A 57671-nucleotide genomic window follows, 5' to 3' on the forward strand; every position below is an offset into this window, starting at 1 on the left:
TCCCCACGGAAATGACGCCATTTGAAATCGGACATTGAGAGCTGCCCCGAAAAACACAATGATGCACCTCGCTTCTTATTTTTTGCAACAGAGCCTTTTTTTGAACCGCTCCTTCCTCTCATCCTTCTACTGCCAACCGCCACCAAGTGATCTATAAAGATCCACCATTGCGTCAAATTGCTTTTGTTGCGTTTCAATTAGATCTTGTTTGGCCTCCAGGCTATCCCTTTGTGTCAATAGCACATCCAGGTAGTCCGTACGAGCAGATTTGAATAGCTGGCTAGCGACATCAATTGATTGGACGAGCGCTTCCACCTGGCTTGTCTTGAACTGATAGTTTTTTTTGAGCTTATCGATGTTTGAAATTTGATTCGCTACTTCCACATAAGCATTGATAATACTTTGCTCATACTCATAAGCTGCCTGAATTTGCCTGGCACTGGCGTTTTTATATTCGGCTCTGATAGCGTACCTATTGATCACTGGAGCTACTAGCTCTCCGGCAACAGCGGCCGCCAATGATTGTGGGGTATTGAACAGGTACTTAACCGCGAAAGCTTCAAACCCTACCCCGGCGTTTATGTTAAAGGTGGGAAAGAAATTTGCCCTGGCCACCTTTATGTTTAATTCCGCTGCCGATAGCTCAAGCTCCGCTTGCCTAATATCAGGCCTGTTTTGTAGCAATTGCGACGGAATACCTGTCATGAGTACTTTGGGGTTTTGCTCCATAAAACCACTGGAAGCACGCTGGATAGGCTGCGGAGTTCTCCCTAACAGGAAGTTGATCCGGTTTTCAACAACCGTAATATCCTGTTTAATTTTGTATATGTTGCTTTTGTTTTTTGCCACTTCTGCTTCATAACGTTTGACCGCAAGTGCAGTTGTTCTTGCATACAGCAGAAGTTGTTTAACCATCTCCAACGCATTTTCCTGAATCCTGATATTTTGCTCTAAATTCTCAAGGTGGTTGTCCAGGGCAAGCAATTCATAGTACGAATGAGCAACGTCAGCGACCAGGTTGGTCACTAAAAAATTTTGACCTTCTTTAGATGCCATGTACTCCAGCACAGCCGCTTCTCTCGCATTCCTCAATCTTTTCCATATATCTACCTCCCAAGTTGAAAATAGCTCAAATCGAAAATCGCCAAGAAACGTAGGAAAGTGTTTGCCGGCTAATGGCAGTTCCTCTTCGATAGCGCCGAAGCGCGTAAACTCGCCGACTTTGTCTCCGCCTGCGCCAGCACGAATACCTACCAATGGCATCAAATATTGACCTCTACGCGCTTGGATTTCATTTTGTGCAATGGTGATGCGCTGCAGCATAATATTAATTTCTTTATTATTAGCAACAGCTATCTCTAGCAAATCTGATAAGGCAGGGTCATCGAAAAAATCCTTCCGCATGACAGTCGCCGTACTGGTCGTTTCAAAAACGTCCGGTTCAAAAGTAGCAGGAAGAGGCACATCTGCTTTTTTGATTGCTACTTTAGGAATACAACCCTGCAACAGCAGCCCCAGCACGACTAAAGCCATAAGCCGAAATGTTTTATTTTTCATTGTCATCCGGGCCGTAATGATAAGTTTCGGCTAGAGGATCAAGATCTTCACCTTGAATTAATTTTTTACCCTCTGCCATTTTCGCAAAAATATAATAAAATCCTGGGATAACGAGGACGCCAAACACGGTACCGGTAAGCATCCCACCCAGTGCTGAGGTACCAATCGTCCTGTTGCCGACCGCTCCAGCTCCCGTAGCCATCGCTAGGGGTATCAACCCGGCTATAAAGGCAAATGAAGTCATCAAAATCGGCCGAAAACGCTCTTTTGCGCCCGCAATCGCCGCTTCTTTGACCGTCATGCCTCCTTCGACTTGCCTCTGGCTTGCAAACTCGACAATCAGTACCGCGTTTTTGCCGAGCAAGCCAATTAACATCACCATTCCCAGTTGGGAATAGACATCATTGGCAAGCCCTAATCCTTTTAACAACAAAAAGGCACCGAAAATACCGGGGGGTAGCGAACATAACACGACCAAGGGTAAAGCAAAGCTTTCGTATTGTGCGGCCAGCACCAGATATACAAACAGGATAACGACGGCGAAGATCAGCACTGCTTCATTGCCCCGGAGGGCTTCGTCGAATGTCAAGCCTTCCCAGGCAACTTCAAAACCTCGCGGCAAAGTGGCTTCCGCGACCTCTTCGATTGCCTTGATAGCTGCGCCCGTGGTATAACCGGGTGCGGGCTCGGCCCGGATCGCCGCAGTGTTATAGAGGTTATAACGCGTCAGCTCGTTGGGCCCCTGCTTTTTCACCATAGTCATGAAGGCAGAGTACGGCACCATTTCGCCTTTATCATTTTTCACAAAATAATTCAACACATCTTCAGGGGCTCGCCTGAATTCCGGCGCAGCCTGGGTGTAGACCTTAAAAAAGTTATTGAAGCGAATAAAGCCCTGTTCATAAGTACTGCCGATCATGATGTCCAGGTGATTCATCGCGTCTTCGATGGTAACCCCTTTTTGCATGGCCAGCCTGTTGTCGATGACCAGTTCGTATTGCGGATAATTGGCCGCATAAAAAGTGAACAAGCCGGTCAATTCCTTACGTTCACGCATCGCATTCATGAACTTTTTATTAAGTTCATCGAATTCGAAGTAATCCGTGTCTAACGTCTTGTCCACCAAGCGAAACGCCAAACCCGATGCCGCACCGTATCCCGGCACTGCCGGCGGTTGAAAAAACTCGATGGTCGCACCTAGGTTATGGGCTTTTTCCTCCAACTCGTGGATGACTTGAGTTACCGAATGTTTACGTTGCGACCAATCTTTCAGGTTGACAACAACAGTCCCTGCATTTGATCCACGGCCTTCGGTGAGTACTTCGTAGCCGGCTAAGGAAGAAATTGATTGTACGCCTTCGATTTCTGCGGCCATTATTTCCAGTTCACGTGCCACTTTGTTGGTCACTTCGATGGTTGACCCGGGCGGTGTTTGGATAATCGCATAAATCATGCCTTGATCTTCGCCGGGAATAAAGCCGGAAGGCAGGACTTTATCGACCGCGAAAATGCCGAAGCCAAACCCGACCAATACCAAAAGCGTGACAAGGCGCCGGGTGACCGTGACATTCAGCAATTTGATGTAGCGGCCGGTGACCTTTTCGAAAACAGAGTTAAAGCCATCGATGAAAATGTTTATCGGGTTTCTCCGTTTCGGCTGGCCGTGAGTGTTTTTAAGAATCATGGCACACAGTACCGGGGTGAGCGATAAAGCCACAATTGCTGAAATAGTGATCGACGACGCCATAGTGATGGCGAACTGTCGATAAAATACCCCGACCGGTCCTGGCATAAACGCAAGAGGGACGAACACTGATACCATGACCAGCGTAATCGCTATAATGGCGCCACCGATTTCCTGCAACACTTTTCGGGAGGCTTCATAAGGGGTGCAATGCTCGGCTGCCATTTTTGCATGCACTGCCTCCACTACCACAATGGCATCATCGACCACAATACCAATAGCCAACACTAAGGCAAACAAGGTGATGAGGTTGATGGAAAGCCCGAACGCAGACATGACGGCAAATGCTCCGACCAGCGAAACCGGTACCGCGAGGACGGGAATCAGGGTAGAACGCCAGTCGCCAAGGAAAATGAAAACCACCAAGGAGACCAGAATGAAGGCTTCCACCAATGTGTGCAGCACTTGGTCGATGGACGCCTCAACGAAACGCGACACATCGTAATTGATTTCGTAGTCCATGCCCTCCGGGAAGGATTTTTTCAATTCTTCCAGTTTTTTCTTCACGTTCTCTATGACTACTTGGGCATTACTGCCGTAGTTTTGCTTCAGCACGATGGACGCGGAAGGGAATCCGTCCTTATCGGAGAAAATATTATAAAACTCGCTGTCCAGAGTGACCTTGGCAACGTCTTTAATGCGCAGAATCTCGCCTGTTGGAGCAGCCCGGAGAATAATGTCCCCATATTCTTCCGGCTTGTTAAAGCGTCCTTTATAAACCAGCACATACTCTTTGGACTGGGCGAGCATGCCTGTGCTTTGACCCAGCCGACCAGGTCGTCCGATAATGCTTTGAGTCGCCAGTGCCTTCATCACCTCTTCTGACGAGACGGCATAGGCTCTCATCCGTTCCGGATTCATCCAAATCCGCATCGCATATTGGCGGGAACCCAATATGGTTGCTTGGGCAATTCCAGTAATGCGTTGAATCTCCGGAATAACATTGACATAGGCATAATTAAACAAAAGCTTCTGATCGGCGTCTTTGTCTTTGCTGTAGAGGTTGACATACATGAGCATGCTGGGCTGGACGAAGTTTACAATCACGCCTTCCAACTGCACCAGTATGGGTAGCCTGCTCATCATCTGATCCACGCGCGTCTTCACGTTAACCATCGCGATATTAGGATCGACGCCTAAATTGAAATATACTTGAATGGTCGCTTCGCCGGCACTGGTTGCATCCGAAGTGATGTATCTCATACCAGGCACGCCATTGATAGCGCGTTCCAAGAGGATCAGGGACGATTTCACCAGTACCTCGGCGCTGGCACCGGGAAACGATACTGCAACCGTGACCCGGGGGGGTGCAATATCCGGAAACTGGGAAACGGGCAATGATTTCATTGCCAACAAGCCCATGAATATGAACAACAGCGATAACACGATCGCCAGCACAGGTCTTTTGAGAAAAATACCAAACATGGCTTAATCCTGACTAAAAGGTTACTCGGTATACAATTTCATCAACTCTGAGCGAACCTCTTGGGGTGGCTTTAAATCGATCATCACCTTGTCTCCAGGACTAACTTTGCGCATACCCTCGATCAAAATCCTGTCTCCGTCATTCAGGCCGCTTTTAACAATAAACATGTGGGGCAATTCGGCCTCTATCTGGATAAGCCTTTGCTCCACTTTTTCTTCTTTGTTGACGACGTAGAGATAGATTTTATCCATGATTTCGAACGTCGCTTTTTGAGGGATGAGCATGGCGTTTGGGTAAGGTACGGTCATTAGGATTGTTCCTGTCTGACCATGCCTGAGAACTCTGTCCGGGTTCTCGAACAAGGCACGAAACTGAATGTTGCCGGAGGTATTATAAAAATCACCTACAATTGTCTCGATGACCCCCGTATGATCGAAAATCTCGCCATTTGCCATCCTTAACTGCACTTTTTCATTGGTTTTGCCTTTTTCGCGCCTTATAAAATCCAGATATTTAGCTTCCGGGACGTTGAAATAGACCCACAAGTGGGCGATATCAGACAACTCCGTCAACAAATCATCTTCATCCAGAAGGCTGCCGATCCTAACAGCCAAATGATCCGTAATCCCATCAAAAGGTGCTCTGACATCGGTGAACCCCAAGTGGGTTTTCGCCAAGTTCACCTGCGCGTTGGCCTTATCTAATTTTGCTTTTGCCAAAGCCAATTCGTTGGGTGATACGATATTCTTATCAGCCAAGGCCTTGGTATTGAGGTATTCGATGTTCATATTTTGCGCTTCGGCTTCCGCAGTTAGAAGTTCTGCCTGATAGACGTTGGGCATGATTTTGAACATGGGCTGTCCCTTTTTTACCCATTGCCCTTCGTCTACAAAAATATGGGTTAAATAGCCCTTTTCCAAAGAGCGGACTTCAATATGTCTGATGGCACGAATCTGACAGACATAGGGTTCCAGGATGGAAGTGTCTTCACGGAACGGTGTGGTTGCCGCATAGTGCGGCATTTCTTCATGTGCCTCGTGTTTTTGGCATCCACTCAATACCAGAGTGGCGATTAAGCCTAGAACGATGGATAATTTAGTGACCATTTTCATGCCGTCTTGATAGTGGGAAAGACGTCCGTCGGCTTATGCCGCATCGCCCTGATTCCAAACAGGACGATCAGAATGGAAAGAACCACGAAGGTGTAAGGTTTCCGCAGCGCCATAATTACGATCTGGTTCATACTATGTTCTCTCTTATGCCTTCGGTAAAAAATTCATTTACTAGAATATTGCACGTAAGGATGAGGCAATTCTTTTGCAAATCCTTACAAGGTTGGACGTGCAGTCTCCCGCCTTGCGTCTCCAGACGGTCTGAACAGGATTACTGCCCATCCCTTGCCAAACCCAGAAGCTGATCACCCGGCAGAATATTCCGGGAGAATGGGGGGAAGGGAGCGCCGTACCGCTCCCGCCGTTCCTGAAAATCTCGTCCTTCGTTATGTGCTGCCCGAGCGCCGTGCCGGCGTATGTCTCGGCAGATCCTAATGGCCAGATTGGCTGTTCGATATCGATAAGATGGACGTTGCAGTATCGGCCGCCGGTATCGAGCCGCAGCTGATTGGGAAGTGTTTTGGCAATCAGGAGGAAGATGGCGCCGAAGGCTGCGGCAGCCGGATTGTTTCCCGACGCGATGGCAATCGCCGCAGCGACCGCGGATATTTTTGCAATATTTCTGCGTCTTCCAGTTTTGCCGACTTGAAGGGCGGGAAAGCTCTGAACCTTGTCGGTATGCTCCAGCGCATAGTTAAATCCAAGCTCCGCCGCTTCGTCGTCTGTCTTCCCGGCAGCCCGGGGAAAAACAGCCTGGCACATTGCCAGGATTTGGTTTAGGTTCCGTTCGCAAGCTCCGAGGATCGTTGCCGATGCGGCCACGGCTCCGCAGGCGATTTGCTGGGGGCGAGTGCCTGCTGCAGCCCATTGCGCCGCATTTGCCACCGCGTTCGAAATGGTTTCGCTTACGACTCGCATGTTGTCCGCATTCAGGAGTCCTATGACTTCCGCTGAGTGGTCCTTGTCGTAGTGGCTGACAAGAATGTGGTCGAGGGAGTAACCGTAACCCCTGAGGATGGGATCGATAAAGTTGTGGACTGTCTCGGCATACCCGAGTAGTCCACCCTCGATCAATATCGTCCGGTGTCGCCCCGCTGCCACGTCTGCCGCAACCACGAGCGCACTTTCTCCCTGCCCGACGTCAATCGTATGGATGGTGAGTTGCATGGCGATGAGCTTTCAAGTTTTCCCCCTTCCAAGATAAACAGGTAACTCGCACACCGAGAGCGTCAGCTGCGTGCTATCACGCTGTAACGGCTGATAGACGGGCGATTATGAAGTGCGGATGATCGATTCAGCGGTCAAACGGGACACTTTCCACAGTGGCCTTTCTTCGACTGATCGGCATATGTTTAAGGGATGCCAACAACCAGTGTGGGATCAAAATTACCACACTGGTTGTAAGAGAACTATGATGGATAGGTGGTGAATTTGTGAATACTGCAGACCTGATCACCAAGTCAAAAAGTGTGGACAGTTATAGAAGTCCGCATGAGAGGAGGAAGTGCTGGAGGGGAAGTGCTGACCGAAGCGGAGGAACTCATTGCACGGCGTGACGCGAGGAAGTTCACCGATGCCGCAGAATCCGCGGCTGGGCGTCGGCGCCCGTACGGGCGAGACTCTCCATTTCATGAGTCAAGTCATTCCCGTGAAATGACTTGTCATTATTCGTCTGCTATGCACTTGGTATTTTTGAGAGACGCGGGCTAACCCTGCAGCATGAATGTTTCATACTCCAGCCGGTTGAACTTGTGCGAGAGGATGAAGAGACCAAGAAATGCGGACAGCGTCACCGATACCGCAAAGCCATATCCGAAGGATTCGGCTCCCAGTTGCAGCGTGGCAACGGTGAACAGCAGGTTGGTTATAAAAAAACATGCCGTAACGATCAGTACTTCCCGCCGGGCGTCGAGATAAAAAAGTATGTTGAGTATCGCCATCAGCAGCACCTGCACACTGACTGCAACCACATCAATATAAAACAAATGAATGTAGAGCGGGGATATGCCAATGGTTTGCAGCAGGCCCCTGCCCCACAGAAGGCACAGCACCACCGTCAGACCCTGCACTTTGAAGATTTCGTAGATACCCTGCCGGGCAGCATACACCATCCGGTCACGCCTGTATTCAATATGCATCAGCGTGTCGCCTTCACGCACGGCACGGTAAAAACGTTCGTGCTGTTCGGCAAAATCCGCTTCTATGCTCACCAGAAATACGGCCATCCCCGGCAGAATGAATAGATATGCCAGAAAAATGGGAAGATCGTAGATGATGGACGCGCGCAATGGACCGATGACTGCCTCGGAAGTGTAGGGCACGAACCAGAAGATGAATTTGTCGATCCACACCGCCAGGTAATAGAGCGTGCCGACCGCAAACAGGCTGTAAAAGCTCCGGCTTCGATCGAGAAAGTCAAATTTGAGCAGGGAATTTCCGGGATATTCCCGCACGATATGATGCAGGAATGAAAACAGCAGATAGCCGTGACCGGTCAGCACGCCAAGTAACAGGCCGTTGAGTTCCCATGGAGATGCGAGGAGCCCGACTGCAATTCCCAGGGAGTAACCCTTGGCCAAGGTCCAGATGATGCGCCCATACGCCTTCATCCCCGACAGGAAAATGAGGACAATCCACATCCCGCTCAACACAACAAAATTGCACAGTAGCAACAGTTGCTGGAAAAATGGTCCCGTGAAAAGCGAGAAGATAAAGGGCGCTGCCCACGTAAAGCCACCCGCCATGGTCAACATCAGGACGCCGAAAAGATTGGGCAGCACCTCTGCCTTGTCATTGGCATAAGTCCGGTCCGCGACGAACCGCGTGAACATAAGCTGCATACCCCCGGTCCAGATCAGCGAACCCGCCATCATGTAGGTAACGCAGATCTGAAAGGCGTTGACCTCGCGCTGTTCCACACCCAGCATGACGGCAAGAACGCCTATCATCATGATGCTCAGAATTGAGAGCACCCAGGGACCACCGCTGACTAGGCCGGCATAACCATAGGCTCGCAACACCGACCAGTAATTGTCGCGCTCCAGGATTTTGCGGATTTCGAAACCGATGCCGGCCATATAGTTACATCAGTTCGCTACTGCCGGATGCCGCGGTACGCCCAGGGCTCCCGAGTAGACTTCCCGATAAGATGAAAACATGAGCTGATCGTCATAGTAGCGTTTCACGCGCGCAAGCCCCGCCTGCTGCGCAGCGCGCCACTTCTCCGAGTTGTTCAGCAGTTCGAGTGCTGCTTTTGCCGTGCCTTCGGGATCGGCAATGTGCACTACACTACCCGCTGCCCCCAGTGCCCGATCCTGCTCGGCCGCTCCTTCGATGAGCTCCCGGCAGGACCCCACATCCGTGGCAAGGCAGGGAACACCGCTGGCGAAAGCCTCGAGTATTACCAGCGGCAGGGCTTCACTGATCGAGGTCAGTACCATCAGGCCAAGCTGGGGCAGAATTTCCAGCATGTTTTGAAAGCCCATGAATCTGAGATGATCCTTCAGGCCGAGACTTTCGGCCAGTTCCTTGCATTCATTCACATACGACGGATCCTCGTCTTCCGGACCCACAATCCATCCTTGCGCATCAGGACGCTCCTTGACCAGCATCCGCAATGCCCGGATGAACGTCTTGATATCCTTGATCGGCACCACGCGTCCGACCAGCCCCAGCACCGGTGGAATATTTTCCGGCCTTTTTTCGAGTGCGCCCCGATAACGTTCCACGTTGATTCCGTTGGTAATGACTCGTGTTTTTTCCGGGGCCGCCCCATCGGCAACCTGTCTCAACCGATTCCCCTCATACAGGCTGATGATGGGCGAGGCCTGCGCGTACGCCATGCGCCCGAGCTGCTCGTAGAACCTGATCCAGAGGCCGCGGATATACCCCATTTCATCGTGCAGCGTATTGCATACATCATCATTGTGATCATGGATCCAGGTAGCCTGCGCCAGGTCGATTTTCCGCTCCTTGGTATAGATTCCGTGCTCGGTGAGCACAAAGGGGATGTTTCGCCGCAGCCGTATCATCGCACCCAGCAGTCCTGCATAACCGGTCGAAATGGCATGCACTGCCCGCACTGGCGGGAGCCCGGCCGCGATATCGGCCAATACGAACAGCGGCGTATGCATTGCACGTATCGCCCAGAAATAGTCCACAAACGAGGGTTCAGTACAACGCTCTTTATACTGTCGGGTAATGTAATCCCACGAAGCCTCGCTATATAGAAAATCCTCCTGGCTGATGCCGCCTTTGGAGCCCAGTCGCGCAAATGCATCGATCATTTTCCCCTCAGCCAATTTCCCAGGCTGCCGCATGGTGGCGTGCAACTCTTCCATTTCCTTAAAAGGCTGGCGGCTACCCTTGCGGGCATGCGGCTTCGCAAGGCTGCTTCGGTGCAGCAGATAGTGCGTTTCGACATGCCTCACATTCGGGGGAAACTGATACTGCGCCGGTCCATACATTTCCTTCTGGCCACCTATGAAGATCACGGCGAAGGTAAATTCCGGCAAACCGTTTATGATCTGGTGGACCCATGAAGATACCCCGCCACGTACATAGGGATAGGTTCCTTCCAGCAGGAGGGCGATATCCGCCACGTGTTCCACAACCGACCCTGCTGCCCGTACCATCGAGGATCTCTCCGCCCCTGCCTGGATCATGCTCATTTATTCCACCACGCTCTTACCAGGGCCAGTTCCCGCCCCTTCTCCCCAACACGTGCAAGCACGGATAAACAGCGCTTCGCCTCGGAGAATTTCCGCTCCCGGAAAGCGATTTCGGCAAACCATGGCAGCAGTTGTTGCTGGTGCGCGCCATAGGTTTCCGCGTTGACAAAAGCCTTTCTCGCGAGAGCAGCTTCACCTGATTCCAATAAAATCCGACCATACAACAGCCAACTGTCGGGGTCTATGCCCTCCCATAGAGAGGATGCTTCACTCATCCCATGTTTGGGCGACGTCAGAGATGCCTCGGGTGCAGCAGGCACAGGGGCCGATGCAGATGCAGATGCAGAGGGAGCGTCGCGCGGCGTGATGGATGACGAGGTCAATACGACCTCCATTTGTGTGCGGGCGTTTTTCAGCCAGTGCTGCCTGACCGCACCCTGTACCAGTTTGTGATATACCAGTTCCCAGCACAGCGCGGCGATCGTTTTGCGGCAGGCATTTTGTGCTCGTGGAGGAAGTTGTGGCAGCGCTTCGGTTAAAGCCAGGACACGGTCGGTGAGCCTCTTTTCATGGGCATCCTTCATCGCATAGGCAAGCAGCCTTACGTCATCGATCGGGTCGCGAGTAGCCTTCGACCAGATCTCCATGGCTTCTCTCGGCGCCATGTGCCGTGTTGCCATTACCGCTTTCAACCGCTTGAGCGAGCGCTCGGCAAAATGGACAATCTGGCGCAGAGCCCCCTGGCTGTAAGGGGGAACAGGGAAAATGACAGGTGGTGAAAAAGGCAGCTCAGGCAGGATTATAATCTTTACATTCTTCGCGGAACGGGTCCGAGGCCGTTTCAATGCACGTGTTATGCTCCACAGCACGCCCAGCGCCCCGAAAACCGGCAGAATCCATAGAAAGGCAAACAGCAACCCCAGGCTTCTGCGAGGAGGAAGCTTGTAGCGACGCGGCAATGACTGCCAGAACATGCGCGCAAGGTAATACGAGGAAGCAGAGTGAAATACAATTGCCGTGAACAGCAGCGCGCCTTCCTGCCAAGCTGCAAGCGCATCATCCGCGCTCCACCCCACCAGGAGAACGGCCACTGCTTCAGCAGTCACTCCTGACAACGCAAGCAGGCCATACATGCGACGCATCACCCCTGCTCCAGGGAGCGGATCCTTTGCGGATCGATTTCGTTGACAGGCATCCATTCCTGTGCGGATGTTGCGGGAATATCGGCTACTCGCTGCGCCCATGCTCGTGCGCCGGTAATATCCGTCATTGGCAGCATCACCCAGACGACATGTTGATCCTTTTCGCGCGCAAGGCAGATAAAATCGATAGCACGAATCGAAAACCGCAGCTTTTCGTGAATGCCCCGCATCTCATCCGGATTTCCGGATAATCTCAGGAGTGCCGTATCGAGCTTGAAGCGCGAAAAATCTTGAAATGCACGTTCAAACGAAGCAATAAACCGGGAAACCGATGGTCTCGCCGTTCCGAAGCGGAGATGGTCCACACCATGTGCCACCAGCACCGCGATAAGCTTGAGATTGCTTTCATGAAACGAAAAAAAAGGCATGGAACGCACTGCCAGCACGGCATTTATTTCGCCGATGGAGTCAGCCAAAGGTACCGCAGCCAGAAGCCCGGCCTGATCCATCACTGAATCCTGCAGAAGATTCACCGTGGCCAGTTCGCCGCTATCGAGTGACATTCTCAGCACTGGATCAGCCTCATCGACTGGAAATCGCTCTCCCACACAGGCCAGAACCTGGGAGGTATCAAGGCGGTCGGCAGTAATACCAATAATGCAGGCCTGCGTTAATGCACCATATTCCGCCACAAATTCAACAAGCTTTTGCAATGAACTTTCCGTCAATCCATCGATGCCATTCAGGGTGGATTGAAGGTGCATGATGCCTTCACGCAGGGAAAAGCCGCTGTTGGCAACGGTCTGTTCGAGACGGTCATGGGACAGGCGCAACAACTGGTAACTGCGCGTGAATTCCTCAAGACGCTCGGCGCGGTATTGATACGCGCCCTCCAGTCGGTGCAGGCGGCGCCCCCACATGTCACGAAATTCCCCCGCCACCATTGCTACTACCACAACGCCTATCGCCCAAGGCAGCGGAAAGCTCTTCGCGACCTGCCATTGCTGGTCAATGGCAACACCCAGCACTGCGAGTGTCAGCAGGGCGCTGACAAAACCAAAGACAAACCCGTACCGTAACCCCGCGAGCAGGGGCGCCAGCACTGCCCACGGGAATCCGCCACTCAACCGGAAAGGGTCAGCCTGCTGGGTAATGAATGATGCCGCAATTACAACAACAGTTATAACGAATGTTTCAAACCAGCCGCCCCACGCAGATACGGGGGTGTTTACATCGACAACCTCTATACCTTCCAGCCAGGGTTTCTTCATCGCTTTGCAGGCTCACTGTTTGCAGGAAATTCCCGGATCTTGGTCAGCATTTCGCGGCAGATATCCAGTTCCGTCGCCAAATCGCTCGGGTTGGGTTTCGGTTCGCCGGCCAACCAGCGATTCGCACGATCCACATCGTCTATGGATAAGGGCAGCATGTCCGCATGCGATGCGGCCGCAGGTTGACGCTTCAGGTGATCCGAAATGAGCGCCAGTTGCCGGGCCACTTCACGCTCATTCCTGTTCCTGACTGCCTTTGCGAAGGCTTTCCATTGTGACAGCTCAAGCCGTTCCATCTCTCTGCGCAATGCGAAATAGTCGGCATTATCCAGTTTTCCTCCAAAACCCCATTGGTTCCGAATCGACTGTAATTCCTCCTGTTTCTCTGCGTCATCAGTATCATCTCTTTTGGCTGGGAAATACTTTGATCCGAAGAAGTACTCGGCCAGGCGTGACGGATATTTCACTTCAATCTGGGAATTCTGCTTTGAAGCGAATATTTCGAGTGCCTGAAGGCGGGCATAGTTGGCATGAGCCGGGCAACCTGCCCATTCCATATTGTCGGCCAGCGCCAATATCCAGAGAAAATCCGCAGGCCGGGTCGAAAGCGATCGCAAAAACCAGGCCGCTGCCTGAACCGGCCTGCCCAAACCTTGCTCGCCTGCCGCGAGGGCTTCGGCTAAAGCCGGATTGACCGTAGACTGATTGGCTGACTGGGCACGATAGGGCGCAACGACGGATTCAAGCAGCGCATGATCAATTTTCTCGTATGATAGCAATAGCCAGATCATGGCTTCGGTGACTTCCGGATCTGCGGCCTGCAATCTCAAGATCTCATGCAGTGCATCACGTGCAGCGCTTTGCTTCCCCTGCGCCATTTTGCGCATCGCTTGGAAATACCAGTAATCCGGTGCCTGCACTGCTGAAGGAAGTTTTTCCGCAACCTTGAGCCAGTGATCCAGCTCATCCCAATTCCCCCGCTTCCAGGAAAAACGCATCAGGCGCTGCAAGTCCTCGATGCGCTTCAATCTTTCCCATCCATAGCGCGCAAGCCGCTCGCTTTTTTTATCATCGTGATGACGCAGGGCCAGACGTTGCAGGTTTTCCAGAATTTCCACATCATCCGGCCGAAGGACCAACGCTTTTTCGTAGGCTTTGCTGGCGTAGGCATCCTGCCCCAGTTGCGTGGAGACTTTCGCCAGCAGCAGCCAGTATTCTTCCGCAGAAGCAGGGTCCGGCGAGTCGATGTCCCGGAGCAGCAACTGAAAGCCCTTTTGCGTATTGCCGGCTTCCTCATACAGCCTCGCCAATGCAAGCCTCTGCCGCCTATCCTGAATTTCCGGCATATCTTCATACAACGTGAGCGCCGCATCCGGTTTGCCCTGGAGAACAAGAACTTCCACCAGTGCTTTAAGTATGGGTGGAGGGTTATCGAATCGCTCTGCGTGACGTCGCAACTGCTTTTCCACACGAGACGGCTGGGCAACAGCGAGACCCGCCCTGACATAAGCTTCCGCTTCGGTAGCCGTCAGCTTGCGGCGAGACATGACTGCCTCAAGGAGCTGCACAATCGCCTCGTTATCCGGCTTTGCCTGAGCCAGTGCGAAAGCCCGGGTTTCAGCCTCCTCATCAGCTTTATCGCGCGCAAAAGACAACCACAAGGCGAGCGCTTCATCGGGCTGACCGTTCCAGTCATACAAATGGGCAAGCAGTCGATGACGTTCGCTTCCAGGAATCAGAGAAGCACGCAATACAACCGCCCGGGCAAGACCCTCGTCGAGGAGACCCATCGAAACCTGCAACCGGACAATACGTTCTGCCAGCTTCTGATCCCCGGGTGTCTGCACGCTCGCCTGCTCCAGCCAAATCAATGCATGGTCACGATCACCCATTGGCTGGGCAACGTCGGCCGCCAGCATCAGCAACTGTGCGTCCGCGCTGGAGGGGGCAACCGGGCTGGAATTACCAGGACCTGCGACATCAGCCGGTCTACTATAAGCGGAAAGTATTTTTATCGCAGCTTTCAAGGCCTCCCGGTCAACCCCCGCCTGAAGATAGGCGCCTAAACATGCTTTCGCCAATTCTGTTTTCTTCCTGGCTACTCGTTCGAAAGCGAAAGCCTGGCAGAAATTTCGTGCTGCAACTCTGGGTTGTGCGGCCGCAAGCCGTTGTCTGGCAGCAAAAGCCAGCCAGCGCGATTTCGTCTGCCGGGTTTCATTCTGCATGCCAACCAACTGCTCGAAGGTTTCCGCTATGACCGAGGGTTCGCCAAACTGCTCTGCCAGCAACACCACCTGATTCGACTCTTTGTCATTCTCCGCCAGGCGCAGCAAAGAAGGAACCAGCTCCCCGATACGCCTTCGCAGAGATGCCTCGACATCTCGGGGAGGATGCCGGTAAAGCTGCTGCAGTGCCAGCTTCAGCTCCGCCAGGCGAATCTCGTAGGTCAACCCTGACTCGGGAGCATTCTGCAGGGGTTCCATGGCAAGGATGGCCTCATCGGTCATGCCCGCTTCCGTCAGCACCTGCACGAGCGACAGGCGTAGCGGAGCGTTACGCGGGTCCGACTGCACGAGAACGCGAAGATAAGCGACTGACAAAGCATCTTTTGCTGACAGGTTGGCTGGATCCCTGAAAGCGGGCTGGCGCGGAAACAATACCCAGAAGGCAATGAGAACCACCGCGCTCATGAACAGCAACGCGGGCGCGTTTAGCAGTGATTCGCGTTGCGTTTCAACACTCAAGCCGGAATTTTCCCGCTGCCAGGTTTCCTGAAACTGTATAAACGGAATGTGTACCCTTCGCCTGCGGCGTCAATCTGGTGTCATTTATGCTCAAGGCGCAGGAAGCGGGAGCCGTGACAGTCAGGGGAGCCAGACGTCCCCGCGATTCGAATAAAAGCGTGGCGGAGCCATCATTGTTGATATGCCAGGATTTCAGGGGCGCGCTGGCCTCGATCAATCTCAGTCCCGGATTTCCGTTCCGTTTACCCTGGGCGGCTTTAAGGATTGCGTGATTCCGGGCAAGGTAGATGTAGCGGTTGTCATTGCGGTCATTATATCCCACTACATCGCTGGAGATTTCCGGGGTCATTTCGGTCTTGGGCAACCGCACTGTTCTAAGCGCATCTCCGAAAAGAAACCAATTGCCATCGAGATCGCGCGCGATGCTCGCGGTCTGGAACGCGCGCGTGCGGGTGGCATATTCATCGACCCAGATGCCGAGCACATTTTCCTTGCGCTGCGCCTCCGCCATCTGCTCCAGAAGCTCCCTCCCCCGTTCGTTCAGGAATGCATCGGCATGAATCGATATCGACGAAATACGCAACCGGCGTGCACGGTCGAGCTCGCGGTTCCACTCGCCAACCTTGCCAAAATTCAGGGCTTCGCCGTACCAGAGTTGCGCGAACAGCGGCTCGGCAACCAGCGGCGTCATCACCTGAATACCCCATTCGGTCGGACGAAGCGCGGGATCAAGGTCTGCAAGCGACATCTGTCCGCTCTGCCAATGCAGACCCCCTCCGCCATAATGCGGCAACCCGGCTTTCTGCGCAGCTGCCAGCACAGCCGGTCCTGGCTTGCCATCCCCCGACCAGATCAACAGCGGGGGAGAATCCGGTGCCATCGTGTGCAGGAATGGAAGAGTGCCGCCCGTTTCGCGCGTCATTTCCGCCGCGTAATCCTTCATGAATACGCTGTAACGGTAGGGTTGCTGATCCGCGTCTGTCTTGCCTTCGAATACCCCCCAATAAAAAGGATGGCTGTAAGTATGGCTGGCCAGGCGAACCTGGGGCAAACTGGCTACCTCGCGCAGCTTGCTCCGCTGCTCTTCGGTCGCCACTTCCGCTTCGATGGCACCCAATGTTATCGGCAGCGGGTTTTTTTCCATCCACCCCTTGAGCCGATCGATCGCCTCCACACCCTGCTCATCCTTTGCAAACAGGCGATCTCCCCTCACCTCGATAATCCCCAGGCGCCGCCCGTTTTCCGTTGTCATGTCAAACACTGGCTGCACCGGCAGGCGCAATGCCGCCTGGAAAAAAACAAAAGGATCGAGCAGCCATTCGTGGCGCCCGGATGCACTCTCGTTCAGGATGTGAGGGTGTAACGCGTAACCGCCCCAGCTCGTCACCGCGACCGGATGAAATATTTTGTCAGCACTGCTCAGAGTGAGCCATGCGTTATTGCGATCCCGAACACGCACATCGGGCGTGCCGCTGCCGATCACCGGAGCGGATTCGGGGCGTCCCAGGCGCTCGTTCATGGCATCGAGTTTCAGGATGCCGGTCGTCGGTTGTAATTCCCCCTGATAATCCAGCAGATTCCGGCACGCAACACCCGCGGGCAGATAACCCATGAGCACTATCGGCAGTCCCGCATTCGCTTCTGACTGCAGCCGTGCGCAGACACTCTCATACCGTTCGGTACCGTTCGCACTGTCCTCCCCCAGCCACGAGATAATTCCGGCATATCGCCCGACGAGCGGTTCAATCGGCAGGGGGAGCTGATCGATGTACCAATAGTCGAGCGCCAGGCCAAGATATTCGAGCGGCATGGCCGCACGCCGAAACAGATCATGCTCCATCTGCTGCGCGGGCGTTCCGTTTACGATAGCCAGCAGCTTGCGGGGAGCAAGGCGCATCCGCCCGTGCCCCAGCCACGTCAGGTCTCCATTGGCGACCCAGGGCATGAACCCCAGCTTGAAGATGTCGCGCGCTGTTTTTTCGGCCTCCACCCAGTTTCCCGGATCGACATAGTCGAGCACCGTAATGGGCACCTTGAATTCGTTTTGCGCCCGCGCCAGCTGATCGAGCAGCCACTTTCTGTTTTCTTCCTTGGTTGGAGCGTGTTTACCGCTAACTGGATCAAAACCATGAAAAAGTGATTCCGCCACCATACCGTCAGCATACTGGCTGGCGCGGTCCAGCACTTCGAAGCCACGGTTGAGAATGAGCTTGCATCCTGGAAAACGCTGCTTGACTTCCGCGAGCAGTGAAACCAGTCCTTTTTCCTGCTCTTCGCGTTGCTTGCCTTCTTTCGTCACGATCAGGTAACTGTCGACCGTATCGAGAAAAAAAGCGCGATAGCCGTCACGCCACAAGCGTTCGAAATGCTGCTTCAGCAGATATTCGCGCCAGGCAGGATCGGTCATGTCCATTACCAGACTGTTCCAGGCAGGATTGACGCCTATCGACCAATCCGTATCGATACGCGCCATATCTTCGCTGTTGCGGGCAATTTCACCAAACGAGACATAGGCGAAGATGAGTGAAGAATCCAGATTCAACAGTGCTGTTTTCTCATGTGGCAGAATCTGGCTTGGCTGAATGACGATCTGGTCGAAATGGCGCAGGTCTTCGATGGGCGGCCTGCTGCCATAGTAGAAAGCAATATCGCGTTTCTCCAGTTCCAGTCCATCTGCGTGGGCTGCGGATGCCACCAGCATCAATGACAGAAGCAGCCGCCCGATGCCTGAACAGAGCAACGATACTTTGCTCCAGATCGCACCGGAAAAATAGAACAGGGAGCGGAATCCTGATAGTTGAAGCAGGTTGTCATGGGTGCCGCTATGGTCTTTGCGGTCTTTCCAGATACGCAGGACACCTCCGTCTCCGATGTCAATGCCGGGAATAATGGGATTGCGTGTAGCAGTTTGCAAAACTTGTCGAGATATCCTTTCTGCTCCGGAGGCCAGTGGGGCGTACCGGAATGTATTTTGTATTAAGGTGCTTCGCAAGGTAACAGGGAATGTTCTTTCTGTCGGGTTTCCTGGTGGGAAATTTGACCGTCAAGGCAGATCTCATCGAGAGGCATGCTGCTATTTGATAATGACAAAATAGAGCGCATACCGTTTTTACTCTTTACTGGATTGCGGAATAGGGCAGCGGCATAATTCCCAGCGCGGGACCATCCAGCGATTTCCAGTGAATTTCACCTGCTTCGACACTGCTGGCCTGAATGACAGCCAGCAGATCGGTTCCTCCGTCGGAGGACGATGCCGGGTTGACTACCATACCCGCGGACTGTTCCCCCAAATCGGCGCTGAATAACTCATCCCCCGCTTCGATTGGCAAGTCACACGTTTCCGAACGAATATTTGCAAGATACATGCGCCGCTTTATTTTGCCGAGATACTGGGTGCGGGCGACGATTTCCTGACCGGGATAACAGCCTTTCTGAAAGCTTATCCCGCCGAGGGCATCCAGGTTCACCATCTGTGGCACGAATTGTTCCTGAGTTGCAGGCAGGATGTGGGGAATACCTGCCCGGATTTCCAGCCAGTCCCAACAGGGCTTCCCTACCGGCACCGCATTTCTGCTCAAATCTTCCCAGATCGTGGGCGCCTGCTCCGGAAGAATGAGGAGTTGAAAGCGATCCTCTGCAAGACGGATGATGCTGCCTTTTTCGCCATGCCTCACTCCCAGCGGCGCGGCAGGAATTTCACCCAGGATCTCCCTTAACAGAGCCGCGGCGTGGCAGCCCGCAACCCCTATGCGGACCCAGGCTCCGCTGCTGTCCGCCAACTTGACCTTGGCCCGCAGCACATACATGGCAAGGCGCTTCTGGATCCCCGCGAGCAACATTGCGGGCAACTGCATGAGATAACCGTCATCAGTTGTGCGCAAAATAAGAAAAGTCGCGAGAATTCTGCCTTTCGGATTGCAATAACTTCCGTAGGAGGCTCCTGAGGCAGTGACACGCCTTATGTCGCAACTCAACTGTCCTTGCAGAAAAGTTTCCGCATCCTCCCCCCCAAAGTGAATCAGGCCAAAATGAGAAAGATCACTCAGCACGTTGGCAGATCGGGTACTCTCAAGTTCGGCAGCAGCATTGCCGTAGCTGACAATGCAGTCTTCCCGAAAAATCGCACCACGGCTTTGCAGGTAGGAGCGCCAGACAGGATTCATGTAAAGGCAGATGCTCGAAGAAGGCCCGAAAAAGGGTTAATTATAAAGCATACACTCCAGCTAGGCGGCAAACTGCCCGCACTGAGACAATAGTTCATCAATATTTTAGAACATGCAACCCGTTATGCAACTGCCAGTTATGCAACTGCAACCCGTTATGCAACCCCCTGCGCCTTTTCTCGTCGTTCACCTGAAATCATCCCGAACGTTAGGAGTAGTGCTCGGCTTCGCCCACTTTGTGGCTATTGTACTGTTGTGGCCCCTGATGATGCCACCTTCAGTCAAATTGACGGGCTCCGCTTTGCTCGTCATCAGCCTTGTTTTCTACCTGAGGCGCTACGCATTGTTGCGCTCGCCGGATTCCGTTTCCAGTCTCGAAGTAACTGATGAAATGGTATGCATCCTGAATACCCGCGATGGCGGGCAGATCGCCTGTGCCTTGCTTGGCAGCAGTTTCGTCGCACCCTATCTGACCGTGCTCGACTTGAACCCCCTGAAAATCGATAAAACAGACGCCTCCCCGCGACAGCTGAGCCAATACTTTTCGCGCAGCGTTGTAATCCTTCCCGATGGAATAAACCCTGAGGAGTTCAGGCAGTTACGGGTGCTGTTGCGGTGGAAGTGGAGAAACCAGAGAGGTGAATTGAGCCGGCCTGAATAGCCGGCTGCTTCTGTAATAATCCGCATCAATTACCCTGCCGGTTGGTTATGCATAAAAACGCATAAACAAATGAATTAATATTGGTTCACCAGGGAAAACAGAACTGATAACTTTCGGAGTGTGGTTATTCTCCGTTGTTGTTGTGATTTTCAAGGCGCTGGCCATCGGCTCGCGCCTTTTCTTTATCGCACCTCTGGGGAGCCATAATGATTTTTGAATCAGGATCCCGCATCCCATCATCCGCTCGAACCGATCACGACAATAACAGGCTGCAGGCTTATAAATATGAACTTTCAACAACTGCGCATCATCCATGAGACAGTCCGCCAGAACTATAACCTGACCGAAGCGGCCAACGCCCTGTTCACCTCCCAGTCCGGCGTCAGCAAACACATCAAGGATCTTGAAGATGAATTGGGCGTCGAATTGTTCGTGCGCAAAGGCAAACGACTGCTCGGCTTGACCAATCCAGGCAAGGAACTGATAGAGATTGTCGAGCGCATCCTTCTGGATGCAAAGAATGTCAAGCGTCTGGCTGAACAGTTCAGCAAGCGGGATAAGGGACGGCTGACCATCGCCACTACGCACACGCAGGCGCAGTACGCACTCCCCACGGTGGTCACGCAATTCAAGAAAACCTTTCCCCAGGTGCATCTCGTTCTGCATCAGGCCAGCCCCGGTGAAATCGTATCGATGCTGCTGGACGGAGTGGCCGATATCGGCATTGCCACCGAAGCATTGGAGAGTGTTGCAGAACTGGCCTCTTTTCCTTATTACTCGTGGCACCACGCTGTCATTGTGCCGCACGGACACCCGCTGGAAGCAATACAGCCGCTCACGCTTGAAAGCATTGCAGAGTTCCCGGTCATCACTTATCACGAAGGCTTCACCGGCCGGGCGGGAATTGATCAGACCTTTGCCAGGGCAGGATTAGTGCTGGACATCGCCATGTCCGCACTCGATGCAGACGTCATCAAAACGTACGTGGAACTGGGGCTGGGGGTGGGTCTTGTTGCGTCAATGGCCTTCAATCCCGTGCGGGATGCCCGGCTGACTCTGCTGGACAGTTCACACCTGTTCGGGCAAAACACTACCAACATCTCGATCCGCCGCGGCCATTACCTGCGGGGGTACGCCTACCGATTCATCGAGCTTTGCCTTCCTTCTCTGACGGAAGCTGCTATCCGGGCGGGTGTGAGGCCGCGAGCGGGAGTGGAGCTCGGCGACTGACTGCCGAAACGATCGAAAACCGTTTGAACCGCAGGAGATATCGGCTTTCTCAAGTGGAATACTCCTATACATCTTCCCCCAGAAACCCGCCACTCTGATGCTCCCAGAGCCCGGCATAGAGACCCTTCAGGGCGATCAGGCTTTGATGCGTTCCTTCCTCTACGATCCGGCCCTTGTCGATCACGATCAACCGATCCATGGCAGCAATGGTCGACAGGCGATGCGCTATGGCGATCACCGTCTTGCCCTCCATCAGGCGGTAGAGGCTTGACTGAATGACTGACTCCACTTCAGAGTCCAGCGCACTGGTAGCTTCGTCAAGCAGAAGAATCGGCGCGTTTTTCAGCATTACCCTCGCTATGGCGATCCGCTGGCGCTGGCCGCCCGAAAGCTTTATCCCACGCTCTCCTACATGCGCATCATAGCCGCGGCGTTCCCCAGGGTCTGTCAGGCCCATGATGAAATCGTGCGCCTCCGCCTTTTTTGCAGCGGCGATCGTTTCCGCATCGGTTGCGTCAGGTCGTCCATACGCGATGTTGTCCCTTACTGAACGATGCATGAGGGACGTATCCTGCGTAACCATGCCGATATTGGCGCGCAAACTGTCCTGGGTAACGTACCGGATGTCCTGCCCGTCGATCAGTATGCGCCCCTCCTCCACATCATAAAAGCGAAGCAGCAAGTTGACGAGAGTGGATTTACCCGCGCCCGAGCGTCCGACCAGACCGATCTTTTCACCCGGCCTGATATGCAGCGAAAGATGATCTATTACGGGGATGTCGCCCCCGTAGCAGAAAACCACATCTTCAAACCGTATCTCGGCGGCTTTAATCTGAAGACGTTTTGCAGCGGGATGGTCGGTCACCACGTGGGGACGTGACAAGGTGGTGATTCCATCGCGTACGGTACCTACCTGTTCGAATAATGAAGTCATTTCCCACATGATCCAATGCGACATCCCGTTAAGCCGCAACGACATGGCGCCGACAGCCGCCACCGCCCCCACGCCGATCTGCCCATCCACCCACAACAGCAAAGCAACCGCAATTGCACTGATGATGAGACTTGCCCCCATCACCTGGTTCACGGTTTCAAACCGGGTGATCAACCTCATCTGGCTATGTACTGTCCCCAGAAACTCCTGCATCGCCAGTTTGGCATAACCGGCCTCCCTGCCGGCGTGAGAGAAGAGTTTTACGGTGGCGATATTCGTATAGGCATCACTGATGCGTCCCGTCATCAAGGCGCGCGCATCCGCCTGGGATTGGGATACCCGGCTGAGCCTGGGCACAAAATAGCGCAGCGCGCAGATATAGAGAGCGAACCACCCCCCAAAAGGTATCAATATCCAGAGATTGAATGTGCCCACCACGGCAACCAGGGTAAAAAAGTAAATCGTTACATAGACAAGTATATCGCCGAGAATAAAGCAGACATCTCGCAGCGCGAGAGCAGTTTGCATCACCTTGGCCGCCACCCGTCCCGCAAATTCGTCCTGATAGAAATGCATGCTCTGGTTCAGCATCAGCCGATGGAAATTCCAGCGCAGGCGCATCGGAAAATTTCCGCCCAACACCTGATGCTTGACGAGGTTCTGTATACCCACCAACAGGGGACTTGCAACCAGCAGTCCAGCGAACAGAAGAAGCGTGTTCCGCTCCTGTTCCCATAAAAGAGAGGGCGGTATCTGATTGAGCCAGTCGACGACTTTTCCCAGCATCGCGAACAATAAGGCTTCAAACGCACCGATTGATGCGGTAAGCAGCGTCATCGCCACTAGGTATCGCCTTACGCCCTCGGTTGCTTCCCAGATAAAGGTAAAAAAACCTTTTGGGGGGATCCTGTCGGTGGGATCGGGATAGGGGTAAATCAGTTTCTCGAAATAGCTGAGCATTTAAACCACTGTAGGCAATCTATGGCGAAGCGAATCATGCCAAATCTGGTGTGACCAGATCCGATCTTTGCTGGATCCTGTGACTACCATGGGAAGAAATATTCCGCCTGCTGTCTGAACACTTCCCGAAATCGAGGCAGGATATACAATAACATTGTTCTCCACCACACTCTCGATCAATCACTATCTGCGACTATCCATGCCTGGCGCCTATGCACACCTTACTATGGTGAACCTGGTCAAGGAACCGGACCGGCTGGAAAAGTCCGGGTTTCCTCCGGAAGCAATTGTCCCGGTACTGGATTACTTCCGTTTCTGTGAGCTTGGCGCGGTCAGCCCTGATTATCCCTATCTGGACATTGCTCACTCCAGCGCTGGCGAGTGGGCGGATCGGATGCACTATCAGAGAACCGGCGAAATGATCAAAGCGGGGGTCGAGTGGATCAAAAAACTCGATGGAGCATCCCTGCAAAAGGCATTTTCATGGCTCCTGGGATATACCAGCCATGTCGTTACTGATACGACGATTCATCCTGTCATCGAACTCAAGGTAGGTGAATACCGGAAGAACAAGGATAAGCACAGGATATGCGAAATGCATCAGGATGCCTATATTTTCCAGCGATTGAATATCGGTGAGATCGGCCTGGCGGAACATCTGGATTCCGGAATCTGGGGCTGCTGCGATAAACCTGGCAGCGGAAAACTCGATCCTGCCGTTACACTCGCCTGGCAGAGCATGCTTGAAACCTGTTATGCCAGTGCTTATCAAACCGACCCTCCAGTTATCGATAATTGGCACAGCGCATTCAAGTTCGTTGTCGACAAAGCGGAAGAAGGAAATTTACTTCCTCCCTTTGCCCGACATGTCGCTGCCAACATCGGTTTGACCTACCCTGCGGTTGACGATCTCGACCCGCAATATCTGGAAAGCCTTGCGACCCCGCTTGAACTCATGAGCTATGATGCGATATTTGATCGCGCCCTGGAGAATGTTCTTGCTACCTGGTCGCACATCGCCAAGGCCGTCTTCGAAAACGACAATAGCTACCTGACGGCCGTGGTGAATTGCAATCTGGATACAGGAAAAGACGATCAGGGCAACCTTATCCATTGGCAAAAGGTTGCCTCATGAGCACACATCCTGCCGGTATCCTCGTCAGCATAACTATCGCGCTTGTACTATCGCTCGTTGCAGGGTGCGCCCCCACCCCAAAGCATCCTTATAGCGAAGAGATGTTTATCAAGGCTTCAGCATTGACCAAACTCGCGGCTGCGGTGGAATCCACCGTTCGCTTCAAGAATCCCCCGTCCGGGCTCGATGAAAAGGAGCTGCTCGTGCGGGCAACGCAACATGACCCGGCGCTGCTCCGAAACTTTAAAGGTTATAAGGTGAGAGTGCTGCGCCAGGACAGGCATTCAGTCGTGCTGGTTTGCGATGCCTCCGGGCAGCGCGCCCTTCTCGAAGACGCCGGATGTTCCGGACGCATGGACCGTCACCGCTGGGTGGGAAAGCCGCAGCCGTGCGAGTTTTCGATTGATACGAAAGAAGTGTGCGGGAGAAATTGATCGGGCTTGCCACCACGCAGCAGCTCACTTCACCTCTTACTGCTCCCGCTTCAACACCGTATCCCTCGCCTCCGGCAGCAAGTCCGGATAATCCTTGCTGTAGTGCAGGCCGCGGCTTTCATGGCGCAGCATCGCACTTTGCACGATCAGGTCCGCTGTATCCACGAGATTGCGCAATTCCAGCAGGTCATTCGTGACGTGGAAATTCGCGTAGTACTCGTTGATCTCTTCGTGCAAAAGACTGATGCGGTGCTGCGCCCGCTGCAGCCGCTTAGTGGTGCGGACGATGCCGACGTAACTCCACATGAAGCGCCGCAACTCATCCCAGTTATGGGAGATGACGATTTCCTCATCGGCGTTGGTCACGCGACTTTCATCCCATGGCGGCAATGCGGTGATGGGTTCAGGTATCTGCTGCATGATATCCCGAGCGGCGGCCTGTCCGAATACCAGGCACTCCAGCAGTGAATTGCTCGCCAGGCGATTGGCTCCGTGCAGACCGGTGTGCGCGGTTTCGCCAATCGCATAAAGATTGTCCAGATCAGTTTTTCCGTTCCAATCGGTGACGACACCGCCACATGTATAGTGAGCCGCAGGCACGACGGGAATCGGTTCTCTGGTGATATCGATGCCGAATTCCAGGCAGCGCTGGTAAATGGTCGGAAAATGCTCCTTCAGGAAGTTTGCCGGCTTGTGCGAGATATCCAGGTACACGCAGTCGAGCCCGCGCTTCTTCATTTCGAAGTCGATTGCGCGCGCCACGATGTCACGCGGGGCAAGTTCCGCACGTTCATCGTGCGCGGGCATGAAACGCGTGCCATCGGGCAGTTTCAGTAGCCCCCCCTCGCCTCGCACCGCTTCGCTGATGAGGAACGATTTGGCGTGAGGATGATAAAGGCAAGTGGGATGAAACTGGATGAACTCCATATTCGCTATGCGGCAGCCTGCACGCCAGCCCATGGCGATGCCATCGCCGGTCGAAGTATCCGGATTGGTAGTGTAGAGATAGACTTTGCCCGCTCCACCCGTTGCCAGCACGGTGTTGCTCGCCGCTATGGTGCGCACCCTCCCTTCCCTGCTGTCCAGCACGTAAGCGCCAAGGCAGCGATTGCCGTTCCTGTGGGATCGCTCACCACGGCCAGCCAGTTTGGCGCTGGTGATCAGGTCGATCGCGACATGGTACTCCAGCACGGTGATATTCGGGTGGGCATGCGCTCTTTCGATCAGAGTCAATTGCACTGCCCTCCCGGTCGCATCCGCCGCATGAATGATGCGGCGCACGCTATGCCCGCCTTCACGGGTCAGATGATAGCCGGTCCCGTTGCCGCCATCGCGCGTGAAAGGCACTCCCTGATCGATCAGCCATTGGACCGCCTGGGGACCATTTTCCACTACATATCGCGTCACCTCTTCGTTGCAGAGACCCGCGCCTGCGACGAGAGTATCGTGGAGGTGAGCTTGGGGCGAATCTTCTTCCGATAATGTTGCGGCGATTCCCCCCTGCGCCCATCCGCTTGCTCCATCGAGCAGCGCACGCTTGGTGATGAGGCCTACTTTCCTGTTTTGCGCCAGATTGAGCGCGAGGGTGAGCCCAGCCAGGCCGCTGCCAATTATCAGGGTATCGAAATTAAGCTGTGACACTGATCGTCGTTATCTGTTTTTGTGAGCAGGGAATGATAACAGACCTGACGAATGCATTTATGGCAGCAAAGTCACCGGGGTCAGAGTCGATTGTCGATTGTCGATTGATCTTCCATCTTCCGCCTCACTTCATTCTTTCTATAGATGCTGGGTGATTTTAACTCCAATCAACGAAGATCAATCGACTCTGATTACCGGACAATAATGACTGATGGTGCCCTGTTCGATCTCCAGGGTACTGTGATGAATGGCGTAGCGCGCTTCCAGGGTCGTTCTGATGCTGTCCATGAAAGAATCGCCAGGATACCCATCTGGCATGACGAGGTGGACAGTGAGCGCGCTTTCGGTCGTGCTCAGGCCCCATATATGTAGCTCATGTACGTCCGTCACACCCGGCTGGTTGCGCAGAAAAGCTTCGATCGCGGCAATGTCGATATGCGGGGGTACAGCGCTTAGCGCAAGTTGAACCGAATCGCGCAGAAGACCCCATGTATTGAAGATAATGACGACAACGACCATCAGGCTGATCACCGGGTCGAGCCAATACCATTGCGTGAAAAGGATCGCCACCCCGGATACCAGAACGCCGGCCGAAACCGCGGCATCCGCCGCCATGTGCAGGAAAGCGCCGCGAATATTCAGGTCCTCCTTGCTCCCCTTCAAAAACAGCCAGGCAGACAGACCGTTGATCAGAAGACCAGCGGTCGCGACGACTGCAACGGTGAGACCGGCTACTATCGGGGGTTGCGAGAACCGCTGAAAAGCTTCCCAGGCGATTGCACCGCATGCCACCAGGAGCAGAACAGCATTTGCCAGCGCGGCGAGTATCGAAGTGCTTCGCAAACCATAGGTATAACGTTCGCTGGGCGCCTTGCGGCTCAAAATCGCCGCGCCCCACGCTAACGCAAGCCCGAGCACATCCGATAAATTATGGCCTGCATCCGCCATGAGCGCCGTCGAGTTGGCGGCAAAGCCGTAACCGAACTCAACTACGACAAAGCCGGCGTTCAAGGCGATGGCAATAACGAACGCACGTCCATGATTGCGTGCGGGAGAGTGGTTGTGGTGTCCGGAGTGCCCGGTATGAGATGACATGCTGGAAAAACCGTGGCCGCGACTGTGATGACTTCCCATCTGCCTCAATCTGGATGAAAGACGCGTAATCCGAACAATGATAGCAACAATCCATCCCTATTCCTGCTTCGCCATCGCCCGTCTCCTTCCCGGCCCTGAATTTTATGTCTGCTAGCGTACAGAATCTGAAGCAGTGGCTGGCGCACATTATGTGCTAGCGGGTTTGATGAAGTTCCATCGCTCCTGAAAAATTTCTCAAAAACGGAGAAGGAGAAGACCATGTTTTTATACACGGAAACCGATCAGAATCTGCAAGCCTGTATCGATGCATGCAACCATTGTCATCGCACCTGCCTGCAAATGGCGATGAACCATTGCCTGGAATCAGGCGGCAAACATGTCGAGGCCGACCACCTCCGGCTGATGATGAATTGCGCGGAAATCTGCCAGACGTCACTGAATTTCATGCTCAGCGGCTCCAGATTCAGTCCCAAGGTCTGTGGCGCCTGTGCCGAAATTTGTGAGGCCTGTGCTAAAAGTTGCGAACAGCTGGATGGAATGGAAGAGTGCGTGCAAGCCTGCCGCCAGTGCGCGGAGCACTGTCGCAAGATGGCGGCATAAACGCATGATGAGGCCCTGTTGGCACTTGTTTCGCTCCCGCGAAACAAGTGCCAACAGGGCCCTGAATCTGACATGTACTCTATCTGCTGGAATAACCACATTTTCAACTGAACTAATTTATACTACGCGTTGTCTGTTCACACAGACGGCGGTCGATGGACCGGTGCGTAATTCCCGATGGGCTCCTGAACGGGTATACTTGGCTGAGCTGCCTTATAATGAAGCAGTTACAGGCAAGAAATTCGTTAATTCAGGAATCAGGCGGCATGGGTGACCGGGAAATCGATCAGCAACTGGTGGAACGCGCGCAGCATGGCGACAAGCAGGCCTTCGATCTTCTGGTGATCAAATACCAGCGCAAGCTTGCACGTCTCCTTTCGCAATTCATCCGGGATGCGTCAGAAGTAGAGGATGTAACCCAGGAAGCCTTTATCAAGGCTTACCGTGCACTACCGTCGTTTAGGGGAGACAGCGCATTTTATACCTGGTTGTACAGGATAGGCATCAATACTGCCAAGAATTTTCTGGTGGCTCAAGGACGGCGGGCACCTACCACCACGACAGGATTTGACAGCGAAGAGGCCGAAGGTTTTGAAGAAGCGAGCCAGCTGCGCGAAATGAATACGCCCGAGAGCGAACTGACAAGCAAACAGATCGCTCAAACGGTGAACCAAACGCTGGAAGAATTGCCTGAAGAACTGCGTACGGCAATTACGTTGAGAGAAATCGAGGGACTGAGCTACGAGGAAATCGCAGCAATCATGAATTGCCCTATCGGCACGGTCCGTTCGCGAATATTTCGTGCACGGGAAGCAATAGCGGAAAAACTGCGCCCCTTGCTGGGGACTGGTAAAGATAAGAGGTGGTAATATGCAAGAAAAAATATCGGCATTGATGGATGGTGAACTGGACGCAGACGATGCGGCGGTAGTGATCGAGCAATTCAGGAACGCGGAGGAGCTACGGGAACGCTGGGTTGCTTACCACCTGATCAGCGATGCGTTGGGTCAATCGGAGATCAAGCCACTCGATATTACGCGGCGAGTTAACGCAAGACTGATAGCGGAACCAACGGTATCCACGGTACCAAACACAACGTTGCTTCATCCGACCCCGAAGCGCAGGCCGAGAACTTATGCCGCTGCGGCCTCCATCGCGGCAGCAATGGTGGGTGGATGGATAATTCTGCAAACGACGCAAGAGTCGGATCTTTTGAGGCAGAATCTGGCCGATAACAGGACGTCCCCCTCGACTTCTGCAGCCACTGTAGCGCCCGTTGCCACCTATCCTGTAATTCCCGCCAAAGCTTCCATCGCCGCGTCCGAGTCTGCACAAATCAACGACTATCTCCTGGCGCACCGGCAATTCTCGCCTAGCACCACAATACAGGGGGCAGTTCCTTTCATGCGTACATCGGCGGAAAGCGCGCGATAACGTCCACAGATGACACAGGTTTCACTGTCTTCCCTGTTGCTGACAGTCATCGTCCAATCCGCATTCGCGCAAAATCCCTCCAGTTCATCCCCCTCATCCCCCGAGGCGCTTAACTGGCTGCAAAAGATTGCCGCCGCGCCGCGCCATTACAATTATGTCGGGACATTCGTCTATTCGTCTGACGATCAGATAGAAACATCGCGCATCATCCATCTGGTGAATGAGGAAGGTGAGCAGGAAAAAAGCGTGGTGCTGGATGGCCCTCCACGTGAGATTATCCGCAACAACGATGAAATGAGATGTTATCTGCCGGAAAGCAAGACCGTGGTGACGGAAAAACGCTGGTTGCGAAAAGTTTTTCCCGCGCTGCTGCCTCAGCCGTTGATCAATCTCGACGATAACTATATCGTCAAAAAGGGCAAGCAGGAGCGGGTCAGCGATTATGCCAGCCAGGTCATCGAGCTGGAGCCCAGGGATGACAAGCGTTATGGCCAGAGATTATGGATGGATCTCAATACCGGCTTGTTGCTGAAAGCAGCCGTAATGGATAAAGGCCGGGTGGTGGAACAATTTGTATTCACCGACCTGAAAATTGGCGGTGAAATAGACAAGGATCTGTTGAAATCCAAATATTCGGGTCAAGCTGCCGAATGGCGCAAGACAAATCTTGTCTCCTCGACACAAGGTCGCGGGAAGCTTGGCTGGCATGTCAAAGACCCGCCTCCGGGATTCAAAAAGATTGTGGAAATGAAACGTAATCTCTCCGGTAAATCACGTCCTGTTGCGCATATTGCTCTCTCGGATGGTCTTGCTGCCGTGTCGGTATTTATCGAGCCCCATTCCGGGGAGGCTTCTTCTCCGGTCGAAGGTCTCTACCACAGCCGCGGCGCGATCAATATCTATACACGTACTCTCGGCGACAACAGGGTAACTGCCATAGGCGAAGTACCGCCAGCCACTGTAATGCAAATCGGCAATTCCGTTACCAGTCGTTAGGCCGTCAAGACAGGCCGGCTGCGACTTGGACTGAATGGGGGCCTGGTACTACTATCCCATTATCTTGGCCAGATGGATGAAGGTTCACCCGTTTCTACTCCATGGAAGAAAAAGTATGATTGCTAAATTTTTACTGGTGGCGCTGCTTGGATTATCCACGAGCGTGTTTGCGGAAGCGCCAGCGCGCGAATTGCCGGATTTTACCGGGTTGGTCGAAAGAGAAGGACCTTCGGTCGTAAATATCAGCACCGTTCAGTCAGGCAATGCAGCCACGGAACGCGCTTTCCCGGGAATGCCGAACATACCCGAGGATGATCCGTTTTTCGAGTTTTTCCGGAGACACATGCAGCCTTATGGAGGAATGCCACGAGATTTCGAATCCAGATCGGTAGGTTCCGGCTTCATTATCAGTTCGGACGGCTATATTCTGACAAATACCCATCTGATCGATGGAGCCGATGAAATCAATGTAAAGCTTACGGATAAGCGGGAGTTCCGGGCAAAGCTGATTGGGGCGGACCGGAAGACGGACATCGCTCTCCTCAAGATCGATGCTACCGGACTGCCGAAAGTCACCCAGGGTGATCCCAACAAAATGAAGGTGGGAGAATGGGTGGTAGCGATCGGATCACCCTTCGGCTTTGAAAACAGCGTTACTGCCGGGATTGTCAGCGCCAAAGGACGCTCTCTGGCGCAGGAAAATTTCGTGCCCTTCATCCAGACGGATGTCGCGATCAACCCCGGGAATTCCGGCGGACCGCTGTTCAATATGAACGGTGAGGTGGTCGGCGTCAATTCTCAGATTTACAGCCGCACCGGCGGATTCATGGGTTTGTCATTCGCTATTCCCATCGATGTTGCCCGGGATATATCAAATCAGCTGATTGCAAGCGGCAGGGTGAGCCGGGGCAGAATCGGCGTGCTGATTCAGGAAATCACAAAGGAGCTTGCGGAATCGTTCGGTTTACCCAAGCCAGCCGGCGCGCTGGTAGCTTCTGTCCAGAAAGGCGGCCCGGCAGACAAGGCAGGCATTCAAGCACGGGATATCATTCTCAAGTTCGACGGCAAGACCGTGAATTCTTCGGGCGATCTGCCACGCATAGTTGGCTCGACCAAGCCAGGCACGAAAGTGCAGATGCAGGTGTGGCGGAATGGATCGACCAAGGAGCTCACGATTACAGTGGATGAGCTTCCAGAGGATGAAAAACCAGCGGCGCGTTCTGGAAAGCGGGGCACGATGCCGGATACAGCGAATCGCATCGGCTTGAGCCTGATCGAGCTGACTTCGGATCAGAAGAAGGAACTGGAAACTGAAAGCGGGCTTCTGGTCGAGGATATGGTGCCCGGTATCGCAAGCCGCGCGGGGGTCCGACCCGGCGATGTCATTCTGAGCATCAATAATCAGGATGTCAAAACGGTTGATCAATTCAACCAGTTGCTCAACAAGGTCGAGAAAGGACGCAATATTGCCCTGCTGGTGAAACGCGGCGATACCGCCACCTTCATCACCATGAAGATGAGTGGTGAAAACAAATAAATGGCTGCTCCCGATCCTGATTTCCCTGTCTTGCTGACAGTTTATGGCCGCGAGCACTGCCACCTCTGCCAGGACATGCTTGCGGCCCTGCAGGAATTGAAGCCAGACTATCCTTTCCAGCTCGAGGTCGTGGATGTGGATAGCGACAGTGATCTGCAATCACGCTATGGGCAACGAGTCCCGGTGTTGATGGCCGGAAACAGGGAAATCTGCCACTATCACCTCGACCTGAATGCGTTTGCCCGGATATTTCAGCGAATCGAAAAATAGTACCCCGTTCTTTTGCAGAAGCGGTGGCCGCCTTCTTCCCCGACGATAAAGGGGAAGAAGGCGACTCGGCAGGTGCTTATTTCCTCAAAATTCGCTAAAATGTCCGTCTTGAACAAGAATTTGCAGGGACCGGATACACGTGCGACCAGAGGGCCACGCCATGAGAGGGCACACCATGTGCCCTTTTTTGATTGCCGGTGAATTCCGGCATCGTCCTGTTATCACCCTCTTCCCTTGCCATCCCGATCCCTGATGCAGCACATCCGCAACTTTTCCATCATCGCCCATATCGATCACGGCAAGTCCACGCTCGCGGACCGCATCATCCATTTATGCGGAGGGCTATCCGACCGGGAAATGGAAGAACAGGTGCTGGACTCGATGGAGCTGGAGCGCGAGCGCGGAATCACCATCAAGGCGCAGACGGCGGCTCTGGAATACAAATCCCGTGATGGCAGCCGCTATCTCCTGAATCTGATCGATACACCCGGCCACGTCGACTTCTCCTATGAAGTATCACGCTCTCTCGCAGCCTGCGAGGGAGCCCTCCTGGTGGTTGATGCTTCCCAGGGCGTGGAAGCCCAAACCGTTGCAAATTGCTACACCGCAATCGAACAGGGCGTGGAAGTCATACCGGTGCTGAACAAGATCGATCTGCCCGCCGCCGAACCGGAACGCGTCATCAAGGAAATTGAAGATATCATCGGCATAGAAGCCCAGGATGCCGTGCGGGCAAGCGCAAAAACCGGTTTCGGTGTGGAGGATATCCTGGAAGCGGTGATTTCGCGTATTCCCCCGCCGAAGGGGAATCCGGAAGCGCCCCTGAAGGCCCTTATCATCGATTCCTGGTTCGACAACTATGTGGGCGTGGTAATGCTGGTGCGGGTAATGGATGGGGTATTGAAGCCTAAGGACAGAATATTGCTGATGGCCAGTAAAACTACTCACTTGTGTGAACAAGTGGGCGTATTTACGCCCAAATCCAGAAACCGGGAATCTCTCAGCGCCGGTGAAGTGGGCTTCATTATTTCCGGAATCAAGGAGTTGAAGTCTGCCAAGGTCGGCGATACGGTAACACTCGCTGACCGCCCCGCCCCCCAACCGCTGCTCGGCTTCAAGGAGATCAAACCGCAGGTGTTCGCGGGACTCTACCCCGTGGAATCCAACCAGTACGACGCCCTGCGCGATGCGCTGGAGAAGTTGAAACTCAATGATTCTTCATTGCAATACGAGCCGGAAACGTCGCAGGCGTTGGGGTTCGGTTTTCGCTGCGGCTTTCTCGGACTCCTTCATCTCGACATCGTACAGGAAAGACTGGAGCGGGAATACGACATGAACCTCATCACCACCGCGCCAACGGTGGTGTATCAGGTCGTGCTGCGCGAGGGATCGGTCGTTGAAATCGAAAACCCGTCCAGACTGCCTGATCTCTCAAAAATAGAGCAGATTCGGGAGCCGATCATTACGGCAACCATCCTCGTCCCGCAGGAATATGTCGGATCGGTCATTACGCTTTGCATCAGCAAGCGGGGAATCCAGAAGAATATGCAATATATGGGCAGGCAGATCATGCTGACCTATGAAATCCCGCTCAATGAAGTCGTCATGGATTTCTTCGACAGGTTAAAATCGACCAGCCGCGGTTACGCTTCACTGGATTACGAATTCAAGGAGTTCAGGGCTTCCGATCTTGTCAAGCTGGATATCCTCATCAATGGCGAGCGCGTGGATGCCTTGTCGCTGATTGTGCATCGTGCGAGCAGCCAGTACCGCGGACGGGAACTCGCGCAGAAAATGCGCGAACTGATTCCCCGGCAGATGTTCGACATCGCTGTTCAAGCCGCCATAGGCTCGCACATTATCGCCAGGGAAAGTATCAAGGCCTTGCGCAAGAATGTGCTGGCCAAATGCTATGGCGGCGATATAACGCGTAAACGCAAGCTTCTGGAAAAACAGAAAGCCGGTAAAAAGCGCATGAAGCAAGTCGGCAATGTCGAGATTCCACAGGAAGCGTTTCTCGCGATTCTGCAGGTTGGAGAAAAGTAGTTCAAACAATACGATGCGATGCCTTCAACAAGCGGCACATGCTCACCGGAAAAATCCCGTTTCCGGGCGGGCAATGGACTGTCCACCCGAAGGGAATAAGGAACAAGAATGAACTTTCCGCTCATTATGCTGATATTGCTGCTGATCACCGGCAGTATCGCCCTGCTCGATCGTATCGTGCTGCAACCACGCCGCGCGCCGGGAAACCAGGGGCCATGGTGGGTGGAGTATCCGAAAAGCTTTTTCCCGGTGATTCTTGTCGTGTTCTGCCTGCGTTCTTTCCTGGTTGAGCCTTTCAAAATCCCCTCGGGCTCGATGATTCCGACTCTGCTGGTAGGAGATTTCATTCTCGTCAATAAATATACTTACGGCATCCGGCTGCCGGTCGCCAACGTCAAGCTGATGGATATAAACACTCCTCAGCGTGGCGAGGTCATGGTTTTTCGCTACCCGGTGGATCCATCCATGGATTACATCAAGCGTATCGTGGGGATACCCGGAGATATCATCACTTACCGTGACAAGCAACTGAGCGTCAACAACGTACCGGTGAGGATGGAACCAAACGGAGAATATACCTATGTGGAATCGGGCCTGAAATTCGTTTACAGCCGCAGCTACACGGAGTCGCTCGGAAATCACCGCTATAATGTCCTTATCAATCCCCAGGAGAAGGATAGTATCCAGCTAGGGGGTGTGCTCCCCTTCCCCCATCATGAAAATTGCAGCTATAACGATCGTGGATTTACCTGCAAGGTTCCTCCCGGCAACTACTTTGCAATGGGAGACAACCGGGACAGCAGCAGTGACAGTCGTTATTGGGGATTCGTACCCGACCAGAACATTGTCGGCAAGGCTTTCATGATCTGGTGGAATTTCAGCGACCTGAAACGCATCGGATTATCGATCAAGTAATTCGGGCGGCAATCGGGACCTTGAGCATGTGGCAGATCACTCGCCACAGTTGGTGGGAGGGCGCGCAAAATTGGGGACAGCTTACCGGAATATGGAAAGTGCGGCGCTGTGCCGGAAACTCGGTCACACCTTCCATCGTGCCGAATTGCTGCGGCAAGCGCTGACGCACAGAAGCCACAGCATCCCTCACAACGAACGGCTTGAATTTCTTGGCGACGCCGTCCTCAACTGCGCCGTCGCCGGATTGATATTCCATCATTTTCCTGACCTCAGCGAAGGCGGTCTGTCACGGATACGGGCAAACCTCGTAAACCAGAAGGTGCTGGCTGAACTGGCGCAAACGCTTGAGCTGGGAAAGCTTATCCGATTTGGTGAAGGTGAACTCAAAAGCGGAGGAGACAAACGGCCTTCGATTCTTGCGGATGCGCTGGAAGCTGTGATTGGCGCCATATATCTCGACGCGGGTTTTGAGCAGGCCGAGAAGACAGTTGAAATTCTTTTCGCTCCCTCCTTAGGGGAGATGAACACCCATACCCTCGGCAAGGATCCCAAAACCCTTTTGCAGGAATATCTCCAGAGCTGCAAGCTGGCGCTGCCCAGGTATGCTGTCGTTGCTACCCGAGGCGAGGCTCACCAGCAGCAGTTTCAGGTGGAATGCGTGATTTCCCGGCCTGAAATCCGCACTCTGGGCGAAGGTGCGAGCCGTCGCAGCGCGGAACAGCACGCAGCCAGGCAAGCTTATGAACAACTCCAGTCGCATTATTGACCCGGCCAGAAATATTATGAATCTCTTCATTCCGAGCCTGACTCGAATCCGGCATCAAGTGACGTTCAAAGCAGGCCATCGTTGGTTTGGCTGGATTCCGGTTTACTGACTTCAGCCGAGAGGACGTTCATACTGTTTGCCCGCTGACTCAATAGAGAACAACTTTCGTGCTTTCCTGAACTGTGAAACACTCCCTGCCACAACCAAATATTCCAACAGCACGGCTGTGAGGAATTTCCGCGAGTGTATATTGGCGCAAACCTTTTCTGATGAACACTGAAGCTCCCCTTGCAGACCCAGCCTATCGCAGCGGTTATATTGCTATCGTTGGCCGTCCCAACGTAGGCAAATCCACCCTGCTGAACAGGTTGGTCGGGCAAAAGATCAGTATTACATCAAAAAAATCCCAGACGACGCGGCATCGCATACATGGAATTTTCACTGATGCACACTCCCAATTTGTTTTTGTCGACACCCCGGGGTTCCAGACGCGGCATAAAAGCCGCTTGAACAGCGGGATGAATCGTCTGGTTACCCAGACGCTGCGGGATGTGGATGTCGTGATACTGGTGATTGAAGCGATGCACTTCGACGATCGCGACAAGCTGGTGGTGAAACTCCTGCCAAAAAACAAACCCGTGGTTCTTGCCCTCAACAAAATAGACCGCCTGCCCGATAAATCCCAACTGCTTCCCTTCCTCGAAAAAACGTCAAAGGAATTTGACTTCGCAGCCTTGGTGCCGGTAAGCGCCGAGAATGGAGGGCGGCTACCCGAATTGATAGCTGCGATACGACCGCACCTGCCGCAAAATCCGCCATTATTCCAGGAAGATGAAGTAACTGACCGGGATGAACGCTTCATAGCCGCGGAACTGGTTCGCGAAAAATTGTTCCGGCTGTTGGGAGAAGAGATTCCTTATTCTACCAGCGTCATCATTGACCAGTTTGTGATGGAAGGCGAACTGCGCAGGATTCACGCTTCCATTGTGGTAGACAAATCCGGGCAGAAAGCGATTGTCATCGGTAAGGATGGAGAAAAATTGAAGCTGATCGCTACCCAGGCGCGCAAAGATATGGAAGAAAGCTTCGGTGGCAAGGTTTATCTCAAGGTCTGGGTAAAGGTAAAAAGCGGCTGGGCCGAAGATGCCCGAACCTTGAAAAGCCTCGGATATGAGTAAGCGGCGCCACAAGCATTCCGTCTGGCCCTACGCCCATCTTTCGCCCATGCAGTTCCCCAGGTTGTCACTAATTTTATTCCGGACAGTAGTGTGCTCGACCGGGCTTCCGGTATCCCGTACATAATCTTTTGAGGCATCTTTCCGGTGGGCGTGATCAAGCCCGATGATAACCGCTGATGCTCCCTAAACATGAGCGTAGATAAACAGCGTCAAGAAGCACAACCCGCTTTTGTGCTGCACAGCTATCCTTATCTTGAAACCAGCCTTATCGTAGAAGTTTTCACGCAAAATTCCGGGCGTATTGCCGTGATTGCGAAAGGCGCCAAGCGACCCACATCTGCCCTGAGGGGCTTGCTGCGCGCATTCCAGCCTCTCCTGTTGAGCTGGGGGGGGAAGTCCGAATTACGCACCTTGCATAAAGCTGAATGGCAGGGTGGGCAGCTACCCTTACAGGGAACCGCCCTGATCTGCGGATTTTATCTCAATGAACTTTTGATACGGCTATTGCACCGCCATGACCCGCACGAACGATTATTTGCCTGCTATCAGGAGGCCTTGTCTGACCTGAGTACGGCAAGCGATTACATTCCCATACTACGCCGCTTCGAGCAGCGCCTCCTGCAGGAGATGGGTTATGCCTTGACACTCGATCACGATGTTTCATCAGGAAAAGTGATTAAACCAAACCAGACGTACTGCTACGAAATCGAGCGGGGGCCCGTGGCAGCGAGCAACGGCAACTGCCTTTTTAATCTCCAGTTAAGTGGAAAAACACTGCTTGATATGAGCCAGGGAGACTATTCAGCCTCCCTGACGCGTCTGCAGAGCAGGATTCTGATGCGCGCGCTGCTCAACCACTATCTGGGAGATAAGCCATTGCATACACGCCAGTTACTGAAGGAGTTTCAGCAATTGTAATACGCGTCCCTGCAGAACAGGCAGAAGACAACAGGCGGCATAAGTGTCAAGCCTTCTCCCCGAAGAATGCGGCGCTGTTTTCAACGTAGAATCGATCCGCAGTGAGGAGCATCTACGCAGAAGGCTTGCGGTTACTCCGATACCTGCTGATCCACCGCCGACCACGACCACATCGAAAGTATTGCTCCAGTGGCGGGCCAAAGTGACCGGATCAGCTGTCATCCCTTGTGTCTGTTGAGTCTGCGGCATATCCTTGTTCATCCTTCTTTCTCCTCGATTGATTTTCATCGAATGCTCAAGAGTCGATGCCTTCGTCTCTCCTGCAGTAGAGGCGATATAATGTCTGCATGATCTGAACTGTCTCCAAGCTGGCGAGCGTATAATAGATGTATTTACCTTTTTTTCGGTGGTGACGAGGCCCTCGTCACGCAGCACCGTCAGCTGTTGGGAAAGCGTCGGCTGCCGAATCCCCAGCAGCGCCTCCAGCTCGCCCACATTGCAGGCGCCCTTGATGAGCTGACACAAAATCAGCAATCTGTCTTCGTTCGCCAGCACTTTCAGCATCCCGCATACCGTGGAGGCAGAAGTCCTCATTGCGGAAATATCCGGGAAATCTTCCGGTTTCATAACCCGTGTTCCTCGATTCACACCTTACCCGGTGCTGCCCCCGTCTCGGGGCGATCCTTTGAATGTCGTCTTTCCAGCAGCTCAAAAATTCCCATTCCCACCAGCATGGCCGCAACTAATACGATACCTTTGCCGCTACCACTTCCGAGCAGGACCAGCGCCGGACCGGGGCATATGCCAGCCATGCCCCAGCCGATCCCGAAGACGAAACTGCCAAGGACGAGCCGCTTGTCGATAACACGAGAAGCAGGAAGACTGATTGATACTCCGAGGTAGCTGCTGCCCCGATTGCGGGCAAGCGCGAAGGCAACGGCCCCTATAGCGATTGCTCCCGCCATTACAAATGCAAGCGAGGGATCCTATAAGCCGGATATATCGAGAAAAGCCAGGACTTTGGCGGGATTTGCCATTCCCGCGAGAATCAGTCCAAAGCCAAAGACGAGTCCGGACACCCACGCCACCAAGCTGATCATTTTTACCTCCTGCCGGGTCAGGCCTGAAAAACATGACGAACGAGATAAACGACGACAAAGCCTGTTCCCATGAAAACCAGCGTAGCCACGATCGAGCGCGGCGACAGGCGTGACACGCCGCACACCCCATGTCCGCTGGTACAGCGGGATCCGAAGCGTGTGCCGAGACCCACGAGCAGGCCCGCAGCGGCTATGGTGCCGTAGCTTCCATCCACTTCCACCGAGGGAAGGCGCATGAACGACTGCCATACCAGTGGCGCCGCTACCAACCCGGAAACAAATGCGAAACGCCAGCCCGTGTCTTCCCTCTTCAGCTTCAACAAACCGCCGAGTATCCCCGAAATTCCAGCAATCCTTCCGTTCATAAGTATCAGTAGCGCCACTGCTGCACCTATAAGTACGCCTCCTGCCAAAGCAGACCAGGGCGTGAAGTGATTCCAGTCAATGAACATTGACGCTTCCTCCTGCTGAATAAGCGCTGTGTAAATTGTTCATTTGCTCATCTGAATTCCGCCAGATGCTTCCTACTTCCTTTAAAGATCTATACCTAAAGTTCTCATGGCTAACCCCTGCCACCAATCCTCTAATCATTGTGCCATCTCATCAATATTATTATTATTGATATTATATTAACAAATATTATATTTATAGATATATTATTGTCAAGTTTTTATCTAGTGCCTTGCTTCTGGATATCCCAATCAAACCTTGGAAGAGAGAGTAAATGAAACCGAATATCGAAGCTTTTTTTGACGGCGCGACCTGGACAGTAAGCTACGTGGTTTTCGATGAGCCGACTGGACATTGTGTAATCATTGCTCCAGTACTGGATTACGATCCCAAATCAGGCAGAACGCGCACTACATCAGCGAATAAACTGATTGCCTTTATCGAAGAAAAGAATCTGACGACAGAATGGATTCTGGAGACCCATGCGCATGCCGACCATCTCACAGCAGCGCACTATCTGAAGAAAAGACTGGGGGGCAAGACAGCGATCGGGAAGGAGATTCCCATCGTGCAGGAAACCTTCAGGAAAATATTCAACCTTGAAACAGACTTCACGCCGGACGGCAAACAGTTTGACCATTTATTCGCCGATAACGAGGTTTTCAGCGTCGGCAAACTGAACGTGAAAGTGCTCTCGACACCGGGCCATACGCCGGCGGACTTGTCCTATCAGGTAGAGGAGGCGATCTTTGTCGGCGATACCCTGTTCATGCCGGACGTTGGCACGGCGCGCGCCGATTTTCCGGGAGGGAGTGCACGCAGACTATTCCGGTCAATAAGGAAAATACTGGATTATCCCGCAGATACCCGCTTGTTCATGTGCCATGATTATCCGCCGCAAGGCCGCTCCCCTCAATGGGAAACGAGTGTGGGGGAACAGCGCGCAAATAATGTACATGTGCGCGACGGCATTGATGAAGACCGGTTCGTCGCGATGCGCGAAGCGCGCGACCGGACCCTCGAAATGCCCACGCTGCTGCTGCCGTCGATCCAGGTGAATGTGCGCGCAGGCATCATGCCGCCATCCGAGAATAACGGTATTTCGTACCTCAAAATACCGTTGAACGTCATCTGAGCCATTACACATCTCCCAGAGACGCAGAAATGGCGGCAACCGGTTCAGGAGCTAACCTGCGTCAGCGTCGGCCCGCTCCACCACCAGCACATCGCAAGCCGCTTCCTGAATTACACGTCTGGCAACGCTGCCAAGCAGCATGCTCTCCCATCCCGATTTGCCGTGTTTCCCGACGACAATCAGATCGGCACCGATCTCTTCTGCTTTTTTTATCACTGTATCGACTGCTGGACCCAATTCGATAACTGCCGCGAGCGAACGACCCGAAGCCTCGAAATCCGAGAGAAGTTTTTGCATCTCCACATTTATGCGGGTTTTCACTTCGGCACGAAATGCCTGTATTCTCTCGTCGTTGAAATCCAGTCTGCCTTCGAACGGCACTTCAAATGCATGCAGGACAATGATACTTGCATGAGGAGCGATGGTCAGGGCCATTTCTACTGCCCGGTGCGAGGATTCTGAAAAATCGACGGGGACCAGCACACGCCGATAGCTTGCCTCAGGTTCCTGTTTGACGATCAGCAACGGACAAGAGAGCGTTCGCAGAACCTTATCCGCAGTCGAGCCGATGACGAATTCCCGAACCGCGCCCCCGCCGAAAGCGCCCAACACGACCAACCCTGCCTTGAGGAGGCTGGCATAATGTGCGATCTCTGTATCCGCCCGTCCAACATTTACCGTCGTTGTCGTAACCTTTATCCCATAACTGGCGGTGAGCCTGCGCTTGATCTCCGCCATTTGCTCGCGAGACCCCTGCATCAACCGCTGCTCGGTATCCAGGGGTGGAGTCAGATTACGCAAGGATTCCAGCGCGAGACTATCAAGTACGTGTATCAGATCCAGAGACTCGCTGCTCAATTCCTGCGCCAGAAGCGCCGCGCGAGATTCGGCACGCCTCGCAAAATCGGAAATGTCCGTAGCAATCACTATTCTCGTTATCGGGCACATCATTACTTCCACCTCTCACTTGAAGGATCAATCAACTTAAAACTCCGCATCGCGGGCATCGCGAGTCCTGCCCTCCCCTTTCTAACATGATCGACTCCCTATATGTTTCAGGTAAACAGGAGGTATACCGCCAGCAGAAATCCTATGGTAGCAACCGATAATGACAGGAACGATGAGAGCCAGGGCAGGGACAACCTGGGCAGATCCTCAAGCGGCAATGAGCTTACATAATGCCTGTGATTGAGCAAGGCGCCGAGAATGGTCACGGTGCCTGAGAGCACAAGAATAATGCCGAACACACCGGAGATTCCATGAGCGCTGGCAGCCCCTCCATTTTTGGAAATTTCCCCGGAAGCCACAAGAAGATTCAGAAACAGACCGAAGCGGGCGACGACGAAACCCAGCGCGATGATCGTCAGCCCCGTGCGCACCCATGCAAGAAGCGTCCGCTCCGCGGCGAAGAAAACGCGCGGGTCTGACATTTTCTCCGGATCACTCTTTCCCTCTCGCAGGTTTTCAGATGCGGGATTTATAGCGCCCTCTTCAATCAAATACGGAGCAGCCAGGAGTAACGATCCAAAGAGTAACGTTCCCAGAGCAATCAACCTGGCGATCCACTTTTATGTACATACTGTCTTCGCCGCACACACTATTATAATATAGTCATTTTTTGCCCGGCCCCTCTTGCCTCTTCCAGATGTGCGGGAGAGCAAATATCATTCGGGCAATCATTGAAAAAAAGCCGAATCAGGAAAACTTCCATACTATTATGATCAAACTCGGCGTTAACATCGATCACGTCGCTACCTTGCGTCAGGCGCGCCGCACAACTTATCCCGATCCAATAGAGGCGGCACTCATTGCTGAATCGGCCGGCGCAGATGCTATCACCTTGCATTTGCGCGAAGACCGGCGCCACATACAGGACAGAGACGTGGAAATCCTGCGCGGCGCGCTCAAGACCCGCATGAATCTGGAGAGCGCGGTGACAAATGAAATGATCGAATTTGCGCTGCGCATCAAACCCCATGATATCTGCCTTGTGCCGGAACGGCGCGAAGAATTGACGACCGAAGGCGGACTCGATGTGGTACGGCATTTCGAGCAAGTGCAACGCGCCTGCCGCAGGCTGGCTGAAGCCGGCATCCGGGTTTCGTTATTCATCGATGCCGAGCCGGCGCAGATCGATGCGTCCGTTGAGGCCGGCGCGCCAGTCATCGAAATTCACACTGGACATTACGCCGATGCGCAGGCGGCGGACGAACAGCAAGGTGAACTGGAGCGAGTGCGATCAGCAGTAAACAGGGGAGTCGGACAAGGACTCAGGGTTAACGCCGGGCACGGCCTGCATTACCAGAATGTCCAGGCAATCGCGGCAATCCCGGGCGTGTTGGAGCTCAACATCGGGCACGCGATCGTGGCTCGGGCATTGTTCGTGGGCTTCGAGCAGGCAGTCCGGGAAATGAAAAGCCTGATGCTGGAAGCATGTAAATGATTTATGGAATCGGAACCGATCTGGTTGAAACCTCGCGTATTGCGCGCCTGCTGGAAAAATACGGAGAGCGTTTCGCCCGGCGCCTGCTGACAGAAGAGGAATGGCCGGAATATGCAAAAACCATGCAGCCGGCCATGTTCCTGGCGAAGCGTTTTGCCGCCAAGGAAGCGCTTGCCAAAGCCTTTGGCACGGGTATCCGCCATCCGGTCAGCCTGAGCCATATCGGAGTAACCCATGATCCTTTGGGAAAACCCTATTTCAAGTTCCACCCTGAATTGCACACTCTGGCCCAGAACGAAGGCATTACCCGCCACCATCTCTCAATCAGCGACGAACTGAACCTCGCTTGCGCTTTTGTCATATTGGAAAAATAAATGTCGCTCGGTCCCGTCATGCTCGATATCGAAGGCACGCAGCTCACCGCCAATGATAAAAACAAACTCCGGCATCCGCTGGTCGGGGGGGTGATTCTGTTCACGCGCAATTATTCCTCGCTTGCGCAACTCATGCATCTGACCGCTGAAATCCATGCGCTGCGAACGCCGCCGCTCCTGGTCGCAGTCGATCACGAAGGAGGCAGGGTTCAACGCTTCCGGGAGGATTTCACGCGCCTGCCTCCCATGCGCGAACTGGGCAGGATCTGGGATGAGCATCCTGCCAAGGCGCGGCATCTGGCGCATCAGGCGGGGTATGTACTGGCGGCGGAACTACGGGCTGCGGGCGTGGATTTCAGTTTTACACCCGTTCTGGATATGGATTATGGCCAAAGCAGCGTCATCCGCGACCGTGCTTTTCACCGTGACCCGCACGCCATTGCCGATCTGGCCCATAGCCTGATGGCCGGGTTGAAATCTGCTGGAATGGCAGCGGTGGGCAAACATTTCCCTGGTCATGGATATATCGAAGCCGATTCTCATTTCGAAATGCCGGTGGACGAACGAACGTACGCGCAGATCGAAATGGATGACCTCATTCCATTCCGTAAAATGATCGGTTTCGGCCTCACCGGCATGATGCCTGCCCACGTCATTTATCCAAAGGTGGATGCATTGCCAGCTGGCTTTTCCGAAGTATGGCTCAAAAAAGTTTTACGGGGTGAACTCGGTTTCGAAGGGTGTATCTTCAGCGATGATCTGAATATGGCGGGAGCAGCTTTTGCAGGCAGTCCGCTGGAGCGGGCCCAGAAAGCATTGCATGCGGGATGCGACATGGTGCTGCTGTGCAATAACCCGGAAGCGGCCGAAATGCTGCTCGCGGAGTTACATTGGGACCTGCCCGCCCTCGGGGTGATTCGTCTCGCCCGCATGCGCGGGCGGCCAAACCCGGACTCGCTGGTGAAATTGCACGAAAACCCGAACTTCGTCAGCGCTGTGGAAAAAATTGCCAGTATTGGCGTTCGCAACGGCGAGTTGCCACTGGTGTAGCAAAACCGAACTCGCCTTCCAATCTCCGCTCATCCTGCCCGCGGCGGGTTTTCTCTAATTTTGCGACTCTCATCCTCCCCAGCAGTTGTTGCATCATTCCCTGCCCACTTTTCACTATACGCGACCGGGTTCCGCAGTGGGTGTGACAAAAAAATCGAGAGGATCGGTTGAAAAATAGCCAAACGAACCTATATTGATTAATAAGTGCTGATTCACAGCATCAGCTTGATGTCAGATATTTATTTCAAAGGAGATATTATGGCTATTAGTCGGTATGAACCGTGGAGCTTGCTGCACCAATTACATCGGGAACTGGATCTTGCGCGGGAAAACGTTGCGGGCGACGGTTCCGCCGCGACCGCCGAATGGGCGCCGGCAGTAGATATCAAGGAAGAAGCGGACAAGTTCATTCTTCAGGCTGATCTTCCCGGGGTAAAACCCGAAGATATCAATATCAGCATGGAAGAAAGCGTGCTCACGATCAAGGGCGAAAAGAAAACCGAGGCTACTACCGAGAAGGAAGGCTACAAGCGTGTCGAGCGCACCTACGGCTCTTTCCATCGCCGTTTCAGCCTGCCGGACACTGCCAACGCGGATGCGATATCAGCCAAATCCAACCTGGGAGTTCTGGAAATCGTCATCCCCAAACGCGAACCGGTCCAGCCGAAAAAGATCAACGTGACTGTTCAATAAGAGTACTAAACCCGCTGACAGAGCCCGGTGGAAGCAAAGCTCCACTGGGTTTTCTTTTTTGAATCGGCTGTTTTTTCCACGCCGTCCCCACCCCCTCACTCCTCTCACCCCCAGCCTGTTTCCGATTGCCAAAAGGAAAGAAGAAAGGGATAAGAGCAGAGGATAGGCGCAGAGGATAAGAGTACGGAGACTTCTTCAGAAGTTTTTTACACGAACCCGGTAGTTCAGGGCATTATGACCGCCGGCAGGAACAATCACTTTCCATTCCGCCATATTCGAAGAAACCCTGCTATGGGCTTGCGATTCCGCTGCCATCTGCCAATCTCCTGGTATCGGTTCCCGCACCGTCACGGTGACAGCTTCTTTACGGGCATTGCGCAAAAGAATCTCAAATGCGCTTTCGAACGTGCTCCCCTCCCGCGAGTCCTTCAGTCCTTCTCCCGCCAGCCTCCGGAAGTCCGTCTGTTTTCTTTCCACTGTTACATCGAATGCATTTCCCGGTTTCAGCCGGATAATTTCCCCTGCAGCCGAATGATCCACCTGATCCTCGCCCACAAACTGGATATGGCCGCGTGAATCTTTTTTATACATTCGTACTATTCCGGCAGGCAGGGGAATTCCCAGTCCTTCTCCCTTGTTCCTGAATTCGAGCAATACCACCGGCTTCAGCTTCTGCCCTATGTCGGCAAATTTCCCCGAGTAATAATAATCGGAACCCGTCAGGACCAGTTCCTTTTTCACCGGTATGCGGGTTGCAGACATCAGCCCCACCTGCCTGATCTGGTTCTCCGCCAGCGTTATGGGGCAATCCAGGGTATAGAGGTGATATTCAAGCAGCGACTCCTGTTTCAGGTCGGTCGCCTCCACCATCTTTGCCATGGCCATGGCATGACGCGGCACAGCCGCGCTTTGGCGCCCCTGATTGACATCCCCTGCAACCAGTTGCAAGGCAGCGTTGGGATAGCCTGTTCCACTTTGATTGGTCACGGTCGCCCAGCCCTGAATATCCGCATGGTCCTCGCGCTCATTCAATTCCACTGCATAATCCGCTCGCCAGGATAACCCCGTTGTCAAATAGGAAAGTTCCAGGTCCTGCTCGCCAGCAACCGGGTTGACGAAGGAAATAGCCAGATGGGGCTTGTCCTGTAATCTCTCAGGAACAGCGGGGAAAGCCAATCGACCCAGATGAGGATTGCCGACTTCAACACGATCCGCATACTTGAACACCCCGCCGTCATTTGCGGAAAGCACCACTGCGGTTTCCTGCCTTTCCTCCCCTGTCGCGGGATTCGCGCGAATGACCGTTATTTCCCTGCCAATGTATCGCTCCAGCAGTTTTCCAGGGGTTAATAGATCGAGATCGAAACTCAGTTCCTGTACGCGAAATCCACGGGAATGAGCCGGATTAAGCAATCGTGCCGTTTCCGGACGTATCTGCCTTGCAACATCGAGCCAGATGAGTTGATTGAAATCGCGCGCAAGACTAACGCGACGCGTATCTTTTATCAAACCCAGGTTATTGCCATAAATCGTGATGGCAACCTCTTTCTGCTGCGAAGTATCAGCAATTCTTTCATCTTTCCCGACAGACAATCCCGCGATGCTGGACGTGGAGAGCAGGATGAAGATCAACCCGCGCCCAAGCGATATCATATGATCCATCAACATTTTCCGCATTATGATTTTCGCATAAGTTGTCATGATAGAAAGTGGAGAAAGTAGGCACTCCTACATAGTCTGTTGGCCAGGACCTGTTAAGGCGCAACGCCAGGGGAAATGGAAGGCGAGAGGCTAACGTAACTGGGAATCGGCTGCCGGGAGACCGCGATAACCCTGTGCAATCCGGTAATATATCCCGCGCAGCGGCTTCCCTTCCCGCTCGATCTTCAATTCCCTGATCGGGCCAGGCTGCACCAGCAATGGAGTAATGTTATCGTTGCCATCGATGTCATGCTCGAGCTGATGCGTTTTCATTCCCAACAGAATAATGGGACGATCCGTCGGGGGTACCGAGGGGTACCAGAAATCATACATGGCCGCGCTCTGCAAGAACATGTTGCGTCCACGAATATCCAGCGGTTCGCTTTTATCGTTATAAAACGATAGGGAACTCGCGACTGACCATTTGCTCATCCCCACTATAAGTGGTTTTTTTCCCGTCTGCTGCTCCACTTCTGCCGCAAGTCGTTCGACTTCACGCGTGGTTTCGCGCCAGAAGTAGTGTTCGCTGAAACCCACGTAGGGAATGCCGGGAATGCCCAGCACAACGTAATGGAGTGCCAAGGCATAGAGAAACATACAGACTGCTATGGTTGGTTTCCACGCTGCCCGCAAACGGCTTGCTGCCTTGCTCCAGTTATCTGTCTGGCCCAACATCCACCCCATTGCCGGCAGAATCGCCAGCCAGATGGGCGCAGTCCAGTGGAATTTCGGCCAGCCGAACAGGCTGAGCCAGAAAAATACTGCGAGTGGCGCAATCGTGAACACCTGCATGAACAGGCGGCGTCTGCGCATCAGGGGGTCGATAGTTCGCTCATGCCGCGCAGCCAACGCCATGAATGCTGCCACGAAACCAACCGGTGTCAGGACAAGCAGCATATGAAAGAAAAGCAGGTGCAACGAAAACTTGTTGCCTATTCCCGTCGCGCGCTGGGACTGGTACAAAATGGATGCCCAGTCGTTCTCCATATTCCAGGCAATAACGGGTGAGAACAGCAATAGCGCAAGTGCTGCCGCAAGATAGGGTTCCGGCCGGCGCAACCAGCGGCGCAAACCAGGGTCGATCACTACAAACAGCAGTGCTGCAAGGCCCAGTAGCCCCAGCGTGTATTTGGACAAAATACCCAATCCGAAGGCAATACCCATCCCCAGCCAGGCCCACCGCTGGTCCGCTATCAATGCCCGCTCCATGTAGTACAGGGTAGCGGCCCACGCAGCCATTAATGGAGCATCCGGCGTCATGAGCGTTGCGGTAACAAAACCAAAGGGCAGCACGGCCAACAGAAGGACAGACCGGATACCGGTCGATTTGTCGTAGAGATTGCACGAGAGGGCGTATAGATAACCCATTGTAATAAAGCTGCAGATGAAGGCGCCTATCCGTACACCGAATTCATTGTCACCGAAAATCGAGGTCCCGAGCCATATCAGCCAGGCCACCATGGGCGGATGATCGAAAAAGCTCAGGTCCATGTGCTGCGCGTAATTCCAGTAGTACGCCTCATCGGGAATCAGTTGCGCTACGCCGATATAGATCAGGCGCAGCAGTACCGCAAACGCGATGATTCCGAACGAGGCTACGCGCCAACGGACATCGAGGGAGGGCGGGTTCTGTTTTACCGGAAATACATAGAAAGCGGATCCAATATAATTAATGCCAGCCGTGGCCGCAATAGCGGGAAAAATCGCCAGCAGTGGCGGCATATGCCAGCCATGGACCAGGAAAGCCAGCACACCTCCACGAGCCAACAATGCGAACAGTCCCACCGTCAGAAAGCGCCCGAATTGCCGCCATCGCAAATATCCTTCGTGGTGACTAAGAAAAGACCATTTGGAATTAAGCAAATAATTTACCGAGGCGGCGACAAAAAAACTGAGGATATGTGCCAGCGCAAGCCCTGCCCCGCCGCTCATAAGCCACTGAAACAGCACTGCATCGACGAAAACACCAAGCAATCCTACTGCCGCAAAGCGGCTGGCTGTGCCCATCGAAACGGTACCGCCAGCCAAGGTCATCAGGCGCTGCAAATATGTCCACTGATGTGAAAGCGACAGCTTCGACGCACCATGCGTCCGATCGCGAAAGCAGATCGGCACTTCCACCACCCGAAGTTTGCCCTGCCCTGCCATGAGCAGCTCGAGCAATATCTTGTATCCGCGCGCACGTTCCGCAATGATTCCTGACAGTTCATGCCGGAATGCGAAAAATCCGGAGGTTGCATCATTGATGTCACAAAGGGGGCGGGCAAGCCAGCCGCCGAGGCGGGACAACCACTGCCGGTGCAGCGGCCACCCCTCTGTACTGCCGCCAGGCACGTAACGACTCCCCACTGCGACGTCATGGCTCCCATCCAATATGGGGGCAACCAGGGCTGGCAACCGCTCAGGCGGATGGCTCAGGTCCGCATCCATCACAACAATAACATCCCCTCGCGCCGACGCCGCACCCGCCAGAATTGAACGCGTGAGATCAGGTTTTTCCCGTCGTTCGATCAATCTTACGTTGCCGCGCTTTTCCCATCTGCGGACCTTTTCCGGCGTTCCATCACGTGAACCATCGTCCACAAAGATGACTTCAAAACTTCCCTCCGGCAAATCAAGCGCGGATAGCCTGGTCAATAACGGATCGATGTTGTCGGCCTCGTTCAGTGTGGGAACGATTACCGAAAATTGAATGGAGTCCGCGAGGCGGGAGCTTGAAGGACTGGGTGACGTTGAAGGGAAAGAACGCAAAGACAGGAAGCTGGATGCTTCCGTCGATTTAGATAAAGAACTCACGTAGCTGCTTTTCTTGTACGAGGACGTGCCACAGTTTCTGCTTGCAATCGATTAATGATAGTTTCACAACATGCGAAACATGCGGAAGCGTAGCACAATTCACGCAAGAACGCCTGAATGCTGAATGATTAAGATGACCGGGAAGCACAAATACCGATAAGAATCACATTTGCTGATTCCGCCGCACTTTGAAGGTGCAGTTGCGCCCCGTGAAGCCGATACATTCGCTGTAGAGTCCTGATATCCACAAAAATTCCCGCCTTCAACTAATTTGACTCCGCGGCAGATATGGCGCCGAGCTCACGAATTTTGGCATGCCTTTTCCATATTTCTTAGCGGTATGCTAGTATTAAGTTGGAATTAAATTTTTATTTAATCTATTTAAGGGAGGTATCGATGAAGAATATGTTGAAAACGCTAATGATACTGTCTGCATTATTATTCGTTTCGCCACAAGCAGCGTTTGCACACAGCTATGCGGAAGGTGTGGGCGACAAGCTTGCGCATGGCCTTGCCAACACGGTCACAGGTATAGGCGAAGTGCCGAAGAACATCATGATAGGAACCAACGAGAAGGGACTTGGCTACGGACTTACCGCTGGATTGCTTACAGGTATCGTGCACGGTATTGGCCGCACATTGACAGGTGCGGTAGACCTGGTCACATTTGTCATTCCGACCAAGCCCCTTATCTATCCCGACTATATCTGGAAAGACTGGGATAGGGAGACACACTATCATCCTGACTGGAAATTGAGCACGGATGAGCCCAAGGAGAAATCCTATCGCCAGCCAGCCGACAGGTCTTATGAGCAGCAGCAGCCTGCGGATCAACGCTATCAGTAATTCCCGCTGCTGTCGCATTCTATAAAAAAGGGGGCTTCGGCTCCCTTTTTTATAGAAACCAATGTATTTCGGAATAAATGAATGTGCATGCCGCAATTCCTGATCAGCCGCAGCTTCCCTGACACGCCTCAGCAACCTCCCAAAAGAAAATCCCGGTGTACTCACCGATTCAACTTAGTCGGGTTCAGTCCCCCCTCTAGCCTGCAAATGAAGCATAATATTCTCGCTCGCCGGCCCAGCGATTTGAATGTCGGCTGGGCACAACGGGTAGTGAACTGTCATTGTTCCCATGTACGGTATCCAGGGTAGATCTGGTTTCTGTCGATATAGGAACGACGACACGGGTTCGTATCGCGGTTGAACATGATGGTCCGGGAACGATCTCGCACAAGTGGTTTGTAAAATTACCTTCGCTGGCCTGGCGGCCAAGGCTGATTACTGCGTTGCCAGGGTTGCTTCATACTGAAACCCGCTTCTACAATGAAACGGCGCAAGCGGTGCCCATTGCCATACCCGGTTTTCTCGCGGGTGAGAGCAAACCTGGCAAGGGTGCGACGCTGGTTTTGAATGATGTGACTGAATCCGGCGCTACTGCCACCAACCCCGATGATGCACTGACGGCTGATCGCGCCCCACTTGTCATCAAGCAGTTGGCCCGGCTGCATGCTCGCTTCTGGAACAAATTCGATCTCATGCAGAAATATGCCTGGCTGGCAGGTCCCATACGCCAACTCGAAGATCACCTGGGGACTGCGCTTGCCGTTCCGCTGATGAAACGGGGGCTCCGACAGGCGGAAAAACTCATACCCTCCCCGCTTCATGCACTCGCTATAAATTATGCTCGCCAACGCCGGCGCGCCATGCACTTTCTTTCGGGGCGGCCGCAAACACTCGTTCATCATGATTGTCACCCCGGCAACCTGTTCTGGAGCCAATCTCAACCGGGTCTTCTCGACTGGCAACTCGTGCGTTTTGGCGAAGGCATTGGTGATGTCGCTTATTTTCTTGCTACCGCCCTTACGCCCGAGGTGCGGCGAAATCATGAGACAACTCTGCTGGCTATCTATGCCGAAGAGCTCACGAACTGTGGTATTGAAAACATTGACAGCGAGACATTGAGGCAGAGATACCGCGCTCACCTCGTTTATCCGTTCGAAGCAATGGTTGTGTCGCTTGCTGTCGGGGGAATGATAAAACCGGAAACCAACCGCGAACTGATTCGTCGCGTTGCCACCGCCGTGAGCGACCTAGATGCTTTTGCGGCAATCCCGCTATAACCCCATGCAGCTGGAATAAAATTATTGATCCCGGCCAGAAAATACTATGAATCTCGTCATTCCGGGCCTGACCGGAATCCAGCAAACCGGGATTCAGCCCAAACCAATAATGGCGTGCTTTGAAGTTCAGTGGATACCCGCTTTCGCGGGTATGAACTGAAAGAGTTGGTAAATGAAGCTTTAATCCTTTAAACCAGTGACAGCAATCTTTACCAATCTTAGCGATCTATTAGAGCCCTGGTAGAGCCTTGGCTGCTGATTTATTCCGGGTGGTAGATCGCTATAACCGGAACTCTGCATATTGCGATTTCACTTTTACCGCTCCCTTGTCTCTGGAAATTTACGTTACACTGTCCGCACTCAGGGCAGCAGTTCAACCCCTCACCCTCCAGAAAATCATGAATGACGATCTCAACAGCAGGCTCGAAGCAATCGATGCAGATTGCGAAAGAGCAGCGAAAACGGAACTTGATAGACTATTCGAAACAACGTCTTCCTCTGGTGCGACTTCGCGCGGACCATCTCCTCAAGCTGCGGAGGCAATCTGGCTCAGGCTGATCGGGCGAAAGGAGCAGGAGTTCATACAGGAAATAAGGATTGCGAAACAGAAGACCAGCAGGAGTTCTATGGGCGCGACTGGGGAAGCGAAGTCTGTGGAGGAGACAATCAATGACCTACTGGCCGATGAACGATACCTCTCGCGCATGCGCGAGTTTTATGCACAGGTGGCTGGGGAAGCAGTCCCGGAAACTTCGCAAGGGCAAGCAAAGCGCCTGGATCTTATCGATACCACTTATCGAGCGGGAGTCCGAGATGCACTGCGGCGAGCGCGGGAGAGCATTCTCGTTGAACTGAGCTTGAATCGCGCAAGCAAGGAAGATGAGGCCGCTTTTCTCTCGCAGTGGAAGCAATACTCGACCCTGAGTCCCTGGCGAGCAATCTGGACAATCGTCCTGCTAAGCTTGACGTCATATCTTATTGCATTCATCATTGCCAGCGAGGCGTTCAGAGCACTACTGGAACGCTTTGGCTGGTCTACCGGGACGGGGATGTGAAAATAGTCTACGGAATCCTGCATAACCGGATCAACCCCGAGCGATATCGATTCCCTTCCAACTGCGAGCGCCGCTACATTCCATTCAAATCCTGAATTGCGTCGAGAACCATTCCGGTTCCCATCGCAATCAGTAGTATATCGGCCGCAACTCGAACGTAACGATAACCCGGGCCGGGATTCCCTAATTGCTGCAGTAAAACGGGAGGCAAGTCATAAAAAACAACCTCGCGGGGTAACGGATAACCCGTTCTCCATCTCTTCGCCTGTCCCGGAGGCATGCAGCCGTTATATTGTTTTGCCAAGCCGGGGGGACAGTGGCCACGTTGAAAACGTGGTGCATAATAGTTGTGAGCAATGGCGCGCTGGCGGTCATCAAAGTAGTAATGACCATGGCTGGTGCCACCTCTATGGTTTTTCCCGTCCTTGCCTTTGTTCCACTTTTTTCCTTCGTGACCGTGCCGACCAGGATGACCGTCATCTCTCCACTTTTCAGCCGATACAGGCGGGGAGGACAAAAACATCGAGAGCGCAAAAGCCGGAGCCAGGAATGCCAGGACTATTTTTTGCATAATTATTCGGGAAATCACAAATTTTGCGATATGAAAGCTCGCACGGATCAATTCTCGAGCCAACTGTCCAGTCTCGCGCGGAAATCCTCGAATGAACAATAGCCTCTGGTCAATACCGGGTAATCCGTACCCTTCTGCCCAACCACAGCGGGAAACCCGTGCACGCCCCACTGGCGAACCTTTTTAAAATGGCCAAGCGTCAATTCCTTTACGGCTTCAGATTCGAATACCTGAGAGAAAAGCCGCGCATCCAATCCTGCAACAACAGCCAATCGTTCCAGTACCTCTTGCCGGGTCACATCCTGTTGATCGACATAAAACGCAGACTGAATGGTCTTGAGAAATGGGAATACGACATCAGGACTGATGCGGAAAGCAGCGACAACTGCACGGCTTGCAGGCTCCGTATCGTAGATAAAGCCCTCCGGCATTGCGCCTTCGAAGCTGAACGGCTGTCCTGTCGCACGCTGCACGGCATGCCAGTGATGGAGGATTTCCTCACGCTGTTGAGGAGGCATGGGAGTTTTGGTCCCGGCACGCAGTCCGCCCAGCAACAACTCCATCCTTAGGGAATCGCCATACTCCTGCCGGATTCTCTCGATCACCGGCGAAAATCCCCAGCACCAGGAACACATCGGGTCGGCGACATACCAGAGAATCTTTTCGTTCATGAGGGTAACAGGCGAGATCGCTTCGACTGACTGGGTTCAGGGAAGCATATTCTAATCGCTCTGAACCGCCACGCGTACTTTTCCGGCTGAATGCCCTTTGCCCCTTTGACAGAAAGGGGCCGGGGAAAGAAGCCGCCTTACGCCGCGCGAGCCGCTTTCCTGCGTTCGTGCTCCTGCAACAGGCGCTTGCGGATGCGAATGGTTTTAGGCGTAATCTCCACGAGTTCATCATCCGCGATGAATTCGATAGCCGATTCCAGGGTGAGCTGGATGGGCGGCGTCAGAACGACGGCTTCATCAGTTCCGGATGCCCGTATATTCGTGAGCTGCTTGCCTTTGATGGGGTTGACCACCAGATCGTTGTCGCGGCTGTGAATCCCGATCACCATTCCTTCATACAGACGCTCTCCCGGGCTGACAAACATGCGTCCACGTTCCTGCAATTTCCACAGGGCGTACGCCACCGCTTCACCCTGCTCGGCGGATATTAGAACCCCATTGCGACGCGCAGTTATTTCAGGGCGCATGGGGGCGTATTCGTCGAATACATGACTCATGAGGCCCGTGCCCCGCGTCATGGTCAGGAATTCGGATTGAAAGCCGATCAGGCCACGGGCAGGAATGCGATAGTCGAGCCGCACCCTTCCCCGCTCATCGGAAACCATATCCTGCAGATCGCCGCGCCGCGCCCCCAGCGCCTCCATCACCGCACCCTGATGCGCTTCCTCAACATCAACCGTAAGCATCTCAAGGGGCTCACATTTGACGCCGTCGATCTCGCGAACCACGACATGCGGCCGCGACACCGCCAGTTCATAGCCTTCGCGCCGCATATTCTCCAGCAGAATGGTGAGATGCAACTCGCCCCGGCCCGAAACCAGGAAAGAGTCGGTATCCTTGGTTTCCTCCAATCTCATGGCAACATTGGTCAGCAATTCCTTTTCCAGGCGTTCGCGCAGTTGCCGGCTGGTTACAAATTTCCCTTCCTTTCCGGCAAAAGGTGAAGTATTCACCTGAAAATTCATCGTAAGCGTAGGCTCGTCGACTGCAAGCATGGGCAGTGCCTCAGGCTCGTCGATATCGGCAAGCGTCGCGCCGATACTCAACTCTTCGACGCCATTGATAAGGACAATGTCGCCCGCCAACGCCTCGCCAAGCTGGATCCGTTCGATGCCCCGGAATCCCAGAACCTGGTTGACCCTGGCTTTCTTCGGCGGGTTGCTCCCCGCCAGTACCATGACATCCTGGCCTGGTTTGAGCCGCCCACGGCTGATGCGGCCCACGCCAATGCGTCCCACAAAACTGGAATAGTCCAACGCACTGATCTGTAGTTGCAATGGACCATCGACATCCCCCGCCGGTGCTTTCACATGACTCAGGATCGTATCGAAAAGCGGGCGCATGTTGATGCCTGGCTGTTTCAGATCAAGCGTAGCGTAACCGTTGAGCGCCGAGGCATACACAACCGGAAAATCCAGTTGCTCTTCGCTCGCGCCCAGTTTGTCGAACAGATCGAAGGTCTGGTTTACCACCCAATCCGGCCGCGCTCCGGGCCGGTCCACCTTGTTGATGACAACGATCGGACGCAATCCCAGCGAAAGCGCTTTTCTGGTGACAAAGCGCGTCTGCGGCATCGGACCTTCCACCGCATCCACCAGCAGCAGCACTCCATCCACCATGGATAAGACACGCTCCACTTCACCCCCGAAATCGGCATGACCCGGCGTATCCACGATATTGATATGCACACCTTCGTAATCGGCTGCGCAGTTCTTTGCAAGGATGGTGATGCCGCGCTCGCGCTCGATATCATTGGAGTCCATCACGCGTTCGGCGATGTGCTGGTGCGCGGCGAAGGAGCCGGCCTGATGCAGCAGTTTATCCACCAGTGTCGTCTTTCCATGATCGACGTGGGCAATTATGGCGATATTGCGCAGGGAGCGAGACATAAGGGATCGTAGGCTTACAATGGCAAAAGGGGCGGAATTATAACAGGTCGAGGAGTGACATGCATGCTGACATTGGAGTGCACATGAAGTTCCAGGGCATCACTATTCCTGGAAAATTTTCAAGCCTTGCATCCAGGTATAAAAAGCAGGCAGGAGATAAACAAAAACCCGCGCGAGCGGGTCTTTGTCAAGCAGCCACTGTGCCGGCAGTTTATGCCTTTCCGGTACAGCCACGCTCTACTGCCTGCCCCCGCTGGGAGCACCTCCATTATCCATCGCATTATCGCAATCTATTATTGCGGCAACATTACTTACCCGCTGGCTTTGCTCCCACCTTCAGAACGGTCGGTCCGGCGACTGAAACATCCTTGTAGAGCTGCTTCATATCCAGATAACGGGGATTGAGGCCGTCTACCTTTGTCAGGTCCTCCGCCGTCCTGAATTTGCCCGCCTTCGAGCGGTATTCGATAATTGCCCTGGCTTTGGCGGAAGTAATACCGCTCAAGGTCTGGAGTTCTTGCTGGGTAGCGGTATTGATATTGACGGCGGCATGAACACTGCCTGCGAAGATCAGCGGTGCTGAAATAATGATGAGCAGTTTGCGCATGGTTTTCTCCTCTTGGTATGAATGAACTGCGGTTGCACGACATTCGGGTGGATCGTCCGAATTTTTTCAACACCTCCCGATCCAGCGGGAGGCGGGTTTAAACCGGTATTGATATTGGTGGCTTGCAGTGGGCCTCCTAGAAACCCATTCCAATGTAGCCACCTGCGGTCATGCCGTCGATCTTGATCCCGTCGTTTCTGCCACTGGTCAGGTGATAGCGCCCGTCGATACCGACAAAGAGGTTTTTCCAGATCTGATAGTCGGCGCCGACACCGAACATGACGCCGGGGATCAATACCGTGATGGACTCCGAGGGCGGACTTATCACATGGAGGCCGAGACCGGCGGGAATGATCCAGGGCCTGAAGCGGGAA

49 protein-coding genes and 1 pseudogene (1 of these 50 running past the window's edge) are annotated in these 57671 nt (G+C 53.5%); 23 read left to right on the forward strand and 27 right to left on the reverse strand.

What is annotated here, in order from left to right; translation table 11 throughout:
• Positions 1–126: 126 nt before the first annotated feature.
• From C8R21_RS11030 to ygfZ, 12 genes are all read right to left on the reverse strand, one after another.
• The gene (locus C8R21_RS11030) at positions 127–1563 is read right to left on the reverse strand and encodes a TolC family protein (RefSeq protein ID WP_107762749.1); all 1437 of its coding nucleotides are present in this window, start codon (positions 1561–1563) and stop codon (positions 127–129) included.
• Positions 1547–4726, reverse strand: coding sequence for an efflux RND transporter permease subunit (locus C8R21_RS11035; RefSeq protein ID WP_107762750.1), 3180 nt, complete (start codon positions 4724–4726; stop codon positions 1547–1549). Before C8R21_RS11035 ends, C8R21_RS11030 begins: the two co-directional genes overlap by 17 nt.
• A gap of 21 nt (positions 4727–4747) precedes the next feature.
• Entirely contained in the window at positions 4748–5839 is a 1092-nt protein-coding gene (locus C8R21_RS11040; RefSeq protein WP_308811392.1) for an efflux RND transporter periplasmic adaptor subunit, read from the reverse strand.
• A complete protein-coding gene (locus C8R21_RS16120; protein ID WP_146162475.1) occupies positions 5836–5970 on the reverse strand; it encodes an efflux RND transporter permease subunit in 135 nt (44 codons plus the stop codon). Before C8R21_RS16120 ends, C8R21_RS11040 begins: the two co-directional genes overlap by 4 nt.
• A gap of 40 nt (positions 5971–6010) precedes the next feature.
• A complete protein-coding gene (locus tag C8R21_RS11045) occupies positions 6011–7006 on the reverse strand; it encodes a hypothetical protein (RefSeq protein WP_107762751.1) in 996 nt (331 codons plus the stop codon).
• A gap of 539 nt (positions 7007–7545) precedes the next feature.
• Complete coding sequence (pelG, locus tag C8R21_RS11050) at positions 7546–8916, reverse strand: exopolysaccharide Pel transporter PelG (protein WP_107762752.1); 1371 nt, start codon at positions 8914–8916, stop codon at positions 7546–7548.
• Positions 8917–8925: 9 nt separating this feature from the next.
• Positions 8926–10509, reverse strand: a complete 1584-nt coding sequence (gene pelF, locus C8R21_RS11055) for a GT4 family glycosyltransferase PelF (protein WP_107762753.1) — start codon at positions 10507–10509, stop codon at positions 8926–8928.
• A complete protein-coding gene (locus C8R21_RS11060) occupies positions 10506–11651 on the reverse strand; it encodes a protein PelE (RefSeq protein ID WP_107762754.1) in 1146 nt (381 codons plus the stop codon). Before C8R21_RS11060 ends, pelF begins: the two co-directional genes overlap by 4 nt.
• A complete protein-coding gene (locus C8R21_RS11065) occupies positions 11651–12922 on the reverse strand; it encodes a protein PelD (RefSeq protein WP_107762755.1) in 1272 nt (423 codons plus the stop codon). Before C8R21_RS11065 ends, C8R21_RS11060 begins: the two co-directional genes overlap by 1 nt.
• Positions 12919–15666 carry a tetratricopeptide repeat protein gene (locus C8R21_RS11070; RefSeq protein WP_107762756.1) on the reverse strand — a complete coding sequence of 916 codons (2748 nt, stop codon included), beginning with the start codon at positions 15664–15666 and terminating at the stop codon, positions 12919–12921. Before C8R21_RS11070 ends, C8R21_RS11065 begins: the two co-directional genes overlap by 4 nt.
• Positions 15656–18580, reverse strand: coding sequence for a bifunctional glycoside hydrolase 114/ polysaccharide deacetylase family protein (locus tag C8R21_RS11075; protein ID WP_258192365.1), 2925 nt, complete (start codon positions 18578–18580; stop codon positions 15656–15658). Before C8R21_RS11075 ends, C8R21_RS11070 begins: the two co-directional genes overlap by 11 nt.
• A 202-nt stretch (positions 18581–18782) precedes the next feature.
• Positions 18783–19829 carry a CAF17-like 4Fe-4S cluster assembly/insertion protein YgfZ gene (ygfZ, locus tag C8R21_RS11080; RefSeq protein ID WP_107762758.1) on the reverse strand — a complete coding sequence of 349 codons (1047 nt, stop codon included), beginning with the start codon at positions 19827–19829 and terminating at the stop codon, positions 18783–18785.
• A 124-nt stretch (positions 19830–19953) separates the two neighbouring features.
• Between ygfZ and C8R21_RS11085 the strand changes: the two genes are divergently transcribed.
• Positions 19954–20490 carry a protein YgfX gene (locus C8R21_RS11085; protein WP_258192366.1) on the forward strand — a complete coding sequence of 179 codons (537 nt, stop codon included), beginning with the start codon at positions 19954–19956 and terminating at the stop codon, positions 20488–20490.
• A gap of 285 nt (positions 20491–20775) precedes the next feature.
• Positions 20776–21720, forward strand: a complete 945-nt coding sequence (locus tag C8R21_RS11090; RefSeq protein ID WP_107762759.1) for a CysB family HTH-type transcriptional regulator — start codon at positions 20776–20778, stop codon at positions 21718–21720.
• Between the two features lie 64 nt (positions 21721–21784).
• Here C8R21_RS11090 and C8R21_RS11095 read toward each other — a convergent pair whose 3' ends face one another.
• Entirely contained in the window at positions 21785–23614 is a 1830-nt protein-coding gene (locus tag C8R21_RS11095) for an ABC transporter ATP-binding protein (protein WP_107762760.1), read from the reverse strand.
• 154 nt (positions 23615–23768) lie between these two features.
• Here C8R21_RS11095 and C8R21_RS11100 point away from each other — a divergent pair, with 154 nt between their 5' ends.
• Both C8R21_RS11100 and C8R21_RS11105 read left to right on the forward strand, forming a co-directional pair.
• Positions 23769–24749: a zinc dependent phospholipase C family protein gene (locus C8R21_RS11100; protein ID WP_258192367.1), complete on the forward strand. Its 981-nt coding sequence runs from the start codon at positions 23769–23771 to the stop codon at positions 24747–24749.
• Complete coding sequence (locus C8R21_RS11105; RefSeq protein ID WP_074974915.1) at positions 24746–25183, forward strand: hypothetical protein; 438 nt, start codon at positions 24746–24748, stop codon at positions 25181–25183. Before C8R21_RS11100 ends, C8R21_RS11105 begins: the two co-directional genes overlap by 4 nt.
• A gap of 36 nt (positions 25184–25219) precedes the next feature.
• Here the strand turns inward: C8R21_RS11105 and nadB are convergent, their stop codons facing one another.
• Together nadB and C8R21_RS11115 are read right to left on the reverse strand one after the other, a co-directional pair.
• Positions 25220–26824 carry an L-aspartate oxidase gene (gene nadB, locus C8R21_RS11110; protein ID WP_107762762.1) on the reverse strand — a complete coding sequence of 535 codons (1605 nt, stop codon included), beginning with the start codon at positions 26822–26824 and terminating at the stop codon, positions 25220–25222.
• Between the two features lie 177 nt (positions 26825–27001).
• Positions 27002–27958: a cation diffusion facilitator family transporter gene (locus C8R21_RS11115; protein WP_107762763.1), complete on the reverse strand. Its 957-nt coding sequence runs from the start codon at positions 27956–27958 to the stop codon at positions 27002–27004.
• A 219-nt stretch (positions 27959–28177) separates the two neighbouring features.
• On the opposite strand from C8R21_RS11115, the gene C8R21_RS11120 reads away from it, so the two are divergent.
• The 11 genes from C8R21_RS11120 to recO all read left to right on the forward strand — a co-directional run bounded on the left by C8R21_RS11120 (position 28178) and on the right by recO (position 38579).
• Positions 28178–28519 (forward strand): four-helix bundle copper-binding protein, encoded by a 342-nt coding sequence (locus tag C8R21_RS11120; RefSeq protein WP_107762764.1) that lies wholly within the window; start codon positions 28178–28180, stop codon positions 28517–28519.
• Positions 28520–28785: 266 nt separating this feature from the next.
• The gene (gene rpoE, locus C8R21_RS11125; RefSeq protein WP_074974911.1) at positions 28786–29388 is read left to right on the forward strand and encodes an RNA polymerase sigma factor RpoE; all 603 of its coding nucleotides are present in this window, start codon (positions 28786–28788) and stop codon (positions 29386–29388) included.
• Position 29389: 1 nt separating this feature from the next.
• Entirely contained in the window at positions 29390–29953 is a 564-nt protein-coding gene (locus C8R21_RS11130) for a sigma-E factor negative regulatory protein (protein WP_107762765.1), read from the forward strand.
• A 9-nt stretch (positions 29954–29962) separates the two neighbouring features.
• On the forward strand, positions 29963–30949 hold the full coding sequence (locus C8R21_RS11135; protein ID WP_107762766.1) for a MucB/RseB C-terminal domain-containing protein: 987 nt from the start codon (positions 29963–29965) through the stop codon (positions 30947–30949).
• 115 nt (positions 30950–31064) lie between these two features.
• On the forward strand, positions 31065–32486 hold the full coding sequence (locus tag C8R21_RS11140; RefSeq protein ID WP_107762767.1) for a DegQ family serine endoprotease: 1422 nt from the start codon (positions 31065–31067) through the stop codon (positions 32484–32486).
• Positions 32487–32756, forward strand: a complete 270-nt coding sequence (locus C8R21_RS11145) for a glutaredoxin family protein (protein WP_074974907.1) — start codon at positions 32487–32489, stop codon at positions 32754–32756.
• A 249-nt stretch (positions 32757–33005) separates the two neighbouring features.
• On the forward strand, positions 33006–34802 hold the full coding sequence (lepA, locus tag C8R21_RS11150; RefSeq protein ID WP_181258911.1) for a translation elongation factor 4: 1797 nt from the start codon (positions 33006–33008) through the stop codon (positions 34800–34802).
• 108 nt (positions 34803–34910) lie between these two features.
• A complete protein-coding gene (gene lepB / locus C8R21_RS11155) occupies positions 34911–35717 on the forward strand; it encodes a signal peptidase I (RefSeq protein WP_074974906.1) in 807 nt (268 codons plus the stop codon).
• 91 nt (positions 35718–35808) lie between these two features.
• Entirely contained in the window at positions 35809–36483 is a 675-nt protein-coding gene (gene rnc / locus C8R21_RS11160; protein ID WP_107762769.1) for a ribonuclease III, read from the forward strand.
• A gap of 269 nt (positions 36484–36752) precedes the next feature.
• On the forward strand, positions 36753–37661 hold the full coding sequence (era, locus tag C8R21_RS11165; protein WP_107762770.1) for a GTPase Era: 909 nt from the start codon (positions 36753–36755) through the stop codon (positions 37659–37661).
• A 189-nt stretch (positions 37662–37850) separates the two neighbouring features.
• Complete coding sequence (gene recO / locus C8R21_RS11170) at positions 37851–38579, forward strand: DNA repair protein RecO (RefSeq protein WP_107762771.1); 729 nt, start codon at positions 37851–37853, stop codon at positions 38577–38579.
• Here recO and C8R21_RS16600 read toward each other — a convergent pair.
• The 3 genes and pseudogenes from C8R21_RS16600 to C8R21_RS11185 all read right to left on the reverse strand — a co-directional run bounded on the left by C8R21_RS16600 (position 38553) and on the right by C8R21_RS11185 (position 40131).
• Positions 38553–39143 carry an ArsR/SmtB family transcription factor gene (locus C8R21_RS16600; protein ID WP_308811393.1) on the reverse strand — a complete coding sequence of 197 codons (591 nt, stop codon included), beginning with the start codon at positions 39141–39143 and terminating at the stop codon, positions 38553–38555. The genes recO and C8R21_RS16600 overlap by 27 nt on opposite strands.
• Positions 39144–39223: 80 nt before the next feature.
• Positions 39224–39679: pseudogene (locus C8R21_RS11180) on the reverse strand (DUF6691 family protein).
• Between the two features lie 17 nt (positions 39680–39696).
• Positions 39697–40131: a YeeE/YedE family protein gene (locus C8R21_RS11185; RefSeq protein WP_107762772.1), complete on the reverse strand. Its 435-nt coding sequence runs from the start codon at positions 40129–40131 to the stop codon at positions 39697–39699.
• A 272-nt stretch (positions 40132–40403) separates the two neighbouring features.
• Between C8R21_RS11185 and C8R21_RS11190 the strand changes: the two genes are divergently transcribed.
• Positions 40404–41264: an MBL fold metallo-hydrolase gene (locus C8R21_RS11190; protein WP_107762773.1), complete on the forward strand. Its 861-nt coding sequence runs from the start codon at positions 40404–40406 to the stop codon at positions 41262–41264.
• A 51-nt stretch (positions 41265–41315) separates the two neighbouring features.
• On the opposite strand, the gene C8R21_RS11195 is transcribed toward C8R21_RS11190, so the two are convergent.
• Both C8R21_RS11195 and C8R21_RS11200 read right to left on the reverse strand, forming a co-directional pair.
• The gene (locus C8R21_RS11195) at positions 41316–42215 is read right to left on the reverse strand and encodes a universal stress protein (protein WP_258192368.1); all 900 of its coding nucleotides are present in this window, start codon (positions 42213–42215) and stop codon (positions 41316–41318) included.
• 104 nt (positions 42216–42319) lie between these two features.
• Entirely contained in the window at positions 42320–42694 is a 375-nt protein-coding gene (locus tag C8R21_RS11200) for a YidH family protein (protein ID WP_107762788.1), read from the reverse strand.
• 287 nt (positions 42695–42981) lie between these two features.
• Here C8R21_RS11200 and pdxJ point away from each other — a divergent pair, with 287 nt between their 5' ends.
• From pdxJ to C8R21_RS11220, 4 genes are all read left to right on the forward strand, one after another.
• Positions 42982–43707, forward strand: coding sequence for a pyridoxine 5'-phosphate synthase (gene pdxJ / locus C8R21_RS11205; protein WP_107762775.1), 726 nt, complete (start codon positions 42982–42984; stop codon positions 43705–43707).
• Positions 43704–44081: a holo-ACP synthase gene (gene acpS, locus C8R21_RS11210; protein ID WP_107762776.1), complete on the forward strand. Its 378-nt coding sequence runs from the start codon at positions 43704–43706 to the stop codon at positions 44079–44081. Before pdxJ ends, acpS begins: the two co-directional genes overlap by 4 nt.
• Complete coding sequence (gene nagZ / locus C8R21_RS11215) at positions 44082–45131, forward strand: beta-N-acetylhexosaminidase (RefSeq protein WP_107762777.1); 1050 nt, start codon at positions 44082–44084, stop codon at positions 45129–45131.
• 258 nt (positions 45132–45389) lie between these two features.
• Positions 45390–45824, forward strand: coding sequence for an Hsp20/alpha crystallin family protein (locus C8R21_RS11220; protein WP_107762789.1), 435 nt, complete (start codon positions 45390–45392; stop codon positions 45822–45824).
• A gap of 195 nt (positions 45825–46019) precedes the next feature.
• Here C8R21_RS11220 and C8R21_RS11225 read toward each other — a convergent pair whose 3' ends face one another.
• Positions 46020–47486, reverse strand: a complete 1467-nt coding sequence (locus C8R21_RS11225) for a DUF4139 domain-containing protein (protein WP_258192369.1) — start codon at positions 47484–47486, stop codon at positions 46020–46022.
• A gap of 129 nt (positions 47487–47615) precedes the next feature.
• Positions 47616–50219: a glycosyltransferase family 39 protein gene (locus C8R21_RS11230; RefSeq protein ID WP_107762790.1), complete on the reverse strand. Its 2604-nt coding sequence runs from the start codon at positions 50217–50219 to the stop codon at positions 47616–47618.
• Between the two features lie 498 nt (positions 50220–50717).
• Here C8R21_RS11230 and C8R21_RS11235 point away from each other — a divergent pair, with 498 nt between their 5' ends.
• The 3 genes from C8R21_RS11235 (at position 50718) to C8R21_RS11245 (ending at position 53499) form a co-directional block, all read left to right on the forward strand.
• A complete protein-coding gene (locus C8R21_RS11235) occupies positions 50718–51167 on the forward strand; it encodes an exosortase system-associated protein, TIGR04073 family (protein ID WP_074974894.1) in 450 nt (149 codons plus the stop codon).
• Positions 51168–51448: 281 nt separating this feature from the next.
• Complete coding sequence (locus tag C8R21_RS11240) at positions 51449–52444, forward strand: phosphotransferase (RefSeq protein ID WP_258192370.1); 996 nt, start codon at positions 51449–51451, stop codon at positions 52442–52444.
• 248 nt (positions 52445–52692) lie between these two features.
• Entirely contained in the window at positions 52693–53499 is an 807-nt protein-coding gene (locus tag C8R21_RS11245) for a hypothetical protein (protein WP_146162477.1), read from the forward strand.
• Between the two features lie 73 nt (positions 53500–53572).
• Here C8R21_RS11245 and C8R21_RS11250 read toward each other — a convergent pair whose 3' ends face one another.
• The 5 genes from C8R21_RS11250 to C8R21_RS11270 all read right to left on the reverse strand — a co-directional run.
• Positions 53573–54070 carry a hypothetical protein gene (locus C8R21_RS11250; protein WP_107762791.1) on the reverse strand — a complete coding sequence of 166 codons (498 nt, stop codon included), beginning with the start codon at positions 54068–54070 and terminating at the stop codon, positions 53573–53575.
• A 47-nt stretch (positions 54071–54117) separates the two neighbouring features.
• Positions 54118–54741 (reverse strand): DsbA family protein, encoded by a 624-nt coding sequence (locus C8R21_RS11255; protein ID WP_107762780.1) that lies wholly within the window; start codon positions 54739–54741, stop codon positions 54118–54120.
• 137 nt (positions 54742–54878) lie between these two features.
• Positions 54879–56690, reverse strand: a complete 1812-nt coding sequence (gene typA / locus C8R21_RS11260) for a translational GTPase TypA (RefSeq protein WP_107762781.1) — start codon at positions 56688–56690, stop codon at positions 54879–54881.
• Positions 56691–56997: 307 nt separating this feature from the next.
• Complete coding sequence (locus C8R21_RS11265) at positions 56998–57297, reverse strand: ComEA family DNA-binding protein (RefSeq protein WP_107762782.1); 300 nt, start codon at positions 57295–57297, stop codon at positions 56998–57000.
• Between the two features lie 136 nt (positions 57298–57433).
• Positions 57434–57671: the 3' portion of a hypothetical protein gene (locus tag C8R21_RS11270; protein ID WP_107762783.1), read on the reverse strand. The gene runs 650 nt beyond the window's last position; only the last 238 of its 888 coding nucleotides appear in the window; its start codon lies beyond the right edge, outside the window; its stop codon occupies positions 57434–57436.

Origin of the sequence: Nitrosospira multiformis, from assembly GCF_003050865.1 — a bacterium.
Lineage (GTDB): Bacteria > Pseudomonadota > Gammaproteobacteria > Burkholderiales > Nitrosomonadaceae > Nitrosospira > Nitrosospira multiformis_E.

Excerpts from the sequence above, each read along its gene's own strand:
- C8R21_RS11030 (WP_107762749.1), bottom strand. The coding sequence starts at position 1,563 with ATGACAATGAAAAATAAAACATTTCGGCTTATGGCTTTAGTCGTGCTG.
- C8R21_RS11035 (WP_107762750.1), bottom strand. The coding sequence starts at position 4,726 with ATGTTTGGTATTTTTCTCAAAAGACCTGTGCTGGCGATCGTGTTATCG.
- C8R21_RS11040 (WP_308811392.1), bottom strand. The coding sequence starts at position 5,839 with ATGAAAATGGTCACTAAATTATCCATCGTTCTAGGCTTAATCGCCACT.
- C8R21_RS16120 (WP_146162475.1), bottom strand. The coding sequence starts at position 5,970 with ATGAACCAGATCGTAATTATGGCGCTGCGGAAACCTTACACCTTCGTG.
- C8R21_RS11045 (WP_107762751.1), bottom strand. The coding sequence starts at position 7,006 with ATGCAACTCACCATCCATACGATTGACGTCGGGCAGGGAGAAAGTGCG.
- pelG (WP_107762752.1), bottom strand. The coding sequence starts at position 8,916 with ATGGCCGGCATCGGTTTCGAAATCCGCAAAATCCTGGAGCGCGACAAT.
- pelF (WP_107762753.1), bottom strand. The coding sequence starts at position 10,509 with ATGAGCATGATCCAGGCAGGGGCGGAGAGATCCTCGATGGTACGGGCA.
- C8R21_RS11060 (WP_107762754.1), bottom strand. The coding sequence starts at position 11,651 with ATGCGTCGCATGTATGGCCTGCTTGCGTTGTCAGGAGTGACTGCTGAA.
- C8R21_RS11065 (WP_107762755.1), bottom strand. The coding sequence starts at position 12,922 with ATGAAGAAACCCTGGCTGGAAGGTATAGAGGTTGTCGATGTAAACACC.
- ygfZ (WP_107762758.1), bottom strand. The coding sequence starts at position 19,829 with ATGAATCCTGTCTGGCGCTCCTACCTGCAAAGCCGTGGTGCGATTTTT.
- C8R21_RS11085 (WP_258192366.1), top strand. The coding sequence starts at position 19,954 with ATGCAACTGCCAGTTATGCAACTGCAACCCGTTATGCAACCCCCTGCG.
- C8R21_RS11090 (WP_107762759.1), top strand. The coding sequence starts at position 20,776 with ATGAACTTTCAACAACTGCGCATCATCCATGAGACAGTCCGCCAGAAC.
- C8R21_RS11095 (WP_107762760.1), bottom strand. The coding sequence starts at position 23,614 with ATGCTCAGCTATTTCGAGAAACTGATTTACCCCTATCCCGATCCCACC.
- C8R21_RS11105 (WP_074974915.1), top strand. The coding sequence starts at position 24,746 with ATGAGCACACATCCTGCCGGTATCCTCGTCAGCATAACTATCGCGCTT.
- C8R21_RS11115 (WP_107762763.1), bottom strand. The coding sequence starts at position 27,958 with ATGGGAAGTCATCACAGTCGCGGCCACGGTTTTTCCAGCATGTCATCT.
- C8R21_RS11120 (WP_107762764.1), top strand. The coding sequence starts at position 28,178 with ATGTTTTTATACACGGAAACCGATCAGAATCTGCAAGCCTGTATCGAT.
- rpoE (WP_074974911.1), top strand. The coding sequence starts at position 28,786 with ATGGGTGACCGGGAAATCGATCAGCAACTGGTGGAACGCGCGCAGCAT.
- C8R21_RS11130 (WP_107762765.1), top strand. The coding sequence starts at position 29,390 with ATGCAAGAAAAAATATCGGCATTGATGGATGGTGAACTGGACGCAGAC.
- C8R21_RS11135 (WP_107762766.1), top strand. The coding sequence starts at position 29,963 with ATGACACAGGTTTCACTGTCTTCCCTGTTGCTGACAGTCATCGTCCAA.
- C8R21_RS11140 (WP_107762767.1), top strand. The coding sequence starts at position 31,065 with ATGATTGCTAAATTTTTACTGGTGGCGCTGCTTGGATTATCCACGAGC.
- C8R21_RS11145 (WP_074974907.1), top strand. The coding sequence starts at position 32,487 with ATGGCTGCTCCCGATCCTGATTTCCCTGTCTTGCTGACAGTTTATGGC.
- lepB (WP_074974906.1), top strand. The coding sequence starts at position 34,911 with ATGAACTTTCCGCTCATTATGCTGATATTGCTGCTGATCACCGGCAGT.
- rnc (WP_107762769.1), top strand. The coding sequence starts at position 35,809 with ATGGAAAGTGCGGCGCTGTGCCGGAAACTCGGTCACACCTTCCATCGT.
- era (WP_107762770.1), top strand. The coding sequence starts at position 36,753 with ATGAACACTGAAGCTCCCCTTGCAGACCCAGCCTATCGCAGCGGTTAT.
- recO (WP_107762771.1), top strand. The coding sequence starts at position 37,851 with ATGAGCGTAGATAAACAGCGTCAAGAAGCACAACCCGCTTTTGTGCTG.
- C8R21_RS16600 (WP_308811393.1), bottom strand. The coding sequence starts at position 39,143 with ATGCTGAAAGTGCTGGCGAACGAAGACAGATTGCTGATTTTGTGTCAG.
- C8R21_RS11185 (WP_107762772.1), bottom strand. The coding sequence starts at position 40,131 with ATGTTCATTGACTGGAATCACTTCACGCCCTGGTCTGCTTTGGCAGGA.
- C8R21_RS11190 (WP_107762773.1), top strand. The coding sequence starts at position 40,404 with ATGAAACCGAATATCGAAGCTTTTTTTGACGGCGCGACCTGGACAGTA.
- C8R21_RS11195 (WP_258192368.1), bottom strand. The coding sequence starts at position 42,215 with ATGATGTGCCCGATAACGAGAATAGTGATTGCTACGGACATTTCCGAT.
- C8R21_RS11200 (WP_107762788.1), bottom strand. The coding sequence starts at position 42,694 with ATGTCAGACCCGCGCGTTTTCTTCGCCGCGGAGCGGACGCTTCTTGCA.
- pdxJ (WP_107762775.1), top strand. The coding sequence starts at position 42,982 with ATGATCAAACTCGGCGTTAACATCGATCACGTCGCTACCTTGCGTCAG.
- acpS (WP_107762776.1), top strand. The coding sequence starts at position 43,704 with ATGATTTATGGAATCGGAACCGATCTGGTTGAAACCTCGCGTATTGCG.
- nagZ (WP_107762777.1), top strand. The coding sequence starts at position 44,082 with ATGTCGCTCGGTCCCGTCATGCTCGATATCGAAGGCACGCAGCTCACC.
- C8R21_RS11220 (WP_107762789.1), top strand. The coding sequence starts at position 45,390 with ATGGCTATTAGTCGGTATGAACCGTGGAGCTTGCTGCACCAATTACAT.
- C8R21_RS11225 (WP_258192369.1), bottom strand. The coding sequence starts at position 47,486 with ATGGATCATATGATATCGCTTGGGCGCGGGTTGATCTTCATCCTGCTC.
- C8R21_RS11235 (WP_074974894.1), top strand. The coding sequence starts at position 50,718 with ATGAAGAATATGTTGAAAACGCTAATGATACTGTCTGCATTATTATTC.
- C8R21_RS11250 (WP_107762791.1), bottom strand. The coding sequence starts at position 54,070 with ATGCAAAAAATAGTCCTGGCATTCCTGGCTCCGGCTTTTGCGCTCTCG.
- C8R21_RS11255 (WP_107762780.1), bottom strand. The coding sequence starts at position 54,741 with ATGAACGAAAAGATTCTCTGGTATGTCGCCGACCCGATGTGTTCCTGG.
- typA (WP_107762781.1), bottom strand. The coding sequence starts at position 56,690 with ATGTCTCGCTCCCTGCGCAATATCGCCATAATTGCCCACGTCGATCAT.
- C8R21_RS11265 (WP_107762782.1), bottom strand. The coding sequence starts at position 57,297 with ATGCGCAAACTGCTCATCATTATTTCAGCACCGCTGATCTTCGCAGGC.